Annotated in this window: 53 protein-coding genes and 3 tRNA genes; 33 read left to right on the top strand and 23 right to left on the bottom strand. The window is 65.7% G+C overall.

What is annotated here, in order from left to right; translation table 11 throughout:
- Window positions 1-296 precede the first annotated feature (296 nt).
- Entirely contained in the window at window positions 297-1,067 is a 771-nt protein-coding gene (locus Q4C89_RS01290) for an APH(3') family aminoglycoside O-phosphotransferase (RefSeq protein WP_303100802.1), read from the bottom strand.
- Between the two features lie 64 nt (window positions 1,068-1,131).
- Between Q4C89_RS01290 and Q4C89_RS01295 the strand changes: the two genes are divergently transcribed.
- The 4 genes from Q4C89_RS01295 (at window position 1,132) to ddrB (ending at window position 3,874) form a co-directional block, all read left to right on the top strand.
- Window positions 1,132-2,037 carry a hypothetical protein gene (locus Q4C89_RS01295; RefSeq protein WP_303100803.1) on the top strand — a complete coding sequence of 302 codons (906 nt, stop codon included), beginning with the start codon at window positions 1,132-1,134 and terminating at the stop codon, window positions 2,035-2,037.
- Complete coding sequence (locus Q4C89_RS01300; protein ID WP_303100804.1) at window positions 2,034-2,399, top strand: hypothetical protein; 366 nt, start codon at window positions 2,034-2,036, stop codon at window positions 2,397-2,399. Before Q4C89_RS01295 ends, Q4C89_RS01300 begins: the two co-directional genes overlap by 4 nt.
- 63 nt (window positions 2,400-2,462) lie before the next feature.
- Window positions 2,463-2,819 carry a hypothetical protein gene (locus Q4C89_RS01305; RefSeq protein ID WP_303100805.1) on the top strand — a complete coding sequence of 119 codons (357 nt, stop codon included), beginning with the start codon at window positions 2,463-2,465 and terminating at the stop codon, window positions 2,817-2,819.
- A gap of 506 nt (window positions 2,820-3,325) precedes the next feature.
- Window positions 3,326-3,874 carry a single-stranded DNA-binding protein DdrB gene (gene ddrB, locus Q4C89_RS01310; RefSeq protein ID WP_303100806.1) on the top strand — a complete coding sequence of 183 codons (549 nt, stop codon included), beginning with the start codon at window positions 3,326-3,328 and terminating at the stop codon, window positions 3,872-3,874.
- A 3-nt stretch (window positions 3,875-3,877) separates the two neighbouring features.
- On the opposite strand, the gene Q4C89_RS01315 is transcribed toward ddrB, so the two are convergent.
- Window positions 3,878-4,324 carry a hypothetical protein gene (locus tag Q4C89_RS01315; RefSeq protein ID WP_303100807.1) on the bottom strand — a complete coding sequence of 149 codons (447 nt, stop codon included), beginning with the start codon at window positions 4,322-4,324 and terminating at the stop codon, window positions 3,878-3,880.
- Between the two features lie 89 nt (window positions 4,325-4,413).
- Here Q4C89_RS01315 and Q4C89_RS01320 point away from each other — a divergent pair, with 89 nt between their 5' ends.
- Window positions 4,414-4,569 carry a hypothetical protein gene (locus Q4C89_RS01320; RefSeq protein ID WP_303100808.1) on the top strand — a complete coding sequence of 52 codons (156 nt, stop codon included), beginning with the start codon at window positions 4,414-4,416 and terminating at the stop codon, window positions 4,567-4,569.
- Between the two features lie 90 nt (window positions 4,570-4,659).
- Here Q4C89_RS01320 and Q4C89_RS01325 read toward each other — a convergent pair whose 3' ends face one another.
- From Q4C89_RS01325 to Q4C89_RS01345, 5 genes are all read right to left on the bottom strand, one after another.
- On the bottom strand, window positions 4,660-5,154 hold the full coding sequence (locus tag Q4C89_RS01325) for a hypothetical protein (protein WP_303100809.1): 495 nt from the start codon (window positions 5,152-5,154) through the stop codon (window positions 4,660-4,662).
- 72 nt (window positions 5,155-5,226) lie between these two features.
- Window positions 5,227-5,811: a hypothetical protein gene (locus tag Q4C89_RS01330; RefSeq protein WP_303100810.1), complete on the bottom strand. Its 585-nt coding sequence runs from the start codon at window positions 5,809-5,811 to the stop codon at window positions 5,227-5,229.
- A 103-nt stretch (window positions 5,812-5,914) separates the two neighbouring features.
- Window positions 5,915-7,147, bottom strand: coding sequence for a 2,3-bisphosphoglycerate-independent phosphoglycerate mutase (locus tag Q4C89_RS01335; protein WP_303100811.1), 1,233 nt, complete (start codon window positions 7,145-7,147; stop codon window positions 5,915-5,917).
- A 36-nt stretch (window positions 7,148-7,183) separates the two neighbouring features.
- On the bottom strand, window positions 7,184-7,858 hold the full coding sequence (gene trmH / locus Q4C89_RS01340) for a tRNA (guanosine(18)-2'-O)-methyltransferase TrmH (RefSeq protein WP_303100812.1): 675 nt from the start codon (window positions 7,856-7,858) through the stop codon (window positions 7,184-7,186).
- Window positions 7,859-8,028: 170 nt separating this feature from the next.
- A tRNA-Ser gene (locus tag Q4C89_RS01345) sits at window positions 8,029-8,119 on the bottom strand.
- A 302-nt stretch (window positions 8,120-8,421) separates the two neighbouring features.
- Between Q4C89_RS01345 and Q4C89_RS01350 the strand changes: the two genes are divergently transcribed.
- The 3 genes from Q4C89_RS01350 to Q4C89_RS01360 are packed head-to-tail and all read left to right on the top strand — an operon-like array spanning window position 8,422 to window position 10,151.
- The gene (locus Q4C89_RS01350) at window positions 8,422-8,574 is read left to right on the top strand and encodes a hypothetical protein (protein WP_303100813.1); all 153 of its coding nucleotides are present in this window, start codon (window positions 8,422-8,424) and stop codon (window positions 8,572-8,574) included.
- An 18-nt stretch (window positions 8,575-8,592) separates the two neighbouring features.
- Window positions 8,593-9,462: a serine protein kinase RIO gene (locus Q4C89_RS01355; RefSeq protein WP_303100814.1), complete on the top strand. Its 870-nt coding sequence runs from the start codon at window positions 8,593-8,595 to the stop codon at window positions 9,460-9,462.
- Between the two features lie 56 nt (window positions 9,463-9,518).
- Window positions 9,519-10,151, top strand: a complete 633-nt coding sequence (locus Q4C89_RS01360) for a carbonic anhydrase (RefSeq protein ID WP_303100815.1) — start codon at window positions 9,519-9,521, stop codon at window positions 10,149-10,151.
- Window positions 10,152-10,208: 57 nt separating this feature from the next.
- On the opposite strand, the gene Q4C89_RS01365 is transcribed toward Q4C89_RS01360, so the two are convergent.
- A complete protein-coding gene (locus Q4C89_RS01365) occupies window positions 10,209-11,573 on the bottom strand; it encodes a DR2241 family protein (protein WP_303100816.1) in 1,365 nt (454 codons plus the stop codon).
- A gap of 148 nt (window positions 11,574-11,721) precedes the next feature.
- On the opposite strand from Q4C89_RS01365, the gene Q4C89_RS01370 reads away from it, so the two are divergent.
- From Q4C89_RS01370 to Q4C89_RS01450, 17 genes are all read left to right on the top strand, one after another.
- Window positions 11,722-12,150: a hypothetical protein gene (locus Q4C89_RS01370; protein WP_303100817.1), complete on the top strand. Its 429-nt coding sequence runs from the start codon at window positions 11,722-11,724 to the stop codon at window positions 12,148-12,150.
- A 1,433-nt stretch (window positions 12,151-13,583) separates the two neighbouring features.
- Window positions 13,584-13,868, top strand: coding sequence for a hypothetical protein (locus Q4C89_RS01375; RefSeq protein WP_303100818.1), 285 nt, complete (start codon window positions 13,584-13,586; stop codon window positions 13,866-13,868).
- A gap of 552 nt (window positions 13,869-14,420) precedes the next feature.
- Window positions 14,421-17,462 (top strand): hypothetical protein, encoded by a 3,042-nt coding sequence (locus tag Q4C89_RS01380; RefSeq protein ID WP_303100819.1) that lies wholly within the window; start codon window positions 14,421-14,423, stop codon window positions 17,460-17,462.
- Complete coding sequence (locus Q4C89_RS01385) at window positions 17,459-18,076, top strand: hypothetical protein (RefSeq protein ID WP_303100820.1); 618 nt, start codon at window positions 17,459-17,461, stop codon at window positions 18,074-18,076. Before Q4C89_RS01380 ends, Q4C89_RS01385 begins: the two co-directional genes overlap by 4 nt.
- Window positions 18,073-18,345 carry a hypothetical protein gene (locus tag Q4C89_RS01390; protein WP_303100821.1) on the top strand — a complete coding sequence of 91 codons (273 nt, stop codon included), beginning with the start codon at window positions 18,073-18,075 and terminating at the stop codon, window positions 18,343-18,345. The genes Q4C89_RS01385 and Q4C89_RS01390 overlap by 4 nt, the downstream gene beginning before the upstream one ends.
- Window positions 18,342-18,593 (top strand): hypothetical protein, encoded by a 252-nt coding sequence (locus Q4C89_RS01395; protein ID WP_303100822.1) that lies wholly within the window; start codon window positions 18,342-18,344, stop codon window positions 18,591-18,593. The genes Q4C89_RS01390 and Q4C89_RS01395 overlap by 4 nt, the downstream gene beginning before the upstream one ends.
- Window positions 18,590-19,045: a hypothetical protein gene (locus Q4C89_RS01400; protein ID WP_303100823.1), complete on the top strand. Its 456-nt coding sequence runs from the start codon at window positions 18,590-18,592 to the stop codon at window positions 19,043-19,045. The genes Q4C89_RS01395 and Q4C89_RS01400 overlap by 4 nt, the downstream gene beginning before the upstream one ends.
- Window positions 19,032-19,319 (top strand): hypothetical protein, encoded by a 288-nt coding sequence (locus Q4C89_RS01405; protein WP_303100824.1) that lies wholly within the window; start codon window positions 19,032-19,034, stop codon window positions 19,317-19,319. The genes Q4C89_RS01400 and Q4C89_RS01405 overlap by 14 nt, the downstream gene beginning before the upstream one ends.
- A gap of 91 nt (window positions 19,320-19,410) precedes the next feature.
- Window positions 19,411-19,668 carry a hypothetical protein gene (locus Q4C89_RS01410; RefSeq protein WP_303100825.1) on the top strand — a complete coding sequence of 86 codons (258 nt, stop codon included), beginning with the start codon at window positions 19,411-19,413 and terminating at the stop codon, window positions 19,666-19,668.
- A gap of 199 nt (window positions 19,669-19,867) precedes the next feature.
- Window positions 19,868-20,068: a hypothetical protein gene (locus Q4C89_RS01415; RefSeq protein ID WP_303100826.1), complete on the top strand. Its 201-nt coding sequence runs from the start codon at window positions 19,868-19,870 to the stop codon at window positions 20,066-20,068.
- Window positions 20,065-20,307, top strand: coding sequence for a hypothetical protein (locus Q4C89_RS01420; protein ID WP_303100827.1), 243 nt, complete (start codon window positions 20,065-20,067; stop codon window positions 20,305-20,307). Before Q4C89_RS01415 ends, Q4C89_RS01420 begins: the two co-directional genes overlap by 4 nt.
- Window positions 20,308-20,583: 276 nt before the next feature.
- Window positions 20,584-21,087 (top strand): hypothetical protein, encoded by a 504-nt coding sequence (locus tag Q4C89_RS01425; RefSeq protein ID WP_303100828.1) that lies wholly within the window; start codon window positions 20,584-20,586, stop codon window positions 21,085-21,087.
- The gene (locus Q4C89_RS01430; RefSeq protein WP_303100829.1) at window positions 21,084-21,542 is read left to right on the top strand and encodes a hypothetical protein; all 459 of its coding nucleotides are present in this window, start codon (window positions 21,084-21,086) and stop codon (window positions 21,540-21,542) included. Before Q4C89_RS01425 ends, Q4C89_RS01430 begins: the two co-directional genes overlap by 4 nt.
- Entirely contained in the window at window positions 21,539-21,988 is a 450-nt protein-coding gene (locus tag Q4C89_RS01435; protein WP_303100830.1) for a hypothetical protein, read from the top strand. The genes Q4C89_RS01430 and Q4C89_RS01435 overlap by 4 nt, the downstream gene beginning before the upstream one ends.
- Window positions 21,985-22,359: a helix-turn-helix transcriptional regulator gene (locus Q4C89_RS01440; RefSeq protein ID WP_303100831.1), complete on the top strand. Its 375-nt coding sequence runs from the start codon at window positions 21,985-21,987 to the stop codon at window positions 22,357-22,359. Before Q4C89_RS01435 ends, Q4C89_RS01440 begins: the two co-directional genes overlap by 4 nt.
- Window positions 22,360-23,519: 1,160 nt before the next feature.
- Entirely contained in the window at window positions 23,520-23,840 is a 321-nt protein-coding gene (locus Q4C89_RS01445; protein WP_303100832.1) for a hypothetical protein, read from the top strand.
- A gap of 322 nt (window positions 23,841-24,162) precedes the next feature.
- Window positions 24,163-24,459, top strand: a complete 297-nt coding sequence (locus Q4C89_RS01450; RefSeq protein ID WP_303100833.1) for a hypothetical protein — start codon at window positions 24,163-24,165, stop codon at window positions 24,457-24,459.
- Window positions 24,460-24,506: 47 nt separating this feature from the next.
- Here Q4C89_RS01450 and Q4C89_RS01455 read toward each other — a convergent pair whose 3' ends face one another.
- The 7 genes from Q4C89_RS01455 to Q4C89_RS01485 form a co-directional block, all read right to left on the bottom strand.
- Window positions 24,507-25,094: a hypothetical protein gene (locus tag Q4C89_RS01455; RefSeq protein WP_303100834.1), complete on the bottom strand. Its 588-nt coding sequence runs from the start codon at window positions 25,092-25,094 to the stop codon at window positions 24,507-24,509.
- A gap of 77 nt (window positions 25,095-25,171) precedes the next feature.
- Entirely contained in the window at window positions 25,172-25,642 is a 471-nt protein-coding gene (locus Q4C89_RS01460; protein WP_303100835.1) for a hypothetical protein, read from the bottom strand.
- 101 nt (window positions 25,643-25,743) lie between these two features.
- Window positions 25,744-25,893: a hypothetical protein gene (locus Q4C89_RS01465; RefSeq protein WP_303100836.1), complete on the bottom strand. Its 150-nt coding sequence runs from the start codon at window positions 25,891-25,893 to the stop codon at window positions 25,744-25,746.
- Window positions 25,894-25,966: 73 nt separating this feature from the next.
- Window positions 25,967-26,695, bottom strand: a complete 729-nt coding sequence (locus Q4C89_RS01470; protein ID WP_303100837.1) for a hypothetical protein — start codon at window positions 26,693-26,695, stop codon at window positions 25,967-25,969.
- Window positions 26,692-27,687 carry a hypothetical protein gene (locus Q4C89_RS01475; protein ID WP_303100838.1) on the bottom strand — a complete coding sequence of 332 codons (996 nt, stop codon included), beginning with the start codon at window positions 27,685-27,687 and terminating at the stop codon, window positions 26,692-26,694. The genes Q4C89_RS01470 and Q4C89_RS01475 overlap by 4 nt, the downstream gene beginning before the upstream one ends.
- Window positions 27,684-27,899 carry a hypothetical protein gene (locus Q4C89_RS01480; RefSeq protein ID WP_303100839.1) on the bottom strand — a complete coding sequence of 72 codons (216 nt, stop codon included), beginning with the start codon at window positions 27,897-27,899 and terminating at the stop codon, window positions 27,684-27,686. The genes Q4C89_RS01475 and Q4C89_RS01480 overlap by 4 nt, the downstream gene beginning before the upstream one ends.
- On the bottom strand, window positions 27,896-28,105 hold the full coding sequence (locus tag Q4C89_RS01485; protein WP_303100840.1) for a hypothetical protein: 210 nt from the start codon (window positions 28,103-28,105) through the stop codon (window positions 27,896-27,898). The genes Q4C89_RS01480 and Q4C89_RS01485 overlap by 4 nt, the downstream gene beginning before the upstream one ends.
- A 20-nt stretch (window positions 28,106-28,125) precedes the next feature.
- On the opposite strand from Q4C89_RS01485, the gene Q4C89_RS01490 reads away from it, so the two are divergent.
- Window positions 28,126-28,254, top strand: coding sequence for a hypothetical protein (locus Q4C89_RS01490; protein WP_303100841.1), 129 nt, complete (start codon window positions 28,126-28,128; stop codon window positions 28,252-28,254).
- A 161-nt stretch (window positions 28,255-28,415) separates the two neighbouring features.
- Here Q4C89_RS01490 and Q4C89_RS01495 read toward each other — a convergent pair whose 3' ends face one another.
- Entirely contained in the window at window positions 28,416-28,862 is a 447-nt protein-coding gene (locus tag Q4C89_RS01495) for a hypothetical protein (RefSeq protein ID WP_303100842.1), read from the bottom strand.
- A gap of 215 nt (window positions 28,863-29,077) precedes the next feature.
- On the opposite strand from Q4C89_RS01495, the gene Q4C89_RS01500 reads away from it, so the two are divergent.
- Together Q4C89_RS01500 and Q4C89_RS01505 are read left to right on the top strand one after the other, a co-directional pair.
- Window positions 29,078-29,317: a hypothetical protein gene (locus Q4C89_RS01500; RefSeq protein ID WP_303100843.1), complete on the top strand. Its 240-nt coding sequence runs from the start codon at window positions 29,078-29,080 to the stop codon at window positions 29,315-29,317.
- Between the two features lie 337 nt (window positions 29,318-29,654).
- Complete coding sequence (locus Q4C89_RS01505) at window positions 29,655-29,813, top strand: hypothetical protein (RefSeq protein WP_303100844.1); 159 nt, start codon at window positions 29,655-29,657, stop codon at window positions 29,811-29,813.
- 462 nt (window positions 29,814-30,275) lie between these two features.
- Here the strand turns inward: Q4C89_RS01505 and Q4C89_RS01510 are convergent, their stop codons facing one another.
- Complete coding sequence (locus tag Q4C89_RS01510; protein WP_303100845.1) at window positions 30,276-30,785, bottom strand: type II toxin-antitoxin system antitoxin SocA domain-containing protein; 510 nt, start codon at window positions 30,783-30,785, stop codon at window positions 30,276-30,278.
- Between the two features lie 119 nt (window positions 30,786-30,904).
- Between Q4C89_RS01510 and Q4C89_RS01515 the strand changes: the two genes are divergently transcribed.
- The gene (locus Q4C89_RS01515; protein ID WP_303100846.1) at window positions 30,905-32,212 is read left to right on the top strand and encodes a site-specific integrase; all 1,308 of its coding nucleotides are present in this window, start codon (window positions 30,905-30,907) and stop codon (window positions 32,210-32,212) included.
- A 573-nt stretch (window positions 32,213-32,785) separates the two neighbouring features.
- Here Q4C89_RS01515 and Q4C89_RS01520 read toward each other — a convergent pair.
- The 3 genes from Q4C89_RS01520 to Q4C89_RS01530 all read right to left on the bottom strand — a co-directional run bounded on the left by Q4C89_RS01520 (window position 32,786) and on the right by Q4C89_RS01530 (window position 33,632).
- Window positions 32,786-32,861, bottom strand: a tRNA-Lys gene (locus tag Q4C89_RS01520).
- Between the two features lie 57 nt (window positions 32,862-32,918).
- Entirely contained in the window at window positions 32,919-33,389 is a 471-nt protein-coding gene (locus Q4C89_RS01525) for a hypothetical protein (RefSeq protein WP_303100847.1), read from the bottom strand.
- A 166-nt stretch (window positions 33,390-33,555) separates the two neighbouring features.
- A tRNA-Arg gene (locus Q4C89_RS01530) sits at window positions 33,556-33,632 on the bottom strand.
- 70 nt (window positions 33,633-33,702) lie between these two features.
- On the opposite strand from Q4C89_RS01530, the gene Q4C89_RS01535 reads away from it, so the two are divergent.
- Window positions 33,703-35,628: a peptidylprolyl isomerase gene (locus tag Q4C89_RS01535; protein WP_303100848.1), complete on the top strand. Its 1,926-nt coding sequence runs from the start codon at window positions 33,703-33,705 to the stop codon at window positions 35,626-35,628.
- Window positions 35,629-35,692: 64 nt separating this feature from the next.
- Here the strand turns inward: Q4C89_RS01535 and Q4C89_RS01540 are convergent, their stop codons facing one another.
- Both Q4C89_RS01540 and Q4C89_RS01545 read right to left on the bottom strand, forming a co-directional pair.
- Complete coding sequence (locus Q4C89_RS01540; protein ID WP_303100849.1) at window positions 35,693-35,962, bottom strand: glutaredoxin family protein; 270 nt, start codon at window positions 35,960-35,962, stop codon at window positions 35,693-35,695.
- 2 nt (window positions 35,963-35,964) lie between these two features.
- Entirely contained in the window at window positions 35,965-38,214 is a 2,250-nt protein-coding gene (locus Q4C89_RS01545; RefSeq protein ID WP_303100850.1) for a protein kinase, read from the bottom strand.
- A gap of 202 nt (window positions 38,215-38,416) precedes the next feature.
- On the opposite strand from Q4C89_RS01545, the gene Q4C89_RS01550 reads away from it, so the two are divergent.
- The 3 genes from Q4C89_RS01550 to Q4C89_RS01560 all read left to right on the top strand — a co-directional run bounded on the left by Q4C89_RS01550 (window position 38,417) and on the right by Q4C89_RS01560 (window position 45,227).
- Window positions 38,417-40,267, top strand: a complete 1,851-nt coding sequence (locus Q4C89_RS01550) for a hypothetical protein (protein WP_303100851.1) — start codon at window positions 38,417-38,419, stop codon at window positions 40,265-40,267.
- Window positions 40,268-40,519: 252 nt separating this feature from the next.
- Window positions 40,520-44,608, top strand: a complete 4,089-nt coding sequence (locus Q4C89_RS01555) for an LAGLIDADG family homing endonuclease (RefSeq protein ID WP_303100852.1) — start codon at window positions 40,520-40,522, stop codon at window positions 44,606-44,608.
- A 7-nt stretch (window positions 44,609-44,615) separates the two neighbouring features.
- Window positions 44,616-45,227: a DUF3800 domain-containing protein gene (locus Q4C89_RS01560; protein WP_303100853.1), complete on the top strand. Its 612-nt coding sequence runs from the start codon at window positions 44,616-44,618 to the stop codon at window positions 45,225-45,227.
- 87 nt (window positions 45,228-45,314) lie between these two features.
- Here the strand turns inward: Q4C89_RS01560 and Q4C89_RS01565 are convergent.
- Window positions 45,315-45,519, bottom strand: a 205-nt coding sequence (locus Q4C89_RS01565) for a hypothetical protein (RefSeq protein WP_303100854.1), incomplete at its 5' end; no start/stop codon positions are given.

Consider the following 45,519-nt stretch of genomic DNA (forward strand, 5'->3'; position numbering starts at 1 on the left):
AGGAAAGCGAGTTCCGCCCCCGCGCCCGCGTTGACCGGGGCTGGGCCAACCGCTCCACCGACGAAGAATAAAGTTCCGGTTTCCGGGTGCCGCCTCCTGAGTGAGGCGGCATTTTTTTGGTCGCAGAGAGCGGATGGCAGATGGCGGATAGCCGGAGCATTTAACGTAAGAAATGCTTGCAGCTTTCGACCCTCTACCAGGGGGAGAGGGCCTCGTGTAGCGAGGGGTGAGGGGTCTTTTTTCTGTCAAATCCTCTAGCCTTGCCTCTGGCTGATGCGCCTTTCTGGCGTCTGGTTTCAGAACAGTTCGTCCAGCAGCAGGTAATACTTCAGCTTCTCCAGGTCCACCAGTTCGCGTCCGTAGAGGCCCAGCAGCATGTCGGCGTAGGCCGCGCCCAGGTTGCGGCGGGTGCTGCGCCAGGCCAGCGCGAGGTCGGTGTGGCGGTCGGCTATTCCGGCGCGGCCCAGGTCAATCAGGCCCTCGACATACTCGCCCTGCACGATGAAATTTGGCAGGCAGGCGTCCCCATGCGTCACCACCAGGTCTTCGGGCGGGCGGGTGCGGGCCAGTTCGTTGAAGACGCTGACGGCGCTGCGGCCCCGGCGCTCCTCGTCGAAGTCGCTGTCATTCACCACGCCCGCCGCCACCCGTTCGCGGGCCAGCGACAGCTTTATGCCCAGACTCATGTTGAAGGGGCAGTCGCGCACCGGGAGGGCGTGCAACTCGCGCAGGGCGCGGGCGAGCAGGTTCACCATCCGCTCGGGGTGCAGCGCGGCGTCGGGGTGGCTCATGGGAATACCGGGCAGCCGCGTCATGGCGAGGTATTCGCGGCCCTCTTCTTCCTCGTAGGCGACCACCTGCGGCACGGGCAGGCGGCCCGCGAACCAGCGCAGCCGCTCGCGCTCCTGCTGCAAGGTGCTGCCCGGAAACGGGGTGCGCGGCTGCACTTTGACCACGTAGCGGGTGCTGCGCCAGACCTGGGCGCCGCTTTCGCCGTCCGTGACCTGTTCCCAGCGGGCGGCAGGCAGAACGCGGCGAAGGGGGGCAGGCAGGTCTAGCGTAGGCATCTCAGGGGCAGGATACGCGCTGGGCCGGGGGACAGGTCAGGGCAAACACCGTACACTACCCGGAATGAAGGTTGGACTGCTCACTTCTTCCGCTGCGCCACTTGCCCCCTACTGGGCGGCGTACCTCAAGGAACTAGGGGTGCCGCCCCAGGCCCCGGCCCTGGCGGACGCCGAAGCCCTCGCGCTGGGGGCGCAAAGTCTGCCGGGCGAGTCCCCGGTCGTGCAACTGGCGCTGGGCCGCATCCTGGCCCTCGACCGGGTGGACGCGGTGCTGGTGCCGCAGTGGCCCGCCGTCGCCGCCGACGCCTGGGGCGAGGCCCTGACCGAACTGCTGCCCCGGCGCATCAGCGGGCTGCCCCTGCTTATCAGCGTGCCGGAGCGGGCCGACGACTTGACCGCCCTCGAAGCCCAGGCCACCCAGTTGGGACTGCGTCTGACGCAAAATCCCGGCGGCGTGCGGCTGGCCCTCGAACGGGTGCGCCCGCTGGCCCAGTCGCCCCGCAGTGACCTGCCCGCCCTGTCCCGCGCCTCGCAGCTCACCGTGGGCGTGATTGGCCCGCGCCCGCTGCTGCAAGAGGACGTGCTGGTGTCGGGCCTGCGTTCCACGCTGGAAGAACTGGGGCTGTACCCGGTGTTCGGCCATCAGGTGCCGTATGCCGACGCTCTGCGCCGTGCCGAGCGCATGGAGGAGGGTCACAAATACCCGGCGGGCGAACACGAACTGTTCGGGGCCGCCTCGCTGCTGGGCGGCAAGGGCGCGGTGGCGGGTCTGATTTTCGTGTCGCCCGCCCGTGACGGCTCGACCCAGGCGGCCCTGCGCCGTATTGCCGAGCGCCTGCACAAGCCCGCGCTGCACCTCAGCCTGGAGGCGGGGCAGACCGAGTGGCCCGAACTCGACACCTTTGCCGAGCGCCTGCACACTGGGGGCCGCAGCCGCGCCGCCTCGGATACCGGGGAGTCGGGCGCATGAGCTTCTGGCAGTGGCTGACCACCCCCGAACCCCAGCCGGGCTTTACCCGCACCAAGCTGCTCAAGCTGGCGCTGCGGCTGTTTCTGTTCGTGCTGGTGGCGACCCTCCTCAGCAGCCTGCTCAGCCTGACGCCGCTTAAGCCCTACCTGAACACTTGGTGGGGAAGCCTGCTGTTCGTGCTGCTGCTCTACATTCCGGCGGCCCGCTTCCTCAACGCCGACACCTTTACCCCGCAACGGTTCCAGACTCCGGCGGCCCGACCCGGCACGCCGAGCAGCGCGGGCGCTCTGCAAAGGCGGCGCGAAAAAGCCCGCTACGCCGGAGTCCGCAAGTCCGGCCCCAAGGTGGGTGGGCGGCGCTGACCCACCTTTAGAGACGGGGAAGGGTTATAAGGCTGTAAGAGCGGTTTTGGTCTGCTGACGCGCATGAAATGGTACGGCGCTTCCCAACGCAGAGGGACCCTCAGTCGCCTGGCTCCCGACGGCAAAGACGTGAAAGCAGTCACGCTCTATACCCACACCTTTTTCCTGATCGAGGACGGACGCAGCGACGAGCAGAAGCAGCCGCACTACACGGCTGTCGGGGCGACCCCCGAAGAAGCGGAAGCGATGGCCTTTGCGGTCTACCAGCGCGCCATGGACTGCAACCACGCCATGCAGCAAAAGGGGCCGATGCTCATCGAGTGCAGCCACTGCGGGATTCAGCGCCGCGTCCTGCTGCCGCCTGCTCCCCCGGTGGCGGTGACCCGCAAGGCCGAGCGCCGCTTTTTCAACCTGTTCTGAACCTCACGGCGACCAGACCTCACCCCCGGCGGTGAGGTTTTCTTGTACAGATTCCGATTGAATCTGAACCTAACAGATTCAATCCGAGCGGATGCGAGTAGGAAAAGATACGGGTTTCGCGTTATGGATGCACAGGCGGCGCCTTTCCGACTGTGCAGGAATTAAGCGGAATCCGCTTACGGCCTGATAAAAGTCATGAGAAAATGATTTCTCCTCTGCTGCACGGCTAAAAGACCCCTCACCCCTTGCTAGCGGAAGGCCCTCTCCCCTTGGTAGAGGGTCGGAACAGCGCAGCTTTCCCTCTACCAAGGGGAGAGGGAGGGAGCCGCAACGCGGTGGAAGGGTGAGGGGTTCCTAGTGAAGCTGGCTTTTAGACGAATAAAATCCTCTCTCATCTGTTTTATCAGGCCGTAAGGCGGAATCCGTATTGGCTTGCCGGGTCATGAACGCAGGAGTAGCAGAAAAGCCTCCGGTATGTTATGTTATTTACATAAGGAGGAGGGCAAATGCTACACATCGAATTTCTGACAGACCTCGGAGCGCGGGTGACGGTGAGCGTGGAGCACGAAAGCAAGCTGCTGGACGTGCAGCGCCACTACGGGCGGCTGGGCTGGACCAGCGGCGAGATTCCGGCGGGGGGCTACCAGTTTCCGCTGGAAAACGAGGCCGACTTCGACTGGTCATTGATTGGGGCACGCAAGTGGAAAAGCCCGGAAGGTGAAGAACTGGTCATTCACCGGGGCCACGCCTACCGCCGCCGCGAACTTGAGGCCGTAGACAGCCGCAAGCTCAAGCTGCCTGCCGCCATCAAGTACAGCCGGGGCGCCAAGGTCAGCGACCCACCCCACGTGCGCGAAAAGGCCGACGGCGACATCGAATATGTCAGCCTCGCCATCTTCCGGGGGGGCAAGCGGCAAGAGCGCTACGCCGTGCCTGGGGGGGCGGCGCGTCCGGCGGGGCAGGGTCAGTCTGGTCAGGGTCAGCCAGCGGCGCAGCCCCGGCCCCAGCAGGCACGGCCCGCCCGTCCCCAGCCCGAACCCGACGCGCCGTTCTGAGCCTCAGCGCGACAGGTCTTCCAGCACCCGGCGCACGTCGGCAGGTTGCCAGCCCTCGGGCTTGAGCTGCTTGCCGTCGGCGCGTTTGGGGCCACTGGCTTTGCTCAGGTTGGCGCGGTGAACTTCGGCAAACACGGCGTCGGCGTCAATCCCCAACTGGTCAAGGGCGCCGTAAGTCACGTAGAGCAGGTCGGCCAGTTCATGCGCGAGGGGCGCCAGGAGGGCCGGGTCAGTGACCGCACCAGATTGCAAGCTTGGGAGCAGGGCCGCCATTTCCGCCTGCACCTCCGCCATTTCTTCCTCAAGGAGGGTTTGGCGCAGGCGCAATATCTCGGCGGTGGGCAGTGTGGGGCGAACGGGCGAGTCCAGACCGATGGCCCGGTGAAATTCGCGCAGGCGCTCGGCGTTACTCGGCCTGGGAGTGGGTGTCACATTCGGGGAAGACGGCATGGTTCCACTATCGCGCAGGGGGCCGACTGGTGGGGGAGGCTTCACCCGTGATACATCCGGCGCCACGTTGCTGCGGCTACCCTGACGGCATGACACAGCCCAGCGACGAGCAAGGCGAAATCCTCATCAGTGGCCTGGATATCGGCCCCGACAACGAGGAACGTGACCGCCCGACCCGCACCGAGCGGCTGGCCCGCCTGAACCCGGCGCAGGACGAACACGAACCGGAGGATGAAGACGGCTAACCCTGTCTGCCCTAAACAGTGAAAGGCCCGCCTCGATGCAGCAGGCGGGCTTTTCGCTTGAGTCCTCTCCCCATGAAGAGCGACGGGGCCTTAGCTTGAGGAATTCTCTCCCGGCGTCTCGCCCGCCGTATCCACGAAGGCGGGGCGGTTGCTGATGGAAGGCGCTGTGGCCGTAGAGGTGGCGTCGGAAGCGGGGCGCTTTTGCAGGTCAGGCGGGGTCTGTTCCGTGTCCTTCGGGGGCGGCGTCAACTGCACCACCGCCGGAGCGGAGGCCGGTTCGCCCGGTCGGTCGGCCCGGTTTTCCGCTTCGGCACCCGTCGTCTCGGCGTCACCGAGTTCGGCGATAAGCTGCTCGCGGTCACGAATCTCGCCCTCGGTGCGGCGAATGTCGGCCTGAATACCCTGAAGCAAATCCGTGTCGGCCCCGTTGTGATAGGCGCGTCCCAGGCGGGCAAATTGGCCTTCGAGGTCGCGTGAAAGCTGAAAGACCTCCACCCGCAGCCGGGCGACTTGGGTCAGTTCCTCGCCCCGGCGCTGCACCTGCTCCACGCCCTGACGCACCGTGTTCAGAATGTTGTCCAGCATGTCGTCAGTGTGGCGGTCGGGCCAGGGGCGCGGGTGAGCCAGGGCTAAAGATGACAGGCCGCGCCGGGTGGGTCAGTGCTTGCCATGGCCTTTGGACGGTGCCGGATGAGAGGGAGCCTGGGCCTGACACAGGCTGTTCTTCGGCTCTTTCTTGCACAGTTGCTTGAGCTGACCGGGGGGCATCCCGCCGGGTTTTTTCTGAAGTCCTTTGGCCTTGGCCCACGCCGCCTGACGGCCCATCACGTTGACGAGGGGCTGGGCCTGTCCGTCGGTGGGGCGCACGACGATGCTCTGGGCGCTGATGGGCTGGGCCGCGCTCAGCGGCTGGGCCAGCGGATAGACCTCCTTGACCACCTGGGTCGTGCCAGGAATGGGCGTGGCGACCTGCACCTGGGTCAGTGCAGGTAGGGCACCCGGCGTGGCCGAATGCACGGTGATGCCGCCCGTCTTGTTCAGTGTGGCGGCGGGCTGCGAAGTCGGCGTCAGAAACGACACCTGCACGCCCTGGGAAAGCAGGTCGCGCAGGGTAGATGCCGTTTGGGTCAGGCTCGGGAAGCGCACGCTGGCGTCTATGTTGACACTCACGGTCTGGGCCTGGGCCGCCGAAAAGCCGAGCGAGGTCAGGCTGAGCGCGGCGAAAAGAAAGAGTTGACGCATGGCCCCAGCTTGCGCCCCCAAACTGACCCGCCGCTGAGAAGGGAACCAAAAAAAGAGGGGAAACCGTCGCGGCTTCCTCCTCCGTTTTCCCGCTCTGAATTCCTTACGCCCCGTACTTGTTGAGCTTGAGCGCGTTCGCCATCAGGAGCGGCATCAGGTCGGTGCCCCGGCGCAGGCCCAGGCTGCCCTTGGCGGCTTCTTCCTCGGTGTAGCGCTGGGCGGCGTCACGGCGGGCATAGTCGCTGTGAATCAGCACCGGAACGGGGTGCCAGGAGTGGCTCCTCAGCTTGCTGGGCGTGGAGTGGTCACCCGCGATGGCGATCACGTCGGGCTTCAGTTCCAGCAGTTGCGGCAGCAGTTCGTCGAAAATCTCGATTTTGTGGACCTTCTCGGCAAAGTCGCCGTCTTCGCCCGTGCTGTCGGTCTTTTTGACGTGGAAGTAGAAGAAGTCGTACTTGGCCCAGTTCTCGCGCAGGGCCTGCACTTTGCCGTCGAGCGCGTCCTCGTGGCCCTCGACCGGCAGCACGTCCATCCCGACCAGGCTGGCGAGGCCCTTGTACATGGGGTAGGAGGCGATGCAGGCGGCCTTGAGTTGATAGGCGTCCTCGAAGCTGGGGAAGTGCGGCACGTCGCTGTAGCCACGGAACAGCACGCCGTTGACCTGGGGTTCGTCTTTCAGCGCGGCCTCGGCACGGGTGACAAAGCCGTTGATGAGCTGGGCCGTCCGTTCGCTGGAGGGATCGCCGGACACGGCGGTCTTGGGTTCCACGCCCGTCACCTGGGGGTCCACGTCGCTGATGTTCGCGCCGAGGGGCTGGCCTTCGGGGGCACGGAACACCACCACGAAACGGTGCTCGGACTCGGTGTAGATCTCGACAGGCACGCCGTCGATCTCGGGGATGGCGGCCCGCAGCTTCGCCACGATTTCTACGTTCTTTTCGTCGCTGGGGCGTCCGGCGCGGCGGTCGAGAATCAGGCGGCCACTTCCCAGAGTCGCAAAGTTGCCGCGCACCGCCACGTCGCCCGCGTTCAGCTTGACGCCGATGCCCACCGCCGACAGCGCCCCGCGCCCCACCACGTACTTGAGGGGGGCGTACCCGAACAGGCTGAGGTGACCGGGGCCGGAACCGGGGGTGATGCCCGCGCCGACCAGTTCGAACAGGCCCAGTTGCGACCCCTGCGCCAGGGCGTCGAGGTTGGGCGTTTTGGCGGTCGCCAGTTCGGTGTCGTCGCCGGGGGTCAGGGGCAATCCGCCCACGCCGTCGAGCACCACCAGCAGGATTTTGCTGTCGGTCTTTTTGGCGAGGCCACGCACGGTATCAAGCAGGTCACTCATGGCCCTCAGTGTACGCCGCTCCCTTTCAGCGGGCCATCAGCCCTGGACGATGGTGCCGTGTTCGTCTAGGGCCGGGTAACACTCGCCGCGCTCGCGGTATCCGGGGGCAAGGTCGGGGTAGCCCCATTCGAAACTGAGGGCGTGCAGAGCGTCGGGCGAAAGCTGGGGTTCGTCGTACATTCCCGCCGCCAGCCGTTGCCGCTGGGCCTCGAACAGGATGGTGGCGGCGGCGACGGACACGTTCAGGCTCTGTACCATCCCGAACATCGGAATGATGATGTTGGCGTCGGCGGCGTCGGCGGCTTCGTCGGACACGCCCCATTTTTCCGCGCCCAGCAGCACGCAGGTGGGTTTGGTGTAGTCGGCCTCGCGGTAGTCGATGCTGCGCTGCGAAAGGTGGGTCGCCAGCACCTGAAACCCGCGCCCCTGCAACTCGCGCACCGCGCTGATGGCGTCGGCGTGGGGGTGAACCTTGACCCACTTGTGGGCGCTGCCGGAAGTGGCGTCGTAGGTGTGGCCCTCGAAGGTCGCCAACGTGCCGTGCTTGGGCGGGACGGCGTGCGCTTCCAGCACCCCCACCGCGTCACAGGTTCGAATGATGGCGCTGAGGTTATGGGGCTTGTTGACCTCGTCCATCAGGACGGTCAGGGTGGGCTGGCGCTTTTGCAGCACGCGGCGAATCTTGGCGTAGCGTTCGGGGGTCGGAGCCATAGAGGGGAGGGTAACGTAAACCCCTTGGGGAGCGGCCTTTACGACTGCATAGCATTGACATTCTCTGCATATCGCGCTATTTTTCTTTTCATAACCGCCCGAGTGGCGGGTTTTTTATTGCCCAGATTCTGGTGCAGGCCGACAAAAAAAGCGCCCAGGGGCGGGCGCAGTGGCGGAAGGTACAAGATTTGAACCTGTGGGAGCGCATGTCTCCTCTTGTTGAGCAAGCAAGTGCAAGCGGTCTGACTCTGCCAACCTTCCTCTTGCGACTCAATGTGCTTTGAGAAAGTTCTTGAGTGCCTCTGCCACCCGGCCTAAGCCTTCTGACAGTGGTTTTGGAGGGGGCTAATACGGGGCTGGGCTTTACTCCGCACATCCGAGAAAAGCGCCCGAATGTGCTCCGCGTCGCCCAGCCCCGTCTTTTCTTCCACTCGCTCTGCTCGGAAAAACAGTTTGGATGCCCAAACTATTTTTCGAAGCCGTATAAGCCACCATGCCTAGTGACCCTCACCACACTCGGCTGCTACCTTGGGCGCAACACCCGCGTAAAGGAGGTGCTGCATATGACCGAAATCAACAAAGAGAACGAGATGAAGGCCCGTCGTTTCCGTCTGAATGTGACCGCTAAGGGGCAAGACCGTGGCCCCGCATGGAGTCCAATTGTTGATCCAAGTTTGCCTGCACCTGCCTTTGCCTCCGGGCTACGCCCACACTGAACCACACGGGGCGCGACCATGAGCGCCCACTGGGACGATGAATTTGCCGAGTCCGGGCAAAAGTTCCGCCGCAAGACCCGTAAGCCGCAAGGCCGCCGCAAAGTCGCTGACCTGACCGGAAGCGAATCGGGCGATGTCGCCGACGACACGGTGCGCCGCTTGCTCGACCTCGGCTACATCACCGAAGTGGTCTGCGAACTCAAGAGCGGCAAGGAAGCCACGGCGTACATCGCCCAGGGGCCGAAAGGCACGGCGCTGCTCAAGATCTACCGCGACTTTGCCGCCCGGTCGTTCAAGAACGACGCCGTCTACCGCGAGGGTCAGGTCATTCTCGACCAGCGGGCGAAACGGGCGATGGAAGGCCGCAGCCGCAAGGGGCTGGACATGCTTCAGGAAGGCTGGGTGATGGCCGAGTATGCCCACCTGTGGCAGCTCTGGCAAGCCGGACTGAACGTGCCTGAGCCGCTGGTCGGCCCCAACGTCAAGACCTACGCCGAAACCGTGCCCGCCGTGTTGATGCGGCTGATTGGAACAGAAGACCAGCCTGCCCCGCGCCTGAGCGACGTGCGCCTGACTCCTGCCGAAGCCCGCGACGCCTGGGAACAGGCCGTGACCGGCATGGCGCAGATGCTGAAACTGGGCTACGCGCACGGCGACTACAGCACCTACAACCTCCTGTGGTGGGAGAACACCGTGACCATCATTGACTTTCCTCAACTGACCACAAGGCAAAACCCCAACTTCTCCGAACTGCTGCGACGCGACGCCCAGAGCCTCGCCGTCAGCTTTCGTAAACACGGCCTTCAGGAAACCCCCGAACAGACCCTGCGCGAAGTGCAGCGCCGCGCCCTGGGGCCTGCGCCGGAGCCACGTGTGCTGTTGCCCTGACCGGGAAGCAACTCCCTTTCCCCTCTACCCGCGTCCCATTGCCCTACCCTGGTTCCATGCCGGAGCGTTTTTCTTTGCTGCCGTTGCTGGGGCGCAAATATCCTCATCCGACCACGGCAGCCGAGGCGCTGGAGAGGCTGCTGGCAGGCAACCGCAATTTCGTGGCGGGGCGGCGGCAGCATCCCCACGAGAGCCAGCGCCGCCGCGCCTTTATCGCCGAGCAGGGGCAGCACCCCTTTGCGCTGGTGGTGGCCTGTTCGGACTCGCGCGAAGCCCCCGAAGTTCTGTTCGACTGCGGACTGGGCGACCTCTTCGCCGTGAGGACAGCCGGGCAGGTACTGGGGCAAACGGCGCTGGCCAGCGTGGAATTCGGTGTGCTGCACCTGGGCTTGCGGCTGGTGGTCGTGCTGGGGCACAGCCAGTGCGGGGCAATCCAGGCGGCGCTGCAAGCCGGGGACGTGCAGGACGCACCGGGCCACCTGCCTGCGTTGCTGGCGACCCTGCGGCCCAGCGTAGAGGCGGCGCGGGCCGCAGGCGAAAGTGACTTGGCAGAAGGCACCCTGCGGCGGCACGTGCTGGCCACGGTGCAGACCATCCGTGAGGCCGAGGTGCTGCGCGGCGTGCCCGACCTGCTGGTGGTCGGTGGGCGTTACGACCTGGCGAGCGGTGCCGTAGAACTGCTGACCTGAGAGCGGGACAGCACGTGGGAGGAGCATTCCCGGCTCAAGGCCCGTCGCTCGCTGCTTTCAGCCCTGATTCAGTTCGCCACGCACCGAGGCCACCAGGGTCATGCACGCCTCGGCGCAGGGGAGACCGCCCGGCACCCCGTCCAGAAAGGTCTGCCCCAGGGTTTGCCCGGCCCAGAGCGGCGTTCGCAGGCAGTGGGCACACACCCGTGCCGTGACGGCTTCGACCTGTTGCGGCGTGGCCCGCTGCACTTTCGCAAAGTTGCCTGTCTGCCGCCGGGCGGTGGAGGGCCAAGGCGTGCAGTGCAGGTTGTGCTGGCGATAGGCCGAGGTTTCTTCGACGACGGCAGGGTAAAGCAGATGCAGGCCCAGGGGCAGGTCGGCCTGCGACAGCACCGCTCGCCAGCCGCGTGGCAGGGTGCGCCAAGTTCTGACCGGGCGGTAGTGGCCCGCGTCGTCGTGGGCGGTCAGGTCGCGCAGTCCTTCGGGCGTGACCACCGTTTGCAGGTCGCCGGACGCCCGACCTTCGTCGAGCATGTGGCGCAGGTCGTAGACGCCGTGCACAGGCGTCAGCAGCACTTCGCCCAGTCGCAGTCCCCGCTGGGCCGCGCCGGGCTGCTGGAGCCAGTTCAGCAGCGTCTTCCAGACTTCGGCGTGGTTCTGGTCGAGGTCGCCGCCCGCTCCGCCTTCCTGGGCCAGTTTCAGCAGCACGTCGGCCACGCCGGGGTGGGTGCCCACGGGCGCACTCAGCGCGGCGCTCAGCCCGCCGAGGTGCTCTTGCAGCCAGCGGTAGCTCCTGGCCTGCTCGCTGGGAAGAAACGGCACGACCACCACCCGCGCTCCGTCTGTTCGGGTCAGGTTTTGCAGGGCTTGCCAGTCCGAATGGTCGGGGGTGGGGGGCGAATCGAGCAGCAGGGGCCGAACTTCGGCAAAGAGGTTCCGCTCCCGCAGTCCGGCGGCGTGGACGTGCAGCGCCCTTTCGCTGCCGCTGTGGCCGGGGGTCGCCCGCCCGACCAGCACCAGTGTGGCCTCCTGCGGGTCGTGTCCGGACAATGCTTCCTGCGCCCGCGCCAGGATGACCTCCTGCATGGCGGGATGGGTGCCGTAAGGCCGGGTGTAGCGCACACTGCGCCCGCCGAGCACCCGCGTGACGCCCCCCGCTGGCGCCTCGCCCTGAAAGCCCAACCCCAGTTCGCGGGGCAACACCGTCTCGGTCAGGTAGCCGTCGGTCAGAAACATGGGGACCACGGTGACATCGCTGCTGGCGGTCGTTCGCAGCACCTGCCGCAGCGACGGCTCCTGCTGCCAGTACCCCTCAATCACGTCCCTGAAGACCCCGCGTTCGCGCAGCGCCTCGGCGGCCCGTTGTAGGGCGATTTCCGCGTGCTGCCGCGAGCCGTGACCGATAAGTACCAGAGAACGCATGACGCCTGACAGCCTAGAGCAGTTTGGCGCTCGCGCCTGCGCTCCGGTCTAAAGTCCCTCTAAATCGCCGCTTCACCCGGCCCGCACCCGTGGCCTCTAGCCTGACTGGGCAAGACAGTTTCTTATCTCAGCCTTCAGGAGGTTCCCTATGTTTTTCCAACAAAATGACCGTCACGAGCAGATGGCCCGCCTCGACCCCCGCGACACCAACGGCGACGGTGTGGTCAGCCCGCAGGAAGCGGCGGCCTACATCAAGGATTACCTCGACAACGCTTCTCCCGAAGAGCGCAGCCAGATCATGCGCGACTACTTCGGTCAGATGACCCCCGACCAGCGCCAGCAGGTGGGCGAAGCCATCGTGCGTAGCCCCGCCAATCCCGTACAGCAGGTCGACTACAGCGATCCGGTGGCCCTTGGGAACGCCTACACCCAGGCCGCCCAGGCTCCCGTGCAGAACGGCCAAAGCCCCCTGGAAGCCGCTTTCGCTCAGGGTGGCGCCCTCAGCAACCCCATGGTGAAGGCCGGTCTGGTGGGCCTGGCAGGCATGATCGGCAGCGCGATGCTGCGCCGCCGCTAAACCCTTCTTTTTCTAACTGAGCTGTCCCTGCCTGTCGGGGGCAGCTTTTTTAGGTCTGCTGGGCTGTTTGACGAAATCAAAGTAGTACAGCGTTTTGTTAATCAGGATAGTTTTACCTCTGGAGAGAGGATTGGCGATGTAGCCTGGAATCTCAGCTAAAAGAGGCATCACTCAAACTCATCTATCTCTAACCGTTCAGATTCCTAGTGCTTCAAAATTCTAGAACGCTGTAGTAGCAGCATCTGGGCAAAAGTGGAGGCTTTCGCCCGTGGGCGGGAGAGACAAATAAAAATCCCCCGCACGGGGCGGGGGTTTGCTTGGTGGGTCGTGTAGGAATCGAACCTACAACCCGCTGATTAAGAGGCAGGGCCGAACCCTTTTTAGGGCTTTTTCTGCCGTTTGGCCTAAGTGGTACTTTTGCGTCTGGTACGGTCTTTTTCTCTTCGCCTTCTGTTTTGAGAAGTGAAAAGGGCCGGGCTATTTTTGCCCAAATGGGCTAAGTTTGGGCAAAAAGACGGGGACGCTATGACATGCCCTGAAAAGGTTTGGGCTTTTGCGCTATGGTAGGCACATGACCCGCCTACCTGCCCTGAACACTCACAGCCCGCAGAAGTGGGCGGCTGTGGTGTCTGGCACGGTCTGGAAAAGGTGGGGACTGTCCCCGTCCGGTACGCTGGAAGCGGAAACGGTGCGCGGCCCGCTGATTGTTTGGGCTAGCCCGAAGCCCGGCGAAAAGGAAGACGCGCCCGCACTCGAAGCGCCTAAGCCCACGCCCTTAGACCTTCGCGTGTGGGCGGTCAATACTGCGGCCCACTTCGAGAAGTTCAGGAAGGCGGCGCGGGGACACGTTGCCCCTTCGGGCCGCTGGCGGCTGTCTCTGGTTTATAGGCTGATGGGCTGTAGTCGCGTCGACTGGGAACTGAGCGAAGCAGAACGCCGTCTATGGTTTACCCGTAGGTTCAAAAGAGGCCGGGCTTCGATTCTAAAAACTCACATGCGCGAAGCTACGCGCTATCACTCAAAAGCCCGCGTATACGGCTATCCCTTGCAAAGTCATCCGCACATCTTTTGGAAAAAGATAAAGCGGCGCAACTTCTTGGAAGGGATTAGGCGGCGTGAATTGTACAAAAGCGCAGAGGCTTTTTTCATGCGGGCGGTGCTGGTTTCGGAAGATGACGCGGCACGGCGTAAACGCTGGAAGCTGTGGCGAAGTGAAACGCGGCCCCCTCGCATAATCCACACGCGCCCGCGCCCACCATCTGCCCCACTTGCCCCCCCTGTGGCCTGAGCGCCGGGCCGCTTCGAGTTTGGCGAAGCGGTAAGCGGTAAGCCCGGCCTTACCTGTGCGGCCCCTTCCTTCTGGAAGTGCTGGCCCTCAGTCAAAAGCCCTGCCCGGCGAAGAGAGAAGCGGGCAGGCACAGGGGCTTTACAACATGATTACTTCGACGCTTTACGCGCCCGTCAACGCGCCCACGCCCGAAGCGCCCGCGCTTCCCCGTCTTTTGCGCCCTCAAGAGTTACACAAGGCTACGGGCATCCCCTCGGCTGTGATTTACGCGGCCCTGTCTTCGGGTGAGCTTCGCGGGCTGGATATTTCGCGTCCCCCTCGGCCCGGCAAGGAACCGCGCCCGCTGTGGATGGTAGACCCGGCAGACTTTGCCGACTGGCTGGAAAAGCGCAAGGCGCGGCAGGCGGTACACGTTCACGGGGGCAAATAATGCGGCCCGGTCTGGCAGTGACCGGGCGCGGGGCAACCGAAGCGGGCGGGCTTCCCTTCCAGTTTAACGGGCTGGAAGGTGGGCAGGTCTTCGGGCCGGGGGGTGCGCTGTGAGTCGCCTTACCGAAGCCCTAGACCTGCTGACGCCGGGCCGCGTGCTGGAAGGTCTGGCGGCCTACCTGGGCAAGCCCGCCCCACGTCTGACCGGAAGCCCTACAAAAGGGACGCTGTGTGACTTTCGGCCCGGTCTGGAAGAGGAAAGAGACTCTTTGTCTTACGACGTGGGCAAAGGCGGGCCAGTCTTTAACCGCTTCGGGGCCGAAGAGTCCGGGGGCGGCGCGGTGAACTTCCTCACGTCTGCCGGAATCCCGAAGCCCGAAGCGGTACGCCTGCTAATCGAGTGGGCCGGACTCGAAGACGAAAAGCCCGCACACGCCGGGCAAGGGGGAAGGCCCGGAAGGGGGGCAAGGCCCGGCGCGGCGCACAGAAGCCCGCACAGGGGGCGGCGAAGGAAGACGGGGGGAAAGACCCGCAGAAGCGCACGCCTAAGCATGTGGGCCTGTCTGCGGCCCTAAAAGCGCTGGCACAGTTTGCCCCCCTGACGCCCGAAGACCTGGCTTACAGGCTTCGCGGTCTTCGCCCCCTCGAAGACCCGGCAGACCCTAGCGAAGCCGGGCAGGAAGTGACCCGGCGCGGGCTGTGGCCTGCCGTCACTGCGGGCGTGCTGCGGGCTTACGGCCTGGAAGACCGGGCCAAACTTCCCCCACACTCCCAAAAGGGGGCGCTTTTCTTCGAGATAGGCGGGCCAGATGGTCAGGCGTGGGCGGTCAAGTTTCGGAACACTGACGCCGGGCTAGAAGTGGGCCGGGCGCAGACCGGGAAAAGCGGGACACGTTACGCCTATGTCTTTTCGCCCCACGCGAAGGCGGGCCGCCCGGCATGGTGCGCCCGGCCCATGCGCGAAGACCTGCCCACGCTGCTTATCGAAGGTGAGCTAAACGCGGCGGCAGTGTGGGCCATGCTGGAAGCGGCAGGCTTCGGGGACGCTTACAACGTGCAAGGGCTGGCAAGTGTGGGCGCACTTCCTCACATCTCGCACCTTCGCGCCGGGTCTGCCGTGTACGTCTTCGCTGATATGGGGGATAAACGCGGCGAAGGGGACAGCGCCCGCGAAGTGTGGGGGACGCTGTGCGCCCACGCCGGGGCCGCAGTCTTCCAGCTAGGCCAGACCCGCACGGGCGAAGCTAACCCCTTCGCCTATCAGGACGCTTTAGGGGCGTGGCAGACCGGGGCCGACGCCTGCGAAGCCCTGGGCTACCTGCCCCCCTTCGCTTCGCCGGAATCGCACGCGGCCTATTTGGGCCAGAAGTTGCGGGCCGCACTCGAAGAGGCGAAGCCCTACACGCCCGCGCCCGAAGGCCCGGCAGACGGCGAAGAGAAGGCCAGCGCGTCCGGCGTGCTGTGGGTGTCTGACGTGGAAGGCTTCGCGGTACAGGCGGGGAAGCTGTACGGCGTGAAAAAGCGGTGGGCAGACGGCGAAGAGTTTGAAGACTTCGAGGAACTTTTTAACTGTGCCGCCTACATCGCCGCAGAAGTCACCGAAGACGACGGCACAGGCGAAGGCGCGAAGGTCTTCGAGATAGAAGGCACGCGGGCAGATGGTCGCCCGCTTCCCCGTCTTCTTATCCCTTCGGGCGAGTTTACGGGCATGGGCTGGCCTGCCGCGAAGTGGGGCGCTTCTGCCATTGTGCGAAGCGGCAACGGCAAAAAAGACCGCGCCCGCGAAGGGATACAGCGCCTAAGCGAAGCGCGGGGCATCACTGAGCGCACGGTGTATCAGTTCACAGGCTGGAAGCGTGACCCGGTACACGGGCCTGTCTACCTGTCTGCGGGCGCTTCGATTGGGGCGCGGGGCGCGGTGGAAGGGCTGGAAGTTGACCTAAGCGCCGGGGACGGCAGACTGACGGGCTACGCCTTGCCAGACCCGGCGAAGGAAAAGCCCGAAGACGTGCGCGAAGCGGTGCGGCAGTCTTTGGCCCTTCTGGACTTGGTGGGCTTAGACCCGGTAAGCGTCCCCGTTCTAGGCGCTGTGTACCGTGCGCCTGTGGGCCGGGCTGACTTTGTGGTGTGGCTGACCGGGGAAACGGGCCGGAATAAGACGGCTTTTCTTGCGCTGGCACAGGCCCACTATGGGAAGGCATGGCACGCTAAGCACCTGCCCGAAGGCTGGAACAGTTCGGCTAACTCTCTCGAAAAAAGCGCCCACACGGTCAAAGACGCGCTTTTCCTGATAGACGACTTTAAGCCGGGCGGCGTGTCTTCCGAAGTGGCACAGATGAACGGTAAAGCGGGCCGCATCTTTCAGGGGGCCGCAGATGGGGCCGGGCGTAGCACCCTGACCGCAGACCGCAAAAGCCGGGCCGGGCTGTACCCGCGTGGGCTGGTCATGTCTTCGGGTGAGTCCCTGCCACGCGGTCACAGCAACCGGGCGCGGGCGGTCATTGTGGACGTGACCCGCAAACTTATTCCAGACGGGGACAGGGCGAAAAGTGACGCCTTTTATGACGCGGCAGACCGGGCAAAAGAAGGCGTGTATGCGCTAGCCCTCGCTGCTTATGTGCAAGGCATCGCGGGCAACTTCGAGGCGCTGCGGGTGGGGTCTGAGGGCTATAACGCCCACGTCAGGAAGTGGGCGCGGGCCTTCGAGGGGGCGCACGGGCGCACGGGTCACGCCCTAGCAGAATTGTCCTACGGGTGGGCGTGCTTCCTGGCCTTCGCTGTGAGTATCGAAGCCATCACCGAAGGCGAAGCCCTGGCCCTGTGGGGCCGCGTGGTGGAAGCCCTGGCCTACACGTCAGAAGGGCAGGCGGAACACTTGCACAGTGAAGACCCGGTGGGCCGGGCGCTGTCCCTGACGGCTTCGCTTCTCTCTCAGGGCCGGGTCTATCTGGCAGACCTCAAAAGCGGCGAAGCGCCCGGCCCTGACCCGGACACGGCGCGGGTGTGCGGCTGGCAGGCCCGGCCCACTTACGGGGACAGCGAAGACGGCGAAGGAAAAGACGGGGCCGTGCTGACGCTGCGGCCCGGCGCGGTCAAGGTGGGGTACTACTCGAAGGCGGGCGGGGATGAGTGGGCGCACTTTGACCCGGAAGCCCTACACGAACAGTTGCAACGGGCCGCACAGGGTCAGGCCGGGGCCGCGCTTCCAGATAAGGGGGCGCTGTGGGCAAACATGCGGGACAGGTTGCACCCTGCGGGCCTAATGCGCTGTCAGGTCGAAGGCCAGCGCGTGCGGGCCTTCTGGAAGGTCAGCACGCCCGAAGGTCTGCGGAAGCAACTTCTAACGCTTCGCTTCCCTTTTGACCTGCCCGCTTATGAATCTTTGGGGACAGTGGGGACAGTGGGGACAGACGGCGAAGAAAAGACGTACGACACGGCTTTTTTACCTGTCCCCATAACTCTATTTTTTAATAACCCTTTGGGGACAGTGGGGACAGATAAGACCGTTTTCTCTTCGCCGGAAGCCCTGCCCGCTGCGGCCCCCCTCGAAGACCCGGAAGCCCTGGAAGACCTCGAAGACTGGGGGGAAGTGTGACCGGGCCGGACGTGCGGGCCTTCCTTGCCCGGCTGGAAGCTGCGGGCGTGGTACTGGCCCTGAACGCTTCCGGGGACGGCGTGCGGGTCATGGGGCGCGGCAGGCCCACGCCCGAAGTCATGGCAGAAGTCAGGGCGCATAAGCCCGCGCTTCTGGCCTACCTTCGCGGCGAAGACATGGGCCAGCCCGAAGAGGGGGCGCACATTCTGCCTACCCTTCCGGCGAAGGAAGAGGAAGCGGCCCCCCTCGATGTCCGGCCCGAAGGTCTGCCCCCTTCCTCTTCGCCGGGCCAGACCCGGCCCCGTGCTGCGGCCCGCACGCTGGAAGAGTGGCAGGCAGAAGCGGCACAGCCGGGCCGCTGTGGAAGCTGCGCCCGCGCCCTGCCCGCGCCGGAATGGGGGCCGCTGATGGTCGTATGCGGTGCGCCCGCTAGGGCGTGGGAACCGGAAGCGCCCCCCTTCGCGGTGCATATCGCGGCCCGCTGCGGCGCGTACCTTCAGCCCGGCGAAGAGATAGGGCAGGGCTACAGGTCACACGGCGCGGCGAAGACGTGGGGGACCGGACAGCACGCGGCCCGGCCCACGCCTGCCCCACATCGAGGGGGCCGGGCGTGACCGGGGCAGAGAAGGCCCGCGCCCTGGACCGGGCCTACTTCCAGAAGCACCCGAAGGCGCTTAGTTACCTTCGCCCCCTGGTAAGCGGTGAATGTCTGGCCCTGCCGTCCGGCGCTGCGGTGGACTGCGTAGCGGTGGCCTATGTTGCGCCGGGCTTTACGGTCAAGGCCATTGTCAGGCCCGGCGAAGACCGGAAGGCGGCGCGGCGCGAAGTGGAAGAGATAGCGGCCCGGCTTCGAGGCGGCACGCGGCGGGGGGTGGAAGCGTGACGGGCCTACAGTTCGCCGTGCTGCGGGCCTATGCCGCTTCTCTTCCGAAGACCTGCCCCACGCGGGCGAAGCTGGCGGGGAAGCTGTGGGCAGACCTGCCGCATGGGGGCCAGCGAAGCGCGGGCCGGGTGCTGGCCTGGAAGATGGGCCTTTTACGCGAAGACGGGCGCACGCTGACGCCCGAAGGTCTGGAAGCGGCGCGGGACTATTTGGGCCGCTTCCTCGAAGGCGAAGGGGGGGCAGGATGACGGGCCGCACACGGCAGAAAGTACGGGTGATTTTTCGCGGGCTTCCTGCTACCGGAAGAGGGGGGGCGGGGTCCGAAGCTGGCCCGGCAGGGGGGGCGGTCTGCCCCACGTCCGGCGAAGGGAAGACGGGCCGGGGGCTGTCCCCGCTGGCCTTCGCGCTGGCCCACGCGCTGACCCTCGAAGACGCGGGCGCACGCTTCCCACTTCCTGTCCGGCTGGCCTGGGCTTCTGCCCTTCGCCGGGTGGACATGGGGCCGGGCGTGCTGGCAAAAGGGGCAGAAGAGGCCCACTTTAGGGGGCTTATGCACGCGGGTAGACTGACGCCGGAAGGCGTGCGGGCCGGGCTTCTGGCCCTCTCGGAAGACCTAACCCCCCCCCTTCTGGAAGAGGGACCGGAAGAGGGGGAAGACCCGGCGCGGGCCGGGCAAGGTGGAAGACATGGCAGACGGTAAGACGGCGAAGAGAAGACGGCGCGGCAAGGCGGGCAGTGTAGAAGACGCCCGCGCCCTGCTGTGGAAGGCGCTACAGAAGGCGGGGGAGTTGCTGGAAGCGGAAGACCTGACGCCGGACATGACCCTAAGACTTCTGCACGGTCTTTCACAGGCGGCAGGGGCTTACGCCCGCGTAACTGACGTTTCAGACCTCGCGGCCCGTATCGAAGCCCTGGAAGCGGCACAACCCGAAGACATGGGCGGCCCACGTCTGCCCGGCAGGGGGGCGGCATGACGCGGGCAGGGTGGGCGCTGGCCCTGTGCGGGCCTGACTTCCTGGCCTTCGCCGGGCTGTCTCTCTTCGCGCTGCTGATGGGGTGGGCGAAGTGACGCGGGCCAGACTGCGGGCGCGGCTTCTGGCCCTGGAAGCCCGGCAAGACGCGGCACAGCCTGAACCGCTGTGCATTTGGTGGGCAGACGTGGGCGCGGGTCTATGGCGCGAAGGCGTGGGGCCAGAAGAGGAAGGCGGCGGGCCAGACACGGGCCGCACGCTTCCCATGACGCCCGAAGAGGTGGAAGAGGTGCGGGCCAGCGGTGGGCATGTGGTCATGCTGACCGGGCTACCGAAGCGGGGCCGGGCATGAGGCGCGGCAGGCCGTGGGCAAGGGTGGAAGCCCTCGAAGACGCGGCCCGGAAGCGGCAGGAAGACAGACACGGGCGCTTTTTGGCTTCTCTCTTCGGGTGGATAGCTGCGGCCCGCGAAGCCCGGCAGACCGCAGACCCGGCGAAGGAAGAGGAAGCCCACGCCCGAAGGCTGGAAGCCCTGGCCCGTGCGGGTGAGCTATGACCCGGCGCAACCGCGTTACACGGTTGGAAGCCCTCGAAGCGAAGGCGCGGGCGCGTGCGGCTGACCGCGAAGCGGCGGCAGGGCTGAACCTTCGCGCCCGGCTGTCTTCCCCTGTCCCCGAAGGCTGGCGGGTCATAAGCGGCGCGGGTGTGGTGCTGGCCCTGCCCCCTAACGGCAGGGAAGCGGGGCCAGCATGACGCGGGCGAAGCTGGCCCGGCTGCGGAAGCTGGAAGAGAAGGCCCGGCAGGTAACGGCAGCACTCGAAGAGGCACAGGCCCGCGCTTATGTGGCTGGCCTGACGCCTGACGAAATTAGGACGGCTTACGCCCTGCTGTTGGAAGCCCGCGAAGACCCGGCAGAAGCGGCCCGGCTGGAAGCCCTCAGCACAGAAGACCTGATGAGTGAAATTGACAGCCTTCTAGGGCGGCAGTCATGACGCGGGCCAGCCTTCGGGCGCGTGTTCGGAAGCTGGAAGCGGCCCGCACGGGGGCCGGGCGTGGGGTCTTTTCGTGGGGCGCTTCCGGGTGGGCGGCAGTCACGCCGGGCGCGGCCTTGCCCGCTGCTGTGCCGGGTCTGCCCTCTCTTCTGCCCTCTCTCGAAGAGGGGTCGGAAGGCGTGCCAGACGTAGAAAAAGCCCTTCTCTTCGCCGGGCCAGAAGGGGGGCTAAAAGTGATTCTAGGGATAGGCGGGGAAGACCTGTGAGGGGGTATTTATGACGGCGAAGAGAAAAGGGGGGCGCGGTCTGCTGGCCCGGCTGGAAGACCTCGAAGCGAAGGAAGCGGCCCGGCTGGAAGACGTGCGGGCGAAGGCGTGGGGCCAGATTGAACGGGCAGAAGGCCAGCTAAGCCCGGCAGACCGGAAGGCATGGAAAGACGCGGCGCGGGTCTGTGAACACGGCGAAGACCCGGAAGCCCTGGCCCGCATGGTCAAGGCGTGCGCCCACTTGCCCGAAGACTTGCCCGTAAGTCATCCGGCGAAGGCAGAAGCGGCAGCGTGGGAACCTTTTCCCGAAGGCGAAGACGTGGGGCCGCTTCGCCCGGCCCCTGCCGGACGGGTGGAAGACTTCGCGGGCTACTTCGAGGCGTGCGCCCGCTGGAATGACAGCGAAGCCCGGCGCGTCCCCCTGTCGGCAGACGTTCACAGGCTGGCCCGGTGGGGCGCGGCGCTGTACCGCTTCGAGGCGAATCTTTGCCGGGTCTTAGGCGGTCAGGCATGACGGGCCGCGCTTCCTTACTTCGCCGGGTGGAAGCCATAGAAGCGGCGCACGCGGGCCGGGTGGAAGAGGCGAAGCGGGCGCAACTGCGGGCCGCGCTGGAAGCCCTGCCCCCTGCCGTGCTGCGGGCTTTTCGAGAAGAGGGGCGGGCCTTGCAAGACCCGGAAGCGTGGGCCGCTTTTCTCGAAGAGTCACGCGCCTACTTTGCGGGGCGTGGGCCAGAAGTGGCAGACCTCGAAGGCCCGGCCCGGTGGGGCGCGGCGTTTAAGCGCACGGGGCCGGGCCAGCCCTGGCCCACACCGAAGGAAGCGGCGCACTTCGCGGGCGTGCTGGAAGCCCACGCGGTCAGGCTGTGGGGCGCACAGTTTGGGGCAGGCAGGCCCGAAGCCCGGCGCTTTTTCAGGTACAGCGGGGCGTGTTTCCACTTCCGGGCTTCCTTGCTGCGGGTGCTGTCATGACGGGCCGCGCTTCCTTACTTCGCCGGGTGCGCCTTCTCGAAGACCGGGCCAGCCTTCGGGCCAGCCTGGAAGAGATAACGCGCCGGGACATTGTGCGGGCGCTTGAACTGATGGAAGACGCGCCCCTAATCGCCTTAGAAGAGGGCATGTCTGCCGGGCGTATCCCTTCCCCCTTCTGTGGGCCGGACGCCCTGGCCCTGCTGTCTCTCGAAGACCCGCAGACAGAAGACGCGGCAGTGTGGGCGCGGGCCTTCCTGTCCGGCGAAGACGTGGGCGCACTTCCAGAAGGCGCGGCCCTGTACTTCGGGGACAGGGCGGCAGACCTCGAAGACCTGACGCGGGACACGGCAGACGGCGAAGAGAAGACACGTTTACAAGACGCGGCGGCAGGGTGGGCCAGCTTAGAAGCCCTGGCCCGCGCCCTATCTGAAAAGGGGGACTTATGACGGCGAAGAGAGAAGGCGAAGCGGTACACGTTCACGGCCCGGAGTATGGGCGGCGTCATTTGGGCTACCACACGCCCGGCCCTGTCCCCTATGCGGCCCGCTTCCGGCTTCGAGAAGAGTGCGAAGCGCGGGGGCTGTCGCTGTACACGGTCAGCATGTCCGGCTATGCACAGGGGACAATAGACAAAGACACGGTGTACAGGCTGGCAAGGGGGGACACGCGGCGCTTAGACCTTCGCACGCTGGAAGTGCTGGCGGGCATCTTGCACGCCCTGACGGGCGAAGCGTGCGGCGTGTCTGACCTTCTGGCCCTGGAAGTGGACAGCACGCGGCGGCAGGTTCGGAAGTGGGAAGCCGGGGACAGCCTGTAGAAGAAAGTCAGGTTTTTACAGGCTGGCTTAACGCCTACCATGCGCTACTTTTCGCCTTCGAGGTAAGCGCCTACCATGCGGCCTTTTTGCTGTCAGGGTGGGCGCTTTTCCTGTGCTGTCATCTGGCCCGCTGCGGCCCTTTTTGCGGCCCCTTCCCCGAAGAGGGGAGAGAAGACGGCGAAAAGCGGGGAAAAGTTAGTCATTTTTCAGCATGGCTTAGCGCCTACCATGCGGCGAAAAGTGCGGCCCTGTGGGGCTTTTTCCTCTCTCGAAGAGGGGGCGCGAAGGTCTGCCGGAAGAGGGCAGAAGAGGGCCAGACCTTATCCACCCTGAACCTGTAGAAGCGCCTACCATGCGCCCGCTTTTGCCGTGCTGTGCGGGCTTTTCCCCCTCTTCGGAAGAGGTAGGGCGCGGGCTATCGTCGAAGACCTGCCGGACGTGGGCGAAGCTGGCCCGGCCCGGCTTCCTCGAAGCCCTGGAAGCGGCGAAGAGAAGACGGCGCGGCTTTTCACTTGCCAGCTTCGCGGGCTTCGGTAAGTGAGTAGGCCGGGCGCTGGCCCGCGTGTACGGGGACGCGAAAAAGGGGCCGGGGACTGTCCCCACTTTTGACCCGGCGCACTTCCACAAAAGGAAGCGGCCTAAGCGCCCGCGCCTGCCGTGTGGGGGACGGGTGCTGTCTTCGGGCTTCCCCCTGACAAAAGGGCCAGCCCGAAGCGGCCCACGTCTGGCCCTTTTCGCATGGGCCAAAAAAAGCGGGGACGGTCTGCCCGGCTTCTGGCCCCACGCCCGGCCCGGCCCCCCTTCCCCCCTGGTCTGGAAGCTGTGGGCCGGGTGTCCGGTCTTCTCTTCGCCGCCTTCTTTTTGGCCCCTTTTCTTTCTTACCTAATTCCATTTAGGTATGAGTTAGCGCCTACCATGCGGGGCCGGAAGCGAAGAGGGGGACGGGCCGGGCCGGGTCATCTTCCTGGCTTCGGGCAGATGATGGGGGCCGGGTTTAAGTGTCCTGTCAGTGTGCGGGCGTGCTTCTGTCATGGGGTCTGCTGTGTGGATGATTCATGGGGCTAAGCCGGGCCGCGCTTTTTGTGGATGATTCATGGGGTATCGAAGACGGCGAAGAGAAGACGGGGGGGGCGTGGGGATACTGCGGGATACTTCGGGCCATGAGTAGGGGGCCGGGCAGGGTACAGCGGGCGCTACTGGACACGCTGGCCCACTTAGGCCCGGCGCGGTCTGACCTGCTGACGCTGTACGCCGGGGCCAGCGAAGACAGCACGCGCCGGGCGCTGCGGTCTTTGAGGAAGGCGGGCCGGGTGCGCTTTTTGGGCTTCGCCGGGCGCGGGGTGGGCGTGTGGTGTCTTCCAGAAGATGAGGAAGACGCCCGCGCCTGCCTGCCAGATGGGGACATGCTGGCCCGCGTGTCTGCGGTCATGGGGCCGCGCTTCGCCCGCAGTCTGGCCCGGTCTATGCTCTCTCTCTTCTGACCCGTCCGGCAGGGCCAGCCCTCGAAGGAAGGGGGAAGTACCGAAGGGGGCCGGGCTTATGTCAACTTCCGGGCCAGAAGTGAAATAAGGCCCACGCCGGGCCGGGCGTTATGTCTGCCGGGTGAAATAAGGGGCCGCGCCCGCGTGGGGTGAGACAGCGCGGGCCGGGTGCTGGAAGCTGTGGGCCAGACCTCGAAGGGGGGACGGGTCGGCACTCGAAGACCCGGCGAAGAGAGAAGCCCACGCCTTCGCGCCCACACATGGGGGGCGTGCGTTTCGTGCAATTTGGGCCGGGCCTCACCTGCTGGCCCACGCTGGAAGCATGACGGCGAAGAGAAGACTAGAAGCCCTGGAAGCGCGGCGGGGCGTGGGGTGGAAGGCGTGGGCAGAAGTGGCAAGGGCAGGGGCGCGGGCCTTCCTGTCTGTCGCCGGGGAAGACCCGAAGAGGCGGGCAGAAGTGCGGCGCATCTTCGCCCACATGCGGGCCAGTTACAGGCCGGGCATGGGCGCGGCAGACCTCGAAGCGGCCCTAGATTCTGCTTTAGATGGGCTTTTTGCCTGCCTGCCACATGACGCGGTGGTGTCGGGCCTGCTGCACCTTGCCCGCCTTCCAGACTAGGGCCGCGCCCGCTTCCGAGTCTGGAAGGGGCGCGGCAGGTCTGCGGGTCAGTTTAAGGAAGGGTCTAGCGGCGTGGGGGCCGGGTCTTCCGGTGACGTGGGGACAGGGTGGGCCAGCACTTCCAGAAGCCGGGCTAGCGTGTCTTCTGCTTCGCCGTCTTCGAGGAAGCCAGCGGAAGAGATAAGCGCGGCAGACTGCCACGCGGCGGCATAGTGGGCCGCTTCGAGGTGCTGACCGTATCGCACGGCGCGGCTATACCACGCGGCCCACGCTTCCGGGCCTGCTACATCTTCGGGCGTGGGGTCGCCCACTTCCAGCAGGAGTGCGCCGGACGCTTCGCCCACTTCGCACGCCTGGAAGCTGTGGGCCAGTGACCGAAGGGCGAAGGGGTCAGACTGCGGCAGGCTAAGGAAGGCCCGAAGGTGGGCCGCGCTGTCTTCCAGCACGCGGGCCGCTTCCTGCTGTGCGGGCGTGGGCGCTTCCACATGTTCGGAAGCCATAAAAGAGAAGACGCCGGGCAGGTCTTCGAGGCTGGCCCGAAGGCGTGCGGGCGTGGGCTGACTTTCCAGAAAAGCCCGGACGTTTAGGCGGGCGGCTTCGAGGTGGGCGGCTTCTGTTCGGGGGTCTTTGGGCATGGGGCGGGCTTCCTTTTGAGAGAAGGCCCGGCCCGGTCTTCCGGCGAAGGAAAGACGGGGGGCCGGGCGCGTGGGGCTTAGGCTTCGGGCGCTTCGGGCCGGGCTTCCCCTGTGGGCCAGCCTTCCAGCGCGGCGCGGGCTTCGCGTGCGGCTTTTTCGAGGTATTCACGGGCGCACATATCCGGCCCGGTCATGTGGGGGATAAGTGCGGCAGCTTCCAGCGCACGCCGGGCGGTCAGAAGGGACAGCACGGCAGGCACGCGGGCGAAGTCTTCCAGCGCCCACGCGAAGAGGCGGGCGAAGTCTTCCGGCAGACGTGCGGCGAAGTGCTGGCCTTCCTGCCGGACTTCGAGAAGGAAGGGGACGGCGTGCGGCGTGCGGTATAGGGTCAGGTCATGGGGGGCCGCGTGGATTTCTGCGCCGTCTGACAGGTCAAGGCAGACACGCCCGGCAACCTGCGAAGGGCTGACCTCTTCCAGCGTGGGCAGGGCCGCGAAGTCTTCCGGCGAAAAGGTCAGGGTCAGGATATGGGGGGCAGGTCTAAGCATGGTGGGCGTCTTCCTTTTCGAGTGTGAGCGAAGGGTCAGGGCTTCCGGCGAAGGAAGAGGCGGGGCGCGGGCTTTTGTCAAATCTGACACGGGGGCCGGGCCTAGTCTTTGAAGCCCGCGAAGGCCAGCGCACGGGCCGCACGTCCGGCGCACTTCGCGGCGCGGGCCAGCTTCGCGGGCGTGGGGTCTTCTGCCGCTTCGAGCAGGGCGCGGGCCGCTTCCTGTAGGGTCTGCTGTCCGGCGCGGGTCATGGTCTGCCCCTTACCCGGCGAAAAGGAAGCCGGAAGACGCGGGGACGGTGGGGCCGCTTCTCTCTTCGCCGGGTCACGCGGCCCCCTGTCCGGCTGTCTCTTCGCCGGGTCTGCCCTCGAAGTGGGCGCGGGCGGCATGGTAGGCGGCGCGGCCCTTCTCGAAGGCTTCCAGCACTTCGAGAAGGGCGCGGGCTGTGGACACGGCAGACACGGCAAGGGCCGCGCTTCCCTGTGGGCCTTCCAGAAGGGCGCGGCCCTTGAGTGCTGCGGCCCGGCCCTTTTTGTCCACTTCTGCGGGTAGGGGGTCGGGGGCTTCCAGCCTGACCCGCACGCCTTCGGGGACGCGGTACACATGGGCCGCGAAGTCAGGGCCAGCGGTTCCCACATACAGGGCCGGGCGCTGGCCTTCCTCGAAGATGACGGCGGCGCATTTGAGCGTGTGACCCTTGCCCGGCAGGTCTTCGGGGGGGCAAGCTTCGCCCACTTCCTGCCGGGCTTCTCGAAGGCGGGCCAGCCCTTCCAGAAGGGCCGCATACGCGCCTTCTGACAGGTTCAAGACCTGGCTCACTTCCGGCGAAGAGAAGACGGCCCGCACGCCCTGGCCCTTGCCCGTGCTGGCCTGGAAGGTCACGCCCACGCCTTCGGGCAGGCGGTACAGCCCGGCCCGGCTGTCTGCGGTCAGGGTGCGAAGGAAGAGGGCAGGCACGCCGGACGCGCTGCGGATGACTTCGCACGCTTCGAGGCGGGCCGCGCCGGGGAAGATGGGCCGGACGCGCCGGGCCTTCGAGGTGGGCCGGGTCACGCTTCGCCCCCTAGCAGACGGCACAGCCCGGCCCATGTGTCCCCTTCCCATACGGCACAGGGGACAGCGAAGGAAGCGGCCCGCGTGGGGTCTTCGGGGTACAGGGTGAGCGTGTAGGGCTTCCCCGTCTTCGCTTCGCTGCGGCTTCCGGTCAGGGTGTAAGGCACGCCGGGCCGCGTGCGGTACTCGAAGACCTGCCCGGCCCTATCGCACAGAAGGCGCACGCCTTCGCCGTCTTCCTTCGCCGTGATGACTTCGGGCAGGGTCAGCCGGGCCAGCGTGGGCGCTTCGGGCGTGGGGGGCTTCGCCTGGATAACTTCGCCGGGCAGGTCTGCCCACTTTTCGCGCCCGGACATATAGACCTCGAAGGCGGGCCATAAGTCAGCGGGGACGCGAAGCCCTGCCGGGTTGTATTTGTCCGGCGTGTACGGCCCTTGCCCCTTCCGGCCCGTGTACAGCACGGCCCGCACGCCGTCCGGCATGGTGAGGGCCAGCGTGTCCACGCCGGGGAAAAGGTGGGCCGCTTTTCCCGTGCTGTCAAAGAAAACAGGGTCAGGAAGTGCGCCGGGCCGGGGGTCTTTGGGGTAGAAGGCGGTCAGGTAGGGCAGGGCCGCGAAGTCTACGCCCACGCGCTGCGGGGGGACGGTCACAGCTTCTACAGGCGGCAGGGGGTAGGCGCGGGCCAGACGGTACAGCCGGGCGCGGCGCACGCGCTGGGCGTGGTCAGTGTGCGCCCATGACATATCCAAAAGTTGCGCTACCTCTTCCAGACTTTCGAGGGTCAGCCCGGCGCGAAGCCAGAAGGAAGCCCACGCGCCCACAATGGGGGCCGCGAAGTCTTCCAGCATGGCGCGGGCCGCTTCCTCTTTGGCCTGCCGGGTCTGACACGCCGGGCAATAGGTCATGTGGGGGGCGTCAGGGGCGGGCAGGGCGGCAGCTTCGCCGCAACCGTCACAGGGGGCAAAAAGGGCAAGGGACGCGGGCGCGGTCATGGGTTCACTTCCTTGTGGGCTTCGAGGGCGGCAAGGTGTCCGGCTTCTATGGCTTCTATTTGGGCAAGGCGGCGCGTGTGGACTTCGCGGGCGCGGGCCAGTTCCCGAAGCGCGGCCCTTCTTTCTTCGGGGGTCAGGTCTGCGCGGCGGCAGTCTTCGCGCATCTGTTCGGGCGTGCGGGTGTCCACGCCGGGGAAGCTGGCCCGCGTCATGGGGTCACGTCCGGCGAAGAGAGAACGGGGGACAGGGCCAGCGCCCGGCGCACGTCTTCCAGACGGCAGGCGGGGACGGTGTAGGCCGGGCTGTCTTCGCGCTTCCAGTTGCACAGCAAAAGGGCCGCGCCGTCTTCGAGGGGCAGAAGCGCGGGGGCGTCACAGACTGGAAGCGTGGGCAGTGGGGGCAGGGTGGGCGCGGTCATGCGCGGCCCTTCCTGCCCATGTGGGCCAGAAAAAAGCACAGGGCCAGAAGGCCAGCACAGGGGGCGGCGAAGAAAAGACGGTCAGGGAGTGCGGGCGCGAAGGCGAAGGCCAGAAGATAGGCCAGCGCGAAAAAGCGGGCGAAGTGTAGGGCCATAGGTGGGCCTTCCTTTTTCGGGTCTGGCCCCCTGGAAGCGGTGGGCGAAGGTGGGCGCGTGGGCGTCTTCTCTTCCTTCGCCGGGTCAGTGTCTACGCGGTCAGGGCTTCCAGTGGGGGCAGAAGGTGGGGGCCGGGTCTGGCCCCCTGTGCGGGTCATGCTGCGGCAGTCTTCGCGGGCGCGGTCATGTGCTGGACAAACTGCCAGACCTTCCGGGCTTCCTCTTCGGTTAGGGCGGCAAGGCTGTACACTTCGCGGCCCAAAACACGCCGGGCGAAGCCGTAATGCTCCATGAGTCCGGCGCGGCCCATGAGTCTGTGAAGGCGCGAAGCGCGGGCCTTGCCGATGGTGGGCGCGGGCAGGGGGGCCAGCGTTTCGGCGGTCAGGGTCAGCACTTCGGCGCGGGCCAGAAGGCGCACGGCTTCCTCGAAGTCTGCCGCTTCGCCGTCCACTTCTGCGGTCATGGGTGCGCCCACATAGGCGCGGGACAGCGTGACCGTGTGACGGCGCACGCCCCAAACTTCGCTATAAGCGCGGTCTTCGATGACTGCGGCCCATGTGCGGCTGAGGGCTTCGGGCTTTTGGGCGGTGGTATCGTTCATTTTGCTTCTTTCCTCTTCGGGTTGGGAGTCAGTGGGCGCGGTTCACTTCCTACGGCGGGCCGCGTCTTCTGCTGTCTTGAATGTTACCCTTTTTGGGGTATGATGTCAAATATGGGGTATAACCTTAAACGGGGAAGATGCCCCAAAGGGGGTAAGTTATGGGAATGAATGAGGAAATACGCGCACTAGTCGAAGTGCGCCTAAAAGAAAAGGGCATGACGCGGGCAGACCTTGCCCGCGCTGTGGATACGCGGCCTACACACATCACACGCGCCCTGAATGACACGGGGGGACGCGGCGGCAAAGTGCCGGACTTGTGGGCCAGCATCTTTGAGGCGCTAGACCTTCGCCTAACTGTGGAAGTCGAAGGCGAAGACCGGAAGCCCGGCGAAGAGAAGAGGGCCAGCACGCCCGAAGACCTGCCGGAAGCTGGAAGCGAAGGGGGGACACAGTGACGGGCCGGAAGTGGGCCGCTGTCGCCTTGTACGCGCTGTCCCTTCTTTCTTTGCTTGTGAATCTCCCTGCGCTTTTGGAAGGGGAGCCCGCGCCTTATTCCGTTTTTCTTCTGGCCCCCCTACTCGCTTACGCGGGTCAAAAGCTGTGGCAGTCCGGCGAAGAGGAAGGCCCGAAGTGACGGCTTACCGTGTGCTGTGTGCTTTAGTCATGGTGGGCGCGGTGCTGGCGGTAACTTTGCCCTCTTTAGTCCCGTCTTCTTTGAGTCTTTGGGCGGCTGTGCTGGCCTTCCTGCTGGCCCTGATGGGCTTCTTTCGCCTTCGGAAGTCAGGGGGGCGCGTGTCCGGCTCTGTTTTCTTGGGGCTGGCCTTTTTCGCCCTTTCCTTCGCTGTCCCCACAGGGGCCGGACTAAGTGGAGGCATGGCGGGCGCGGGCGCGGTGGTGCTTATAAATGCCTGGACAGGCAGACTAGGCGAAGAGAAGACGGGCCAGCCCTGACCGGGCGCACTCGAAGACATGGAAGCGCGGGCGCTGGCTTTCGCTTCCCTTCTTTTTTGGGGCCGGGCTAAGGCAGCGGGACAGACAGAAGGGCCGCACGGGTGCGGGGTTTAAGGCGGGGACACGCGCCCACAGCTTCCAGCACGGCGCGGGCCGCTTCGGGGCTGACTCTGCCGCGTGGGGCGGTCAGGTCTTCCAGTGGCAGGGTAAAAGTGCGGGTGCAATCTGCCCATGAGTCATAGGTTAGGAAGGGGTGCGCCTGGGCGCTGATGGGGGCATAGCACGGGCGAAGGTGCGGCCCCTGGCCTAGCTCATTTACCTTCGAGTTGATGACTACGCCCACAGCCGAAGACCCGGACACCATGAGGCAGATAAAAAACTTATGCTTCGCCGGGTTAGTCCCTTCCATCCACACATGAAAGACGCCCCACACGGGGGCGCGGTCTTCGCCCGCTGCGAGGCTCACGGGTGCGGGTCTGCCAGATGTTCCAGCACGGCGCGGGCATTGGGCAGCGTGCGGGCGATATGGGCGGCAGTCATGGGCAGACCGGGCGGGCAGGTCTTCCAGTCTTCGCCGCGTGTCCGGGCGCTGACCTCTTCCGGCGCGTCTTCGCCGTACAGGGCCAGCACTTCGCCCATGACTTCGAGGGCAGCCGGGCTTAGCTCTTCCATGTCAGGGGCCGCGCCTGCGGTCAGGTCTAAGCCCTGCCGGGTCAGGGTAAGCAGCGGGCCGGGCGTGGGGCCGTGTCTCATGGCTTCGTATGTCCCCCCACAGATAAGCGCACCGTACCGGGACAGGTGGGCGCGGTCAGCAAGGTAAAAAAGGGCGCTGACCTTCTCGAAGGTGGGCGCGGGCGCGTGCTGGGCAAGGAAGAGGGCAGCGGCCCGGCACGCTTCTAGGTCTTCCTCTGCCCACAGGTCAGACCCGGCGAAGAGAAAAGGCCCGGCGTGTGCGGTGCGGTGTACGGTCATGCTTCCCCCCTTCCTGCCCACGCGGGCAGGCCCACAGAATAGCGCGGCCCTCTTCCTCTTCTGTCTCTTTCCTTCCTGTAGCGTCTTCGCGCTTCCTCTTCTGTCCTAACCTGTCCGGCATGGGCAGGCAACCTAAGAAGAAAGAGGGCAAGCGGGGACACCATGAGGGCAGTTACACGCTAAACGCTTCCGGTACGGTGGGCTGGCGCGTGCGGGTCAAGTTTCCAGACGGCACAGACGAGCGGCGCACGGGGACAGCCCGCAACATGACCGAAGCGCGGGCGGCTGTCCGGCAGGTACAGGAAGAGGCGGCGGCGGGTCTGCGGCCCGTGTCTGCGGCCCTGACGGTGGGCCAGATGGTCACGGAATACATGGAAGCGAAGGCGGGGACGTGGGCAGACCGTACCCGCTGGAATAACGAAAAGCTGTATACGCGGTATGTCCTCGAAGACCTGGGCCAGCTTCGGGCCGCTGGCCTGGAAGCTAAGCGCCTGCGGGCCTACTTCGCGGCCCTCGAAGAGAGGGGCTTAGGGGACAGCGGGCGGCGGCAGGTTCACAGCCTTCTGAGCGGCGCATATAAGCGGGCCATAGGGGACGGGCTTCTAAGGGACAACCCTACCGCCCACGCGAAGCCCGGCAGGTCGAAAGACAGCGGCCCGGCGAAGTTAAAGCACTTTACGCCCGAAGAGTTACGGCGCTTTATCGAAGCGGCGCGGGCGGATAGGTGGGCGCTTCCCCTGGCCTTTATGGGCATGACGGGCTTACGGGTGGGCGAAGCCCTGGCCCTGACGTGGGCAGACCTCAAGACAGAAGAGGGGGGCGCGGTCTTTGTGGACATCTTGAAGACCCGAAGTGAGCATGAGGGCAAGGCGTACACGGGCGCACCGAAGACGGCGAAGGGGAAAAGGCGGGTCTATCTGTCCCCCGAAGCCCTGGAAGTGCTGGAAGAAATGCGCGGGCATATCGCGCTCGAAGCCCGGCGACACGGCAAAGTCTGGCCCACGAATAAGGAAGGGGCCAGCACGGGGCCGCTTTTCCCTTCTGCCCTGTCCGGGGACTTTATGCGGCAGGACACGGCCCGCCACGTCATGCGGCGCACCTGTGAGCGGGCCGGGCTTCCCCTGCTGTCCCCCCATGCGCTGCGGCACAGTACGGGAACTTTCCTGATAGCGCGGGGGGCTGACCCGGTGAGCGTTTCGGCCCTGCTAGGTCACGCCCAAACGTCTACCACGCTGAACCTGTACGCCCACGCCCTGCCGGACAAGCTGCGGGCGCTGGCCTTCGGTACGGCAGACCTTCCGGGGGGCCAGCCTGTCCCCGCAGAGAAAGCGGCGAAGGAAGAGGCGGCAGACCCGCGCCCGGCCCGGCGTGCGCCTAAGCTGGCCCGGTCTGGTAAGGCCAGCCCACGCCGGAAGCGGCAGGATTAGGGGGCATTCTGAGCAGATAATGTGCAATATGAGCAACTGCGCCCGGCAGAAGTGGGGCGCTTTTTTGTGGCCTTCCTTACGCTTCCGGCCCTTTTTCGGGCTGTCCCTGCCTTCTGTCCCCACGTTGTCCCCACGCGGCCCCAAAAGTGGGGACAGAAGCACGGCGCTTTTTTTGCCGTCTGGCATGGTCTTTTCTGGCTTGTCCCCGCGTGCTGTCCCCACGTCCCCGAAGTGTGGGGACAGTGTTTTTTATCGTGTGGGCGCGGCTTTTTCGTCTTCTGTCCCCACCGTCCCCACTTTTTTGCATAGGGTATACGCTCAAAACTTTTTAGCGCACTTCTGTTTATGAGCGTTCTCATATAAGGGCAGGGGGGCAGGCTGTCCCCATGACCCGGCGAAGGGAAGAGGGGGCCAGCACTCGAAGCCCTGGCCCCATGCTGGCCCGGCCCCCTCTTCGGGCTATGGGCCTACCCTGTCGGACATTTGGGCAAGGTTTGGGCAAAAGACCCGGCGCGGCCCTGACAGCGGGCAGAAGACAAAATAAAAAACCCCGCGCTAGGCGGGGCTTTTGCTTGGTGGGTCGTGTAGGAATCGAACCTACAACCCGCTGATTAAGAGTCAGCTGCTCTGCCAATTGAGCTAACGACCCAAGGCGGAAAGAAGTTTACGGCCAGGGAGCTGAATTGTCAAGCCTTGCCCCTATGCCTCAGGGGCTGTCGAAGGCTGGAAGGAGTTGGGGCCTGTGCTGCACGGCGTAACCCCGAGTCAGCAGTTGCAGGCTCTGGGGGGTGGGGGAAAGGACGAGCACCCGTGCCAATGGCCCGGAAACCATCAGGGTCGCGTCCCCCTCCACGGTGGTGACCTGCTTGCCCGACGCTCCGGTAAGCTCCGCCGCTGTAAAGCCCGGCTGCTCTAGGGTCATCTGCCAGCCACGGGTGCGTTGCTCGCCGTCGTAATCCACCGTGACTGCCTGGGCTGGGAGCGGGGGCCGGGTGTCCCACCTCACCCGCCGGACCCCCACCTGATCGGCCACCTTGCCGCGCTGGTCGGCCTGGGCGTCGTAGGAGCCGTTGGCGGTGAAGAGCACGCGGCTGGTCAGGTCGCCCCCGCCGCTTTCCGGTTGACGCTGACACGATGCGAGCAGGGCGGCAAGCAGCAGGGGCACGAGACGTTTCATGCCCGCATAGTAGCCGCGCCGGGCCACAAGCGCCAAAAACATGCGCCCACACGCGGAAAGTTTCCTCATGCGTCTCAGGGTCGCGTGCTACAATTCGCCGCGTGTGCTGTACGGAGCCGTGCCCCGAAACGAAAACCGCCGCCCCGAGAGGCGGCAGTGTTTTGGGTGGCGCACTCGACTGGACTCGAACCAGTGGCCTTTGGCTCCGGAGGCCAACGCTCTATCCACCTGAGCTACGAGTGCAGAGCTTGGGTAAGCTAGCACTTCGCCTCAGCGAGTGCAAGGTATCCGGGTGGGGCGACAGGGAGAAGAAGTGAACAAAAAGAAAGCTGTCAACGGCCTGCTGATTGGCCTATCCGTTCTGCTGGTCGCCGGGATGGCCTACCAATTCACGCCCAACGTGGGCAGCCTGTTTAACCGTCAGCAGGGCACCCCGGCCTTCAAGGTGAACGGTGAAGTGGTCACCACCGAGGAACTCGAGGCGGCCCGCCGGGGCAACCCCATCCTCGCCAGCACCGACGAGGGCGTGCTGGGCGACGATTTCAAGACCTATCTGGTGTCACAGGCCATCGATCGCAAGGCCATCACCGGGGGGCTGGGCGACATTCAGGTCAGCCGCGCCGAGGTGGACGAACAGGTCAAGAAGGTCCGTGAAGCCAACGGCCTGACCGACAACAAGGCCTGGACCGACGCCCTTCAGAGCAACGGCCTGACCGACTCGGGGTTCCGCACCCAGGTCAAGCAGCAACTCGCCTATGACAAGAAGCTGGAGCAACTTCGCACCTCGACCCCAGCCCCCACGGACGCCGAACTGCGGGCTTTCTACGACCTGAACAAGAGCAACTACCAGTCCGAACCCCAGATCGTGGCCCGTCAGATCGTGGTGACGGACAAGGCCAAGGCCGCAGGGCTGCTGGCCCAGGCGCGGGGTGGGGCCGACTTTGCGGCGCTCGCCACGGCCAACAGCACCGAGGGCAAGGACCGGGGCGGCGCTCTGGCTCCCCTGGAAAACGGACAGCCGCGCCCCGTCGTGCAGGCCACCCTGCCCACCGAAGTGGGGGCCGCGGCCTTTGCCCTCAAGACGGGCGGCATTACCGATGTGATCGAGAGTAACGGCAAGTTCTACATCGTCAAGGTCGAGAAGTTCCTGCCCGGTCAGCCCAAGACCTTCGAGCAGGCCAAGGCCGACGTGACCACCGCCGTGCGCCAGCAGAAGCAGAACGCCGCCATCGAAAAGTGGTCGGACGGGCTGCGGCAGAGCGCCCAGGTCGAGTACGTGGACCCCGCCTGGAAAATCGAGAACCCCACCGTGGCGAGCGTGGCCGGGAAAAACATTCCCTACTCCGAGGTCGTGGCGCAGGTGGTCAACAACCAGCAGATTGCCAGCTTGGTGGGCCAGTTGCCGCCCGAGCAGTTGCCCGAGCTGCTGAACAAGACTTTCAAGCCCCAGGTCGTGCAGCAACTGATTCAGGGCTTCGCCGCGCCCAACGTCGCCCAGAAGTTGGGCCTGGCCCTCACCGGACCTCGCCAGCAGATTGCCCAGCAGCTCGCGCAGTACGGAGCGCATGACGTGCAGGTCACGGACGCCGATGTGCAGAAGTACTACCGCGAAAACGTCGCGCAGTTCGAGACACCCGCCAGCGCCACGCTGGACGAGGCTAGCTTCAAGGACAAGAACCAGGCTGCCGCTTTCCGCGCCGACTGGAACGGTCAGGGCGACTTTGTGGCCGCCGCGACCAAGGCGGGCGGCACGGTCAGCGAACGCGGGCAGGTGGCCCCCACCCCCGACCAGACCGGGCAGGTGCCCCCCGTGACCGCCGCTGCTTTCAATCAGACGCTGCGCCCCGTCGGCAGTGGCAGCCTGACCCCGGTGGTGCAGGTGGGTGACCGCTATGTGGTCGGCTACGTCCGCGACCTGACCCGCGCCAGCACCAAGCCGCTGAGCGAAGTGGCGGGCAGCATCCGCGAGCAACTGCTGACCCAGAAGCAGGCCGAAGTCGGTCAGGCGTTCCTCGACAAGCAGGTGTCGGCCCTGAATCCCAAGAACAACCTGGAAGCGGTTCTGGCGGCCCAGGCCAAGCGGGTCGGTGCGCAGAAACCGACCACGCCCGCGCCCGCGACGCCCGAAGGTGGCAGTGCGCCCGCCCAGCCCGCCACCACTCCGGCGGAAGAGGCTCCCGCTGACGGCACCTCGACCGAGAGCACGCCCACCGAAAGCACCCCACCCGCTCAGCGCTGAGCCACTGAATAAGAGCAGGCCGCCTTCGTTTGCTGGAGGCGGCCTGCCTTTTGCTTTGGCCCGGTCAGTCCGGCTTGGTAGGGGTGGCAAATTCGCGCAGCAGTTGCAACTTGAGCTGGGTGAGGCGGGAGCGGCTCAGGACACCGCGCAGCAGTTCGCGTTCGCCCAGCGCCAGCACCGGGATGTGGTGCCCGTACCGCGCCCGCAGGTCGGGGTCGTCGTCAATGTTGCAGACTTGGTACGCCAGTTCCATCTGCTCCAGATGTTCGGCGGCCTGTTCGCATAGGTGGCAGCCGGGGCGACTGTAGAGGGTGAGCTGGGGCAGACGTGACATGTTCAGTTCACTTCCTGCGCTGCCATTCCCGGACGGTCCACGATCACCATGGCCCGCAGCGGCGCGTACATGTCGCGTTGGGTCAGCATGTCACCCGCTGGGGAGAAGGTTCGCAGCACCTGCCCCCCCTGACGCACGGCATAAATGCGCCCGTCGTCGGCAATTTCGAGCAGCCAGGGAGAGTCGACCGGTTCGCCCACCAGGGTTTCGAGCGCGAAGGTGGTGCCGGTGGTACCGTCGGCCTCGATTTTGCGAACCTTCCGCGCCACGCTGTCCACGATGTAGACGCCGCCCCGGCGATCCACGCCCAGACCGTCCAGCCCGCGCAGTTGCTCGGTGTTGCGCTCCAGGCGGAAGGCGTAGCGGCTGACATATTCGCCCTTGAGGGTCAGGCGCTGCACCTCGTGGTTGCCGCAGTCGAGCACATAGACCTGACCGTCGTGGCCGATTTTGAGAATGGCGGGACGGTCGAAGCGGCCCATTCCCTCGCCGCGCCCCCCGAAGCGGAAGAGGTACTCGCCCTGGTCGCTGAAGACGCTGATCTGGTGGGTTTCGCCGTCGAGGACATAAACCCGGTCTTGCCACACCGCGAGGCTGACCGGACGCAGCAGGTGGCCTGCCGCCAGACCGTAGGGCGCGAAGGCCGCCAGTTCCTCGCCTGCCGGGCCCAGTTTACGAATCAGGGCCGTCGCCTGCCCCTGCTGGTAGTCGGGCAAGGCCACATACAGCTGTCCCTGGGCATTTCCGGCGATGGCGACGGGCGCGGCGGGCAGCGCTCCTTCCTGGGTGCCCAGGTCGCGCAGGCTCAGGCGCAGTTTGCCGTTCAGGTCGAGCAGGCGCAGGGTGCCGCCCTTTTCCTCGATGCCTACCGCCAGCGCCACCGGGTCGGTGAAGGCTTCGTCTTCCAGCACGCCCGCGTCCAGCCGGGCAATGACCTCGTCGAGGGTGGGGCGCAGCGCCGGGTCTTTTTCGATCATGTGCAGAATCAGGTCGTTGAGCTTGCCGGGTACGTCCAGCTTGACCTGCTTGGGCGGCTTGGGCTGCTCGAAGACCTGCTGATGCACCACGGCTTCATAGCTGCCCTTGAAGGCGGTGACGCCCGTGACCATTTCGTAGGCGAGCAGGCCCAGCGAGTACACGTCGCTGCGGGCGTCCACCCGGTTGCCCTTGGCCTGTTCGGGGGCCATGTAAATCGGCGTGCCGACCCGCGCCCCGGTCATGGTGAGGCGGGTCAGCACCTTGCCCACCGCGATGCCGAAATCCATCAGCTTGATGCCGCCTTCGCGCAGCTTGCCGTTTTCGAACGCGCCACGCAGCACCATCACGTTGGCGGGCTTGATGTCGCGGTGAACCACGTTCTGCATGTGGATGTGCCGCAGCGCGTCGGCCATCGACCGCAGCATCTGGGCACTTTCGGAAAAGCTGAAGGGGCGGCGTTCGAGCAGGTCTTCGAGGCTCTCGCCGTCGAGAAACTCCATGGCGATGTAGTGTTCGGGAGCCTGCATGCGGTAGTCGTAGACCCGCACGATGTTGGGGTGGGTAAAACGCTTGAGGACTTCGGCCTCGCGGTAGAAGCGCTTGACGAACTTGGCGTCGGCCAGATACTTCTCCTGCGGCACCTTCAGCGCCACGATCTTGCCGTCCTGGCGGCGCTTGGCGCGGTAGACGCTGCCCATGCCGCCGATGCCGACCCGTTCGAGCACTTCGTAGTCCTGAAAGAACACGTCGCTGGCCGTGCCCGCCCCGGTGCGCTGCGGCAGGCGGTTGCGGGCGGTCTTGGCGGTCCGTAGCGAGCCGCCTGCGGTGCGGGTGTTGCGGGTGCTGGTGTGGCTGCGGGTCGCCCGGGTCGAGCGGCCCTTGGGCGACAGGGGCGAAAACTGCGGCAGTTTGAATGTCTCGGCGGCCCGCCGAATGCGGTTGCCCTGCGCCCCTCCCTTCTGGGCCGGTGACCCCGGGTCGCTCGCCGGACGGCGGAACTTGGCGAGTTTGTCCTCCTGCGCGGGGGCAGGCCGCCACAACAGCGAGACCAGCGAGCCGCCCAGCAGCGCCGCCACCACCGTCAGCAGGCCCTGCATGCGGGGCGGCACGCCGACCACCGCGCCGCCGACCTGCACGTTCACACTGAGCACGAGAAAACAGAGTCCCAGCACCAGCAGCGCCGTCAGCAGCCCCAGCAGTCTTTCCGAGAAACGACCGAGCAGGAGCAGCAGCAGGGACACCACGAACAGGGCCAGCAGCAGCAGCAGAGTCATTTCGCCTCCCGTAGAGGCCAGCAGGCCGCTTCCGAACAGCAGGGGGGGAAAGCGGGAAGACGCGACACCATTTCTCTACAGTTATACCCCCGAACCTTGCAGGGGCCTTACACCCCATCTGCCCCGCCGCAGGCCCTGCCCCCCGACCCCCCCCAAAATCGGGTCGGCAGGCGGCAGGTCCCCGTGCGAAAATGCCCGCACCGTGCGCCCTGACCCGACTTCGACCCTCGCCGGAATTCCGGGGCTGACAGCACTGGTCGAACTGTACGAGTACAAGGTGGCCGACTTGGGGCGAGGCCGGGAGCCGAGCGGCGGCCTGCGGAGCGTGCGCGAGCTGCGGCGCACCCTCTTGACGGCAGAGTTGCCGCGCCCCTTGCAGCGCCGACTGGTGGGTGCCGACCGGCTGTATCTGCGCTGGAAGGAGAGCGCGTCTCCGGCCCCGGCTCCCACGCGGCCCGGTGTGTGGCAGGCACCTTCTACCACCAACGACGAGGAAGCGCAGGCCTGGCACGAATTGCAGCGGCTGATGTGGCACGCCGACCTGATGGCCGAGATGGACACGGCGACTCAGGATCTTCGCCTGGAAGCCGGGCGGCCCACCCTGCGCGTGCTGTATGCCGTCACCGAGAACGCGGAGCGGGCCGAGCGCGGCCTGACCGTGCCTTTCGCGGTGCCGCCGATTCACGATTCCCTGGTGTCGCTCGGCAACAGCGAGGTGGTGCGGCAACTGACCCGAACTGTGGGCGACATGCTGCTGCTGCCAGCGGGTCAGCAGTGTGTGCAGCAGGCGCTGGCCCAGGTTCACGACAACCCCTTTCCCCGTCATCCCGACGAGGATGTGCTGCTGGCGCAGCTCAGCGCCGTGGAGCAGGGACACTGGAGCGAACACGAACGCGAGGTGCTGAAGGCGGCGCTGCGGGCACAGTTGGGCCTGCGGGCCGAATTCAACCGCGACCCCCGTGAACGCCCCGAGTTGCGGGCCGCCGCCCGGCGCATCCAGAACTGGTTAGGCCCCCGCCTCGACCGCCAGCCTCGCCTGCTGACCGGAGCGGTTCCGGCCCACAGCATCCTGTATGCCCAGGAAGCGGCCAGTGCCCTGAGCGGCCCCCCCGAGGACCGTGACCTCCTGTGCCTCTATCTGGGCAGCCCCCAGCGGCTGGCGCACTGGCGCGGCCTGAAGTTGTCCTGGCGCTCGATGGGACCGAACTGGCAACTGCTGGTGCAAGACGCCGAGGGCGACGCGGAAGACAAAGAGCCGGGCGGCAAGAGCACCGGGCAGGTGGCCCTGCTGCGCCCCGACCTGCCCGCCAGCGAACGCCACGCCCGCGTGCAGGTGGGTGGGCGCAGGCTTCAGCTGTTCTTCTGTGGCGATTATGTGCTGCTGCGCTTACAGGAAGACCCCCGCAGCCTGGAACGTCTCGCCTACCTCGCGGCCCAGGGGCGGGCGGCGGCGCTGCTGCTCGACCCCGCCGAGGACTACGGGTATCTGCGGCTGGGGCGTGCCCTGGCCCAGCGGCTGCGCGGCGGCCCCATGCACGCGGCGTCCAGCCGGGCACCCCGTTACGCGGCCCTGACCCCTCCCGAGCGGCTGCAATCGGCGCGGCGCACCCTGGAAACGTTGGGGCCACTGCTGCGGCGCGTCGGGCCAGCGGGAACGGCAGAAGCGGCCCAGGCCGCCCAGAACGCCCTGCACCTCCCCACGCACTACGGGGCCACGCTGCATCAGGCCGTGCATCAGGCGACCTTCATTCCCGAAACCTTGAGTGGCCCCCAGACCCCGGCCACCCCCTCGACGTTCCTGAACGCCAACGGCATCTTCGGCACGTTCCGCACCGACTCGGGCGTGCTGGAACTGCGCTTGCCGGGGGACCGCATCCTGACCCTGCTGCGCGACTACCGGGGCGAACTGGTGGCCCTGCTGCCTGGACAGGTCAGCACGTCGGTCGGTGACGTGCAGGTGCTGCGGCTGCATGACCTGACCGTGGTTCTCGCCCAGCATGGCCCGCTGCTGGCGGTGGGCGTCCTGCCGATGACCAGCGGCCCCGTGGCCTGAGCGTCACCGCACTGCATCTTGTACGTTTTCATCGGGAGGCATACCAAGGGTTGTATGTCAATGCTTGTTAGCCTTCGGCCCCGGTGCTAGAGTCCTGCAAAGAAAAGCCAGGTGCTTGACTCGTGACCAGTCCAGTCTAACGGCTGTCCTGTGATTCAGGGCAGAGGTTGCGCTGTGCCGTTTGGGGGTCAGGCCACCACAAATCCACTTTCTGCGCCCGGACGCCTGCCCGTCTCGCGGCCAAGGAGCTTCATGACCACTGTGCCCACCTCTGCCACCCCGCGCCCCGACAAGACCGCCCTCCACTTCGACGAAAACGCCCAGCACATCGCCAAGCGTCAGTATTTGCAGCAGGGAGACGGCGACATCAGCGGCATGTTCTGGCGAATCGCCGACTGGGTGGCGGGGGCCGAACAGCCCGAAGCGCGGCAGAAGTGGGCGCAGCAGTACTACGACCTGATGGCCGAAAAGAAGTTCTGCCCCGGCGGACGCGTGCTGGCGGGCGCAGGCACGCAACACGGCAACGTCCTGAACTGCTTCGTGCAGGGGGCCACCGAGCATGCCCCCGAATCGTTCGAAGGCGTGATGGAAGTCGCCAAGAAGCTGGCCCTGGTGACCAAAGTGGGGGGCGGCAACGGCGTCAACCTGGACGTGTACACCCCCCGTGCCGCCAGCAGCCGCTCCGACAGCGGCGTGCGCGGCTGGGTCTACATGAGCGCCACGCACCCTGACGTGCAGGACTTTATTGAGGGGTTGATGCGCCCACCCACCCAGCCCGACGGCGAGAAGCAGCCTGTGGCGGTTCGCAACTGGACGCGGGTGGTCTACGGTCAGGCCATCAGCCCCGAACTGGTCGCGCAGGCACGGGCGGGCGGCGTGCAAATCGTGCGGACGCTGCCTGAAGGTGTACACACCGTCCCCGACGACATGGGCGGCATCGTGGACGCGGCGCGGATGGTGGCGGAAAACGCCAAGTTGGGTCTTGAACCCCGCATCGACCTCTCGCAGATGCGCGAAGAAGGCGCACCCATCAAGGGTTCGGGCGGCACCAGCAGCGGCCCGGTCAGCTTCCTGCTGGAAATCTTCGACAACTTCCTCGAATGGGCCAACCGTGGCGCCGAGCAGAGCGGGCCGATCAACACGCTGCGCTACGTTTACGCCCCCGTGCTGCGGGTGGTACGTCAGGGCGGCACCCGGCGCGGCGCGGGCATGGCGACCATCTCCATTGAGCATCCCGACGTGCTGGACTTCCTGACCGCCAAGGACCTCGACCGCGAGGCCGCCGAGGGCGACATTTCCACCTTCAACATCTCCATTCTGGTGGACACCCGGTTCTGGGACACCCTGCAAGCGGGCGGCCTGTGGCCCCTGGAGGCGCAGGACGTGGCGGGCAAGTATTACCTGGCCCCACAAACGGGCGAGTACAGCGGCACGCTGCCCCAACTCCCCACCCGCGAGGAGGACGGCGCAAAAGGGGTGCCCGTGTACGCGGGTGGCATTCCCGCCGCGTGGCTGTGGGACGAAATCGCCCAGCACGCCTGGAGCACGGGCGAACCGGGGCTGATTTTCAATGACCGCGTGAACGAATACTCGGCGCTGAAGAACCTGGGGAAAAGGTACGAGATTCGCTCGACCAACCCCTGTGTGACGGCCGACACCTGGGTCAGCACGGCTTTTGGTGCGCGGCAAGTACGCGACCTGATCGGCAAGGATTTCTGCGCCACTGTGGACGGACAGAGCTTTGAGGCACGCGGCGGCTTCTGGCTGACGGGCGTCAAACCCGTGCTGAAAGTCACCACCCGTCGCGGCTATGAACTGCGCCTGACCGATAATCACCGTCTGCTGAAAGTGGTGCGCCAGACCCGTGACGTACAGGAGACGGCCTGGACGGAAACGGGCGACCTCGCCGCAGGTGACCGCATCATGCTGAACGACCATCGCAGCGTAAAAGCCTGGGCAGGCGCGGGCAATTTCAGCGAAGGCTGGCTGCTCGGCTCGCTGATTGGCGACGGCACTTTTCTCACCGACAAGGCCCGTCCGATGGCGGCGCTGGGCTTCTGGGGCGAGGGGCGCGAAGAACTGGCAGACGCAGCCCAGGTCGTGCTGAGCAAGCTGGGCGCGGTCAAAAAGCTGTGGCGCAGCAACGACGAGGAGCGCGGGCGCATTCGCCTGAGCAGCGAAGCCCTGGCGGAACTCGCCGCCAAATACGACATCGGGCACGGTGAGAAGACCCTGACCGACAAAGTGGAGCAGGCGGGCTACGAGTTTTACAGGGGCGTGCTGCAAGGGCTGTTTGACGCCGACGGCAGCGTGCAGGGCCACCAGAGCAAGGGCGTCAGCGTGCGGCTGGCCCAGTCCGACCTTGGCCTGCTGCAACGTGCCCAGCGGATGCTGGCGCGTCTGGGCATTTTGGGCAGCCTCTATGCCGAGCGCCGCACCGTTGGCACGCACAGCTTGCCCGACGGCAAGGGCGGCAGCGCCGAATACCGCATCAAGGCGCAGCACGAACTGGTCATCAGCGGCAGCAACCTGAGCCGCTTTGCTGAGGTCGTCGGCTTCCGCGACAGCCGCAAGGCCGCGCTGCTGAGCGAAAAACTGGCAGGTTATGCTCGCCAACTCAACCGCGAACGCTTTTGCGACGAAATCATCAGCATCGTTCCAGACGGTGAAGAAGCGGTCTATGACGTGACGGTGGAGCAGGTGCACGCCTTCGATGCGAACGGCGTCTTGGCCCACAACTGCGGCGAAATCCCCCTCACCGTCGGCGAGCCCTGCGACCTCGGCGCCATCAACCTCGCGGCCTACGTTGAAAACAGCACCTTCAACTTCAAGCTGTTCCGCCAGGACGTGAGAACCTGCGTTCGTTTCCTTGACGACGTGCTGGATGTCAACGTCTTTGCGCTGGAAGACAACCGCGTGGCCTCGCAAGACCTGCGTCGCCTGGGCCTGGGCGTGATGGGTCTGGCGGACGCCCTGATCAAGATGGGCCTGCGCTACGACAACGAAGCGGGACGCCAAGCCATTTACGACATCATGAGTGCGCTGCGTGAAGAGGCAGTGGCCGAAAGCGAACGCCTCGGCACGGAGCGCGGCATTTACCCCGTTTACGAGCGCCACGCTGACCAAATCCCGCACCAGCCCAGGCGCAACGTGGCGGTGCTGACGGTGGCCCCGACGGGCACGACCTCCATGCTGATGGGCGTCAGCAGCGGCATCGAACCCGTCTTCAGCCCCTTCATCTGGCGCAAGATCGGCAGCGAGTACCGCGCCCTGCTCGCCCCGCTGTTCGTGGAACTGCTGGAAAGCTACCCCGCCCCCCAGGGCATGAGCAAAGACGGCAGGAACGGCTCCGGGAACGAAACGCGCCCCGGCTGGGACTGGGACAAAGTCACCGAAGCGGTGAGCGAAAACCACGGCTCGGTGGTGGGCCTGAGCTTTATTCCCGAGGCCATTCAGCAGGTCTTTGTGTGCGCCCACGACATCAGCCCCGCCGACCATGTGCGGATGCAGGGCACCGTGCAGCGGGCCTTCGACGACGGCGGGCAGCACGCCGCCAACAGCCTGAGCAAAACCATCAACCTGCCCAACAGCGCCACCGTGCAGGACGTGCAGGACGCCTACAGCGAAGCCTACAAGACGGGCTGCAAGGGCATTACCGTATACCGCGACGGCTCGCGCCAGTTCCAAGTGCTCTCAACCAGCAAGAAGAAGGCCAAGAAAGAGGAAGCCGAGAGCGAGAAGGCCGAAGCAAGCCCCCAACCCTTGGCCCTCAACCCTCAACCCTCGACCCCCCAGCCCCGCTACGAGCGCCCTGCCCGTCTGCGCGGCGTGACCGACATGGTCAAGCTGACCGACCCCACCAGCGGACATCGCCGCTCGTTCCTGGTCACGGTCAACGAACTGGAAGGCAAGCCCGTGGAAGTGATGGTCATTTCGGGCCGCGCCGGGGACGAAGCCAACGCCGACTCCGAAGCGCTGGGCCGCGTGGTCAGCATCGCACTGCAACATGGCGTGCCCGCCCAGGCCATCATCCACACCCTGCGCGGCATCAACGGCGGGCTGTACGGCAGCTACAACGGGCGCTTGGTGGGCAGCAAGGCCGACCTGATTGCGGTGGCACTCGACACCTTCCAGAAGGAACTGGGCCAGAAGGACTTGGAAGCCAGCACACTGCCCCCCCTGGCAGGCGGCAGCGGTGAGCCTGCGCCGAGCAGCGCCGCCCAGGGCGTCAGCACCGACAGCATGCAGAAGGAAAAGTGCCCCGTCTGCGAGGCCAAGGCCGTGATTCGGGAAGAAGGCTGCCTGAAATGCCAAGCCTGCGGCTACAGCAAGTGCGGGTGAAGCTGATTTGATTGTTTTTCTGGACGAAAGTGGGGATGCAGGCTTCAAGCTTGGGCAAGGTTCCTCGACCTATTTTGTCATCGCTCTCGTCATCTTCGACAGTTTCGACGATGCCGAGGCAACAGCAAAAGTCATACAGGGTTTGCGGGGCAGCCTTAAGCTCCATTCCCACTTTGAGTTCAAATTCAACAAAATGAGCGACCAGCTCAGGCTCCAGTTTCTCGAAGGGGTGCAACAAGCGCCCTTTCGGGTCAGGGCGATGGTGGTGGACAAGCGTCTTCTGGTCTCTGAGAGTTTCAGGCAGGACAAGGAGAAGTTTTACAGCTCCTTTGTCAAATTGGCCCTACAACGCCATGCAGCGTCCATAGCTGGAGCAAAATTGCGCGTGGACGGCTCGGGCGACCGGGCTTTCAAGAAGGCATTCGGCGGCTATCTCAGAAAGGAACTGGGAGGCCTACTCGCTGACTGCAAATTCCGCGACTCCGCCTCGGATGACCTGATCCAACTCGCCGATATGCTGGCTGGCTCGATTCGCCGTGCCTATGACGAGGAAAAGCGCGACAGAGGCTTTCTGGAACGTGTGCGTCACAAGGTGCAGGATGTCTGGGAGCCTGAATAAAACAGAAGAAACCCGGCTCCTATCCCATTTAGGGCACGCACACCATACGGTGACAGTTCGGAAGTCCGGGTCGTTTGTAAGACAAGTCTACACGGACGAAAGCACTAAGTCAACAAATTCTGCGTCTACAACGGACTTGAAAACGCCTTTCCCCGCCTCCACGCGGGGATTTTTTTGTCCTTCCGCAGCAGCAAAGCCGAACCAATTCCCAGCCTCACCCGCGCATGCCATCATGTCCCCATGACGGAACTGCACCCCGCCTACCCAGCCGAAAAGGTGGCGAACCGCCTGA

The sequence above is a fragment of the Deinococcus sp. genome (genome assembly GCF_030523985.1).
In the GTDB taxonomy this organism is placed as follows: domain Bacteria; phylum Deinococcota; class Deinococci; order Deinococcales; family Deinococcaceae; genus Deinococcus.

Excerpts from the sequence above, each read along its gene's own strand:
- Q4C89_RS01290 (WP_303100802.1), bottom strand. The coding sequence starts at position 1,067 with ATGCCTACGCTAGACCTGCCTGCCCCCCTTCGCCGCGTTCTGCCTGCC.
- Q4C89_RS01295 (WP_303100803.1), top strand. The coding sequence starts at position 1,132 with ATGAAGGTTGGACTGCTCACTTCTTCCGCTGCGCCACTTGCCCCCTAC.
- Q4C89_RS01300 (WP_303100804.1), top strand. The coding sequence starts at position 2,034 with ATGAGCTTCTGGCAGTGGCTGACCACCCCCGAACCCCAGCCGGGCTTT.
- Q4C89_RS01305 (WP_303100805.1), top strand. The coding sequence starts at position 2,463 with ATGAAATGGTACGGCGCTTCCCAACGCAGAGGGACCCTCAGTCGCCTG.
- ddrB (WP_303100806.1), top strand. The coding sequence starts at position 3,326 with ATGCTACACATCGAATTTCTGACAGACCTCGGAGCGCGGGTGACGGTG.
- Q4C89_RS01315 (WP_303100807.1), bottom strand. The coding sequence starts at position 4,324 with ATGCCGTCTTCCCCGAATGTGACACCCACTCCCAGGCCGAGTAACGCC.
- Q4C89_RS01320 (WP_303100808.1), top strand. The coding sequence starts at position 4,414 with ATGACACAGCCCAGCGACGAGCAAGGCGAAATCCTCATCAGTGGCCTG.
- Q4C89_RS01325 (WP_303100809.1), bottom strand. The coding sequence starts at position 5,154 with ATGCTGGACAACATTCTGAACACGGTGCGTCAGGGCGTGGAGCAGGTG.
- Q4C89_RS01330 (WP_303100810.1), bottom strand. The coding sequence starts at position 5,811 with ATGCGTCAACTCTTTCTTTTCGCCGCGCTCAGCCTGACCTCGCTCGGC.
- Q4C89_RS01335 (WP_303100811.1), bottom strand. The coding sequence starts at position 7,147 with ATGAGTGACCTGCTTGATACCGTGCGTGGCCTCGCCAAAAAGACCGAC.
- trmH (WP_303100812.1), bottom strand. The coding sequence starts at position 7,858 with ATGGCTCCGACCCCCGAACGCTACGCCAAGATTCGCCGCGTGCTGCAA.
- Q4C89_RS01350 (WP_303100813.1), top strand. The coding sequence starts at position 8,422 with ATGACCGAAATCAACAAAGAGAACGAGATGAAGGCCCGTCGTTTCCGT.
- Q4C89_RS01355 (WP_303100814.1), top strand. The coding sequence starts at position 8,593 with ATGAGCGCCCACTGGGACGATGAATTTGCCGAGTCCGGGCAAAAGTTC.
- Q4C89_RS01360 (WP_303100815.1), top strand. The coding sequence starts at position 9,519 with ATGCCGGAGCGTTTTTCTTTGCTGCCGTTGCTGGGGCGCAAATATCCT.
- Q4C89_RS01365 (WP_303100816.1), bottom strand. The coding sequence starts at position 11,573 with ATGCGTTCTCTGGTACTTATCGGTCACGGCTCGCGGCAGCACGCGGAA.
- Q4C89_RS01370 (WP_303100817.1), top strand. The coding sequence starts at position 11,722 with ATGTTTTTCCAACAAAATGACCGTCACGAGCAGATGGCCCGCCTCGAC.
- Q4C89_RS01375 (WP_303100818.1), top strand. The coding sequence starts at position 13,584 with ATGATTACTTCGACGCTTTACGCGCCCGTCAACGCGCCCACGCCCGAA.
- Q4C89_RS01400 (WP_303100823.1), top strand. The coding sequence starts at position 18,590 with ATGACGGGCCGCACACGGCAGAAAGTACGGGTGATTTTTCGCGGGCTT.
- Q4C89_RS01405 (WP_303100824.1), top strand. The coding sequence starts at position 19,032 with ATGGCAGACGGTAAGACGGCGAAGAGAAGACGGCGCGGCAAGGCGGGC.
- Q4C89_RS01415 (WP_303100826.1), top strand. The coding sequence starts at position 19,868 with ATGACCCGGCGCAACCGCGTTACACGGTTGGAAGCCCTCGAAGCGAAG.
- Q4C89_RS01420 (WP_303100827.1), top strand. The coding sequence starts at position 20,065 with ATGACGCGGGCGAAGCTGGCCCGGCTGCGGAAGCTGGAAGAGAAGGCC.
- Q4C89_RS01425 (WP_303100828.1), top strand. The coding sequence starts at position 20,584 with ATGACGGCGAAGAGAAAAGGGGGGCGCGGTCTGCTGGCCCGGCTGGAA.
- Q4C89_RS01430 (WP_303100829.1), top strand. The coding sequence starts at position 21,084 with ATGACGGGCCGCGCTTCCTTACTTCGCCGGGTGGAAGCCATAGAAGCG.
- Q4C89_RS01435 (WP_303100830.1), top strand. The coding sequence starts at position 21,539 with ATGACGGGCCGCGCTTCCTTACTTCGCCGGGTGCGCCTTCTCGAAGAC.
- Q4C89_RS01440 (WP_303100831.1), top strand. The coding sequence starts at position 21,985 with ATGACGGCGAAGAGAGAAGGCGAAGCGGTACACGTTCACGGCCCGGAG.
- Q4C89_RS01445 (WP_303100832.1), top strand. The coding sequence starts at position 23,520 with ATGAGTAGGGGGCCGGGCAGGGTACAGCGGGCGCTACTGGACACGCTG.
- Q4C89_RS01450 (WP_303100833.1), top strand. The coding sequence starts at position 24,163 with ATGACGGCGAAGAGAAGACTAGAAGCCCTGGAAGCGCGGCGGGGCGTG.
- Q4C89_RS01455 (WP_303100834.1), bottom strand. The coding sequence starts at position 25,094 with ATGCCCAAAGACCCCCGAACAGAAGCCGCCCACCTCGAAGCCGCCCGC.
- Q4C89_RS01460 (WP_303100835.1), bottom strand. The coding sequence starts at position 25,642 with ATGCTTAGACCTGCCCCCCATATCCTGACCCTGACCTTTTCGCCGGAA.
- Q4C89_RS01465 (WP_303100836.1), bottom strand. The coding sequence starts at position 25,893 with ATGACCCGCGCCGGACAGCAGACCCTACAGGAAGCGGCCCGCGCCCTG.
- Q4C89_RS01475 (WP_303100838.1), bottom strand. The coding sequence starts at position 27,687 with ATGACCGCGCCCGCGTCCCTTGCCCTTTTTGCCCCCTGTGACGGTTGC.
- Q4C89_RS01480 (WP_303100839.1), bottom strand. The coding sequence starts at position 27,899 with ATGACGCGGGCCAGCTTCCCCGGCGTGGACACCCGCACGCCCGAACAG.
- Q4C89_RS01485 (WP_303100840.1), bottom strand. The coding sequence starts at position 28,105 with ATGACCGCGCCCACCCTGCCCCCACTGCCCACGCTTCCAGTCTGTGAC.
- Q4C89_RS01495 (WP_303100842.1), bottom strand. The coding sequence starts at position 28,862 with ATGAACGATACCACCGCCCAAAAGCCCGAAGCCCTCAGCCGCACATGG.
- Q4C89_RS01500 (WP_303100843.1), top strand. The coding sequence starts at position 29,078 with ATGACGCGGGCAGACCTTGCCCGCGCTGTGGATACGCGGCCTACACAC.
- Q4C89_RS01510 (WP_303100845.1), bottom strand. The coding sequence starts at position 30,785 with ATGACCGTACACCGCACCGCACACGCCGGGCCTTTTCTCTTCGCCGGG.
- Q4C89_RS01515 (WP_303100846.1), top strand. The coding sequence starts at position 30,905 with ATGGGCAGGCAACCTAAGAAGAAAGAGGGCAAGCGGGGACACCATGAG.
- Q4C89_RS01525 (WP_303100847.1), bottom strand. The coding sequence starts at position 33,389 with ATGAAACGTCTCGTGCCCCTGCTGCTTGCCGCCCTGCTCGCATCGTGT.
- Q4C89_RS01540 (WP_303100849.1), bottom strand. The coding sequence starts at position 35,962 with ATGTCACGTCTGCCCCAGCTCACCCTCTACAGTCGCCCCGGCTGCCAC.
- Q4C89_RS01545 (WP_303100850.1), bottom strand. The coding sequence starts at position 38,214 with ATGACTCTGCTGCTGCTGCTGGCCCTGTTCGTGGTGTCCCTGCTGCTG.
- Q4C89_RS01555 (WP_303100852.1), top strand. The coding sequence starts at position 40,520 with ATGACCACTGTGCCCACCTCTGCCACCCCGCGCCCCGACAAGACCGCC.